Raw genomic sequence first — 57,255 nt, forward strand, 5'->3', positions numbered from 1 at the left:
AGGTGTACTACCTCGCCCCCCGGGTCGCCCCGGGGGTGTATTGCGCCCCCCCCGCGGGGGGGGGGTGTTATCCCTCGGGTTAACCCCCGGGCCGCTTCGGTTTTCGGGTCCATCCTGCGGGGTCCCGGGAATGTCGGTGGGTGGCGGTAGGGTCGGCCGCGAACGCCGTCGACGAGGGGAGACACCGTGCCGGAGGAGATCGAGTTCGAACGCGCGGCGCCGGTGATCCCGGTCCTGGATCTCGACGCCGCCCTGGACCGCTACCGCCGTCTCGGCTTCACCGCCTACGCCTACGAGGGTCAGGCCCGCTACGGGTTCGCTGATCGCGGCGGGGTTGCCCTGCATCTGACCGAATGGCCCGAGCACGATCCGAAACGCACCGCGTCGGCCGTCTACCTCTATGTCTCCGACGCCGACGCGCTCTACGCCGAATGGCTGGCCGAGGCCCTGCCCGGTCGGCTCGTCCCGCCGATCGACACCGAGTACGGGCTACGCGAATTCGCCTACGTCGACCCCGACGGCACGCTGCACCGCGTCGGCTCGTCGCTGCCGCTCTGAACCCGCCGACCGCCCGCGCGCGGCGGTGGGATACGTTGGAGGGATGACGGCACCCCACTTCGCTTCGACGGTGGGTTGACGGACGGCAAAACTGCCGTTGTTCCGGTCGCTTTCGCGCGATCGATCCTCAGAATCACAGCCCGTTGTGTTCGTCGGTGCCTGTTCCGGTGATATCCGCGTGAATCGAAGCAGCCGGTCGGCAATTCGTACGTGTGCGGGCTGGTCATGGAACGGACCGTCATGCTCGAACATCTTTCGGCGCAACGGTGCTCGCGCACCATCGCCGCCACCGTCACCCCCTCCGTCGACGCCGCCGACGCTGCCGACACCGCCATCTCTGCCGCCACCGTGTGCTGGGTCGAAGACGATGAACGTTGGAGTGCGTTGTGGCGCTCCGCGAATGGGACTCCCCCACCGGCCGACATTATCGCCGTGGACGATCGGCTCACCGCTGACGTGGCGCTGCGCATGGCGATCGCCGGGACCGCCATGTTGTGGCGCGGTGATTTTCACGGCGCGAATCAACTGCTGAAGGCGCTCGACCGACGCCTCACCCGGGAGCATTCCCGCAGACCGGTCACGGACTTCCACGCCCTGCGTCAGCGGCAGGCACGCCGAGCGCGGATTCTCGGCATGGTGCTGGTGCCCTTGGATCCCGGGCATGTGGTCCCGCTGCGTCGCGCACCCGATGTGCGGCAGGCGTGTCTGCACGCCTACGGCGAAGCGGCCGAGCCCGCCCTGGTGTCGTTGCGCGAATTGCACGGTGTGACAAGCGCATACGAATGGCGGCGCAAGGGTGTGGCGGTGCGGGCGCTCGGGGCTCGCATCCACCCCCATTACGGAGTGTTCGCGCCCGCACGCGACGAGTATGTCGATTTGGTCGCCGCCGCGCCCCTGCCCTCGACGCGGCTGGCCTTCGACATCGGAACCGGATCCGGGGTGCTGACGGCGGTGCTGGCTCAGCGCGGGGTGCAGTCGATCGTCGCGACCGATGTCGATCCGCGCGCCCTCGCGTGTGCCCGCGAGAATCTGGACCGCCTCGGCTACGGCGACCGGGTCGAGTTGCTGCGCACCGATCTCTACCCGCCGGGCCGCGCGCCCCTGGTCGTCTGCAATCCGCCGTGGCTGCCCGCAAAGCCACGCTCCCCACTCGACCATGCCGTGTACGACCCGGGCGGCCGCGTCCTGCGCGCGGTCCTGGACCGCATGACCAAGCACCTCACCGCGGACGGCGAAGGCTGGCTGATCATCTCCGACCTCGCCGAACGCCTCTCCTTGCGCGCACCCGGCGAGATGCGAGCGACCTTCGACGCGGCGGGACTGCGAGTGCTCGACCGACTCGATACCCGCCCCCGCCATCCCCGCGCAGACGACCGCAATGACCCACTCCACACCGCACGCGCCGGTGAAATCACCTCGCTGTGGCGGCTTTCCCCGCACTGAGCAACGAATTTCGTTCAGGCCGAACCCGGATCGGTGTGGTCGGCCCCGGACCTGAAGCAGGCCCCGGAATCCCGGGGCCTGCTGTTCGGTCGTGCTACTTGCCGAAGCCCGCGCGACGCAGGGCGTCGGCCATGCTGCCACTGGGAGCGGACTGGTTGCGGCGGTCGTTGCCACCGCGGTTGCCACCGCCCTGGCCGCCCTGTCCGCCCTGTCCGCCCTGACGGTTCCCGCCGGACTGGGCCGCGCCACCCTGACGGTTGCCACCGCTCTGGGCTGCGCCACCCTGGCGGTTGTCGCGGCCGCCGCCGCGCTGGCCGCCGCCCTGGTTGGTGCGGGGGCCGCGGTCGCCCCGGTCCTGCTTGGGCTTGCCGGGCTCGTCGTCGAGGCGCAGGGACAGGCCGATGCGCTGGCGCTGGACGTCGACCTCGAGGACCTTGACCTTGACCACGTCGCCGGACTTCACGACCTCGCGCGGGTCCTTGACGAAGTTGTGGGACAGGGCGGAGACGTGGACCAGGCCGTCCTGGTGGACGCCGATGTCGACGAACGCGCCGAAGGCGGCCACGTTGGTGACGACGCCTTCGAGGACCATGCCGGGCTGCAGGTCGGCGACCTTCTCGATGCCCGCGGCGAATTCGGCGGTCTTGAATTCGGGGCGCGGGTCGCGGCCGGGCTTCTCGAGCTCGGCGATGATGTCGGTGACGGTGGGGACACCGAACTGCTCATCGGTGTAGTCGGCGGGGCGCAGGGCGCGCAGGGCCGAGCTGTTGCCGATGATCTCCTTGATGCCCTTGCCGCTGGCGTCGAGGATGCGCCGGACCACCGGGTACGCCTCGGGGTGCACGCCGGAGGTGTCCAGCGGGTCGTCGCCCTCGCGGATGCGCAGGAAGCCCGCGCACTGCTCGAAGGCCTTGGGGCCCAGGCGCGGCACGTCCTTGAGCCCGGCGCGGCTGCGGAACGGTCCGTTGGCGTCGCGGTGGGCCACAATGCTTTCCGCGATCGAGTTGGAGATGCCGGAGACCCGCGACAGCAGCGGGACCGACGCGATATTGACGTCCACGCCGACGGCGTTCACCGCGTCCTCGACGACCGCGCCGAGAGAGCGGGCCAGCAGGGTTTCGGAGATGTCGTGCTGGTACTGGCCGACACCGATGGACTTCGGGTCGATCTTCACCAGTTCGGCGAGGGGGTCCTGCAGGCGGCGGGCGATGGAGACCGCGCCACGCAGCGACACGTCCATGTCGGGCAGTTCCGCCGAGGCGTAGGCCGAGGCCGAGTACACAGATGCGCCCGCCTCGGAGACCACGATCTTGGTGGGCTTGTTCTCCGGAATGCGCGAGATCAGTTCGGCGGCAAGGGCGTCGGTTTCGCGGGAGGCGGTGCCGTTGCCGATGGCGATGAGCTCCACATTGAAGCGGGCGACCAGTGCGCCCAGTACCGCGAGCGACTTCTCGGTCTGGCCCTGCGGCTTGTGCGGGTAGATGACCTCGGTGGCGACGACCTTGCCGGTGGCGTCCACGACCGCGACCTTCACGCCGGTGCGGTAGCCCGGGTCCAGGCCCATGGTGGAGCGGGTACCGGCCGGCGCGGCCAGCAGCAGGTCGCGCAGGTTGGCCGCGAACACGTCGACGGCATCGCGTTCGGCGGACTGCCGCAACCGCATTCGGGTGTCGATGCCCATGCTGACCTGCAGCTTGGTGCGCCAGGCCCAGCGCACGGTGTCGAGCAGCCAGGTGTCGGCGGCGCGGCCCTGCGCGGCGATGCCGAACTTCAGCGCGATGCGGCCCTCGTAGATGGAGCGCTCGCCGTCCGCGAGTTCCTCGGTGTCGGATTCGAGGTGCAGGTTGAGCACCTCTTCCTTCTCACCGCGCAGTAGCGCCAGGATGCGGTGCGAGGGCAGCTTGCTGAACGGCTCGGAGAATTCGAAGTAGTCGGAGAACTTCGCGCCCGCCTCTTCCTTGCCCGGCCGCACCGTCGAGCTGACCTGGCCGCGCTCCCACATCAGTTCACGCAGTTCACCGACCAGGTCGGCGTCCTCGGCGAAGCGCTCCACCAGGATGGAACGCGCACCGTCGAGCTGTTCGGCGTTGTACTGGGCGGGATCGGTGGTCGGGTCGCCGATCAGCGCGTCGGCCACCGGCTCGTGCCCGGCCTCACGCGCGATCTGCGCCTTGGTGCGCCGCTTGGGCTTGTAGGGCAGGTAGATGTCCTCGAGGCGAGCCTTGGTGTCGGCGAGCATCAGCTGCGCGTGCAGCGCCTCATCCAATTTGCCCTGGCCACGGATGGATTCGATGATCGAGCCCCGGCGTTCGTCGAGTTCGCGCAGGTAGTGCAGGCGCTCGTCGAGGGTGCGTAGCTGTGCGTCGTCGAGGCCGCCGGTCACCTCCTTGCGGTAGCGGGCGATGAACGGCACGGTCGACCCGCCGTCGATCAGCTCGACTGCGGAGCGCACCTGTTCCTCGCGCACCCCCAGCTCGTCGGCGATACGCCGCCCGACACTGGCAATGCGAATGGTGCTCTCGGCACCGGTGGATGCTGCGCTGACGGTTTCGGAGGCTGTCGTCACGCCCGCAGACACTACCGGCGTCGGACGACAGCCGTTGCAAGGGCCACGAACGAATCGGTCAAGGTTCCCGGCGCGGCGCGCCTCGGGGATCACGGACCGATACCGATGGCAGGATCGGCTGGTGCCGATCCCGACTCTGCGCCAACGCCTTCCGCGACGCGCGCTGACAACTATCGCCAGTGCCGTTTGCGCGACGACCGTACTGGTGGGATGCGGTTCCCACGATTCGGCCTCGAACGCGGACCGCCCGAGTGTGCCGAATCTGAAACTGGACGGGGTGCAGGCGCTGAACCTCGACGCGAACGAATCGTTCGGTGTCATGGCCAATGGGGTTTACACGGTGACTGGGCACGAGGTCACCGGAGTCGATATCCATACCGGACAGAAGCTCTGGCAGATCTCGTCCCCCACGGCGCTCGACAAGGACAAGACCCAGGTTCTGGACGCGGGTCATGTGCTGATGGTCGGCGGGAAGGACCAGCCGGGGCTCACTGCCTACGACACGGCCACCGGCCAGGTGTTGTGGAGCACCCCCGCCGAGCAGTGGTTCGAGGCGGACGAATCGACCGGGCAGTTCGTGCACAACGATTCTCGTACCGGCACGCAGCGGTGGAGTGTGGATCCCGGCACGCTGGGTTGCGCGACGCCGCTGTCGAAAGACCTTCCGGCACTGTTCGATTTGGGTGTCCCCAGCCTGGTCGAGAGTCCTAGCGTGGATGTGTTCCGGTGCGCCTCACCCAATGGAAGGTTCGTCGTCGGTGGACTGGATCGCGCCACCGGCGCGACGGTCTGGCATCGCGAGGTCGCAAACAAGGGCAGTTTCCTGCGTGGGCCGGGCCGGATCGGTACCGTCCGAACCGGGGACACGCTCGAGACCGTCGACATGGCGACCGGGAAATCACTGGGCAGCCGAAAGCCTGTCTCGGACAACGAGCTTCATATCTTCCTCGGTGACGGATCGGCATTGACGCTCGACAGCGACGTCATCGCTGAGGACAAGGACATGCGGCTGCAGGAACCCGACGGAAAGATCCGCTGGACCGTTCCGCTCGATCCGAAAGAGGAGAGTCAGCCGCTCATGGCCAACAGCGGCAACGCGGTCTTCACTCTGGTTCGACAACGCGCGGATTCGAGCTACAAGGCTTGGCTGATCGCCTATGACGCGAAGGACGGCAAACGCACCGTCGTGGCAGGCCCCGGCCCGACGGCGACAGGCGAAAAGCCCACCCTCACCATGAATTTGGGCGCGGTCGACACGGGGCTCGACTCGGGACCGTGGGGTCTGCTCGTGGCGGGACCGGACAACGGCTACGCCACGATTCCGGTGGCCTAGTTCTCCGGCAGCAGATCCGGGCGGCGTTCGGCGGTGCGTTGCAGCGACTGTTCGTGTCGCCACTGGTCGATCTTGGCGTGGTTGCCGGAGAGCAGGATTTCCGGGACGTCGAGGCCGCGCCAGGACACCGGGCGGGTGTAGGAGGGTCCTTCGAGCAGGCCGTCGGAGAACGAATCCTGTTCGTGGGACTGCTGATTGCCGAGCACGCCGGGGATCAGGCGGACGAAGGCCTCGGTCATGACGAGCACGGCGGCCTCGCCACCGATGAGGACGTAGTCGCCGATGCTGACCTCTTCGACGCGTACCCGCCGGGACGCGTCGTCGAAGACGCGCTGGTCGATGCCTTCGTAGCGGCCGCAGGCGAAGACGATGTGCTTTTCGGCAGACCATCTTTCGGCGGTCGCCTGGGTGAACGGCACGCCCGCCGGGGTCGGGACCACCAGCAGGGCGTCGTCCGGGCACACCGCGTCCAGCGCGTCGCCCCACACGGTCGGTTTCATGACCATGCCGGGCCCGCCACCGTACGGGGTGTCGTCCACGGACTTGTGCACGTCGTGCGTCCACTGCCGCAGGTCGTGCACGTCGACCTCGAGCAGGCCCTTGTCGATGGCCTTGCCCAGCAAGGCCGCTCGCATCGGCTCGAGGTATTCGGGGAAGATCGTCACTACGTCGATACGCATGGCGGCTACTCCGGGTCCAGCAGGCCCTCGGGCGGGTCGATGACGATCAGCTTGTCCGCGACCGACACGGTCGGGACCATGGCCAGCACGAACGGCACCAGGATTTCGCGCCCCGCGGGCGGGTACGCCTCCCCGGCCTTGATCGAAAGCAGTTCTCCCGCAGCGGAATGCAGTACTTCGTTGACGGTGCCGACGAGGGTGCCGTCACCGAGCTCGACACGCAGCCCTTCGAGCTCGTGGTCGTAGTACTCGTCCGGATCCTCCGACGGCGGCAGGTTCGCGGTGTCGACCACGAACAGCATGCCCCGCAACGCATCCGCGGCCGTGCGATCGGCGATGCCGTTGAGACGCAAGAGAAGCCGGCCCGAGTGCTCCCGGGCCGACTCCACTTCGAATTCCTGCGTCTGCTTGGCGCGCGGCAGCTTCCCCGTGAGGATGCTGCCGGGCGCGAAGCGCAGTTCCGGCTCGTCGGTGCGAACATCTACGACGAGTTCGCCACGCACACCGTGCGATTTGGCGACTCGTCCGACGACGAGTTCCACTATTGATCCGTGTCGACCACGTCGACGCGAATGCCCTTACCGCCGATCCCGGCGACCAGGGTGCGCAGGGCGGTCGCGGTACGACCGCCGCGCCCGATCACCTTGCCCAGATCATCCGGGTGCACGTGCACCTCGACGGTCCGGCCACGTCGGCTGGTGATCAGCTCGACGTGGACGTCGTCGGGATTGGCGACGATGCCGCGCACCAGGTGCTCGACGGCATCGGCGACCATGGCGGTCATTACTCGGCAGCTTCGGTGGTGGCCTCGGCCTCGGCGGCCTCGTCCTTCTTGGCGGCCTTCTTCTTCGGGGTGACGGCCTCGGCGACCGGCTCGTTGTCGGCGGACGCCAGGGCCGCGTTGAACAGGTCGAGCTTGGACGGCTTCGGGGCCTTGACCTTCAGGGTGCCCTCGGCGCCCGGCAGGCCCTTGAACTTCTGCCAGTCGCCGGTGATCTCCAGCAGACGCTGCACGGCCTCGGTCGGCTGCGCGCCGACGCCCAGCCAGTACTGCGCGCGCTCGGAATCGATCTGGATGAGCGAGGGCTCTTCCTTGGGCTGGTAGACGCCGATGGACTCGATGGCGCGGCCGTCGCGGCGGGTACGGGCGTCGGCGATGACGACGCGGTACTGCGCGTTGCGGATCTTGCCCAAACGGGTCAGCTTGATACGAACAGCCATGAGCTGATGCCTTTCAAATGGTTGGTCACGTCGCAATTCAGCAATCCACGCGGGGTGGATCCGGTTTTGCGTTGAGTGCTGTGACCGCCGCGCGGTACGTAACCGGAGACGGGCTGACACTGTCCTCAGATGAGAACGGTGGTTCATTCTGCCAGACCCCCGGTCCGGCGAAGAAATCGCCCCGAAACAACGGCACAGCCCACCGGGTGTGACCCCGATGGGCTGTGTCTCACGAAGAGCCTCGCGGCTGCGTCTCGTGCAGAGGCTACTGCGGCGCGGGCTGAGAGCTCCCGGACGTCAGTCCCTTCACGATCAAACCGGCCAGCACGCTGATGGCCAGCGCTTCGACAGACCCCACGGTCATCTCCTCATCAGGTTGAAATAACAAACGTGTGAAGCATGACCGATTCACTTACCCTGCGTGGCGAAATTCACCGACTTCCACCAACCGCTCATCGACGGCGTGTAGCTCAGTGCCGGCGCATGCAGACGGTGAGTCCGTTCGTGGTGCCGGGCGCGTAGGTGAGGCTGACGACGGTGCCGGAGGGGCAGACATTGTCATTGGATTCGTGGACGTCGGTCACCTGGTAGGCGGCCTTCGGATCGGAACAGTCGATGCGGCCGGTATCGGCAGCCGTGGAGGGATGGGCCGTGCGGTCGAGAATGCAGTCACCGACCGCCGCATAGCGGGAATCGCTCTGATCCGCCGGGCCCAGGCAGACCACCACGACCAGATCCGTCTTCTGATTGCTGCGCACCAGGACTCCGTTCGAGCCCTGATCGCCCGCACATTCGGGACGGGCCGGCTTCTGGTAGACGACGCGCACGGACCGCACCATGTCGACGGCGCTCGGATCGGTGCAGGCAACCTTGTTGGCCGAGGGGGCGCGATCGGTGCAGTCGCCGACCCGGGCGGTACTCACCGACTTCGGATCGGTGTCGACCGCACAGACCACGACCGCGCGGTTCAGCGCGGTCTGCGCGTACGCGACGCGGGCCTCCGGATGGTCCTTGCACGCCTGGTCGGTGACGGGCATCGCCGAATGGAACTCGACGGCAATCACTTTGGCGGGCGCGGGGGTCAACGCGCAGTCGACGCGAGTGATGGTCTCGCCCGCGTTCTTCACATCGACGCAATCGTCGGCCCGCAGCGCCCCCGGGTCCGTGGTGTTGAAGCGGGTGGGAGCCAGGCACAGCACGGTGGTCGGCGTCTTGCCCGAACCGGCCGGTTGGGCAACGAGATTGGTGGCGTCGGGATACTGCACGCACGCCGAGACCACGGGCGTGGTCCAGGCCCGTTTCGCCACGATCTTGTAGGTCGACGCGCTGTCGGCACAGCCGTTGACCATCGGGCCGGAGGCATCGTTGAACGAGACACACGCACCGACCGGGAACGCCTCGGGAGCCGGGCGCGTCACCACCCACCCGGTCACCGCGGCGGCCACACCGACGATCACCACCGCGACCACCGCCGCCCACACCCACAGCCGGCGCTTGCGCGGCAGCGGCTCGGTCGGCGGAACACCCATGGGAACATAGGGCGGGAGCGGAGCATTCGCCTCGGGATCCGGCTGCGCGCCCGGCCGGGGGTCGAGTTCGGATGGCTGGTCGAGCATGGTTTTCTCCCACGGATCTGGTCGCGGCGATCTCGGCGACCGTGCAGGGGGTGATCGTAAGATCCGGCAGCTCAGCCATCGATATGACGGATTCGGTTACCGATTCACACCAATCCAGCTGGTGGACAACGCCATCGCGCCCCACCCCGCAACATTCACACGTGCCGCAAGCAGATCGTGGCCCCCGCGGTGACACCCGGGCCGAACCGCAGCCGCACGGCCGTGTTCGGCGGGCAGGCGTTGTCATCGGATTCGTGGCGTTCGACGACCTGCAATGTGGCGGTCGGATCGCCGCAACTGACCCGGCGGAGATCGGCGACCGAGTCGGTGCCCTTGTCGGACACGCAGTCGAAGAGCTGAGCGTACGCGGCATCCTGCCGGTCGACTGGACCCACACAAACCACGGCGGTCAGATCGGTCTTCTCATTGCTTCGGGTGACAGCCGTCTCGGCACCGATCTGGTTCAGGCAAGCGGGCTCGCCGGGTTTCAGATAGGCGCTCCGCGCCACGAGCGCGCGACCGCCCAAGACGCCTGCGCGAAGGCCAGGCGGACCTGCGGAAACCGCTTGCACGCCTGGTTGATTTACCGCAGCCGGGCGGTCGGGACCTCCACCCGGACCGGAGCGGGCGGGTACACCGTCTCCCCGGCCGACACACAGACTTCCTGACGGTAGGAGGACTCGACCAGCCGATAGCCGAAGAACCTGGCGGGCTTGCCCTTGGGAAGCTCGACAATCCACAGGTACGGAACTCCGGCTACCGCGTAACCGGCCATCTTCGTCTCGCGTTCCGCACGCTTGTTTCCCGGCGACCAGACCTCGACCGCCAACTGCAGCTCGGCGGGTTCGATACTCGTCCGGCCTTCGATCGCAGCGGCCACCACCGCGACATCCGGGATCACCCCGGTACGGATGGCGGTGCTGAGCTTGACCGCAACCGCGGGGAGAACGTGCAGATCCTCACGCCCCGCAGCCGTGATCGCCTGATCCAACATAGTCGCGAGACGGAAGGCAGCATGTTGGTGTGGCAACGTCGGCGCGGGCGACATGCAGAGGTACCCCAGAATCAGCTCGAGACGAGATCCATCGGAAGGCGGCTCTTCGGCTAGCCAGCCTTCCACGGTCGTCGGACCCAGGGTGTGAATTATCGAAACCTCCGCGGCCATGGCCATTTTCCGTCCGATCCGTCCGCTTCGAACACAGTCGGTGCCTATGTCAGTCCCGCTGGACTGTCCGGGTACAGCAGATTCGATCCGATTGACATTGTTCCATGAACAGGACGCACTCCCATACGTGGAACGCGACATCAGGTGCGAATACCGTCGAACTCAGCGCGCCGCGGTGACCGGGGAGCGGCGGGTGTAGACGCGGCCGCGCAGGACCACCCAGGCCGGAGTCGCCAAGGCTGCGAGGTTTGCGCGCGGGTCCTCTTCGTAGACAACGAAGTCGGCGGGGGCGCCGGGTTCTGTGCCGGGGTGGCCGAGCCAGGCTCGGGCATTCCAGGCGGACGCGCCGAGTGCGTCGTGGGGGGTGAAGCCGGCTTCGGTGAGGGCGATGATTTCGTCGGCGATGCGGCCGTGGCGGATGGAGCCGCCTGCGTCGGTACCGGTGTAGATGGGGACGCCGGCCTCGTGGGCGCGGGCGACAGTGTCGCGGGAGCGGCGGTGGAGGTCGCGCATGTGGGCGGCGTAGATCGGGAATTTGGTTGCGCCGTCGGCTATTCCGGGGAAGGTGTCGATATTGATGAGGGTGGGGACGAGGGCGGTACCGTGGGCGGCCATCAGGGCGATGGTGTCGTCGGTGAGGCCGGTGCCGTGTTCGAGGCAGTCGATGCCCGCGCCGAGCAAGCCGGGCAGGGCGTCCTCGCCGAAGACGTGCGCGGTGACGCGGGCGCCCTCGCGGTGGGCGGCGTCGATGGCGGCCTTCAGGATGGTGTCGGACCACAGCGGGGCCAGATCGCCGGTGGCGCGGTCGATCCAGTCGCCGACGATCTTCACCCAGCCGTCGCCGCGGCGGGCCTGCTCGGCCACGATCTCCGGCAGGTCGCGTTCGTCCTCGACATCGATGCCGAGTTCGCGAATGTAGCGCTTGGGGCGGGCGATGTGGCGGCCCGCGCGGATGATGCGCGGCAGATCGTCGCGTTCGTCGATGAATCGGGTGTCGATGGGTGAGCCCGCATCGCGCAGCAGTAGCGCGCCCGCATCGCGCTCCACCTCGGCCTGGGCCACCGCACCGGCCCGATCCTCGTGTCCCCCACCGTGTTTGATGCCGACATGACAGTGGGCGTCGACCAGTCCGGGCACGATCCAGCCGGACGCGCACACGGTGTCGGCGTCGCGGATCGGCTCGTCGGAGAGGATGCCGTCCCGCACCCAGAGATCGCGGACTTCCCCGTCGGGCAGCACCACGCCGCGGACATGTAGCCGCATGTCGGCCTCCTCGTCTGGACGGTTTGTCTCGACACGAACCCGGATCCACTATCGCATCAGTCGTCCAGCACGGTGATGTCGGTGCGTTCGCGGCATACCGCGCGGACGGCGGCCAGCCCGGCCGCGATGACCGGATGCTCGGCGCTGCCCCGGCGCACCGCGGACAGGTGCCTGCGTACCGGGGCCGGATCATCGTGCAGCGCAACGCGTGTCACCGGTAGTTCGGGCGGCAGGTAGGCGAGGCGCGGCACCAGGCTCACCCCGAATCCGTGTGCCACCATGGCCGCCACCCCCGGGAAATCGACTGCCTGCCCGGCGATTCGGGGCGAGAACCCCGCGGCGGCGCAGGCCGCCGAGACCACCAGATGATGAGTGATGCGCGCGCGGCCGGTGATCCACGGCTCGGCCGCCGCCTCGACCAGCGCGACACTTTCTCGCGCGGCAAACGAATGCCCCCTGGGCACAAGCAGATCCAGTGGCTCGGTGAGGAGCGGTCGCTGCTCGAAACGCGGATCGTCGAGCGCGGGACTACCGGGTGCGGGGAGCACGATCCCGATATCGCTGTCGCCGACGAGCAGGGTTTCGAAACAGTGCGCGCTCTCATCCTCGATCAGTTCCACCGTCAGCCCCGGATTCGCGTCCCGCAGCCGGGCGGCGGCCGGCGCCACCAGTGCCGCGAGGGCGGTCGGCATCGCGCTGATCCGCAGCACCCCGGCGATGCCCGCCCGGTGCGCCGCCAACTCCGCCCGCGCCCGCTCCGCCTGCTCCGCCAGCAGATCCGCATGTCGTAGCAGGGCGTGGCCGACCGCGGTCAACTGCACTCTGCGGCCGACCTGTTCGAGCAGTTCGACATCCAGTTCCCGGGCCAGGCCACGCAACTGCTGCGACACCGTGGACGGCGTCAGATGCAGCGCGGCCGCGGCCGCGGTGACCGTGCCGTGGTCACGCAGGACCCGCAGCGCCTGCAAGCGAGGGTCGATCATGTGGCAATTCTGCACGATCCGCTACGGAAACTTTCGATGGACCGACAGCGTCACTGCTTCGAAAATTATGTCCATGACCGAGGAAGACCGACACTGCAGCCATTGCGGCTGGCCGACAGCCCAACCGTTCCAAGTACTTTCGCGCCATCGCACGTCCGAGGGAGTCGTCGTCTACACCCGTTGCGTCTGTGGCGTGGTGCGCATGCAGCTGTCCTCGGCGGCATTCACGATTTGAAGTATTTCATTTTCAGTCTCCGTCTAGGATCGGGTCGCACATCACCCCATCGGAGGCCCACCCATGTCATCGTCGTTCGCCCGCAATCGAATTCGCCTGACCGTCGCCACGCTGGCGATCGGCGCGACCGTCACCGCCTTCGGGGCCACCGCGCAGGCAGCACCGCTGCCCCTGGAGCAGCCGTCCCCGGCTGCTCCCGTGGCAACGACCACCGGATCCAGCGCGTTCGGCGTCAACTGGGACACCGGCATGATCACCGCGTCGGCCGTGGCACCCGCGGCGATCGTGGCGGTCATCCTCTGCTCGATCGGGCTGAGCACCGGCAGCGTCAAGGAAACCCCCGGCAACGACAACCCCTGCCTGCCGATCTGATCGCGGCGGCGATCAGCTGCCGAATTCGCCGAGCCGATCCGACAGGTCCCGACGGATCGGCTGCCCGTGCCCGGGGACGAGAATCTCCGCACCCAGGGTGCCGAGCCCGCGCGCACTGGCGAGCGTTCCAGCCTCGTCGTGATTGAAAAACCCCGGCAGCAACTGCAATCCGGTCTCCCGCAGCAGCGGATGCCCGGTCACCAGCGCATCCCCGGAGAACAGCACCCCCTCCGACGGCATGAGATACGCGGTGTGGCCATTGGTATGCCCCGGCGTCGGCACCTCGACCAACCCGCCGGGGAGCGCGGCCAGTGTGTCCGCATCGAGCGGCGCGGCCGAAGGCACGCTCATCCCGATGTGCCCGGCACAGGCCCGCAACGTCTGCCCCACCCACACGATCCCGCGCCGCGTCCCCAACCGCTGCACCATCTGCACCGGCGTAATCTGTTGCAGATACTCGCGTTTGGCGTGGCGGACCTCCTCCGCGCCGGTATAGACCGGGACGCGCAGCTGCTCGACCAGGGCGGGAATCGCGCCGATGTGGTCGAGGTGGGCGTGCGTCACCACCACCGCCGCGACATCCGCGAGATCGCGGCCGATCTCGGTCACCGATTTCAGGACCGACGGGGTATCGGCGGGATAGCCGGCATCGACCACGGTCACCCCGCGCTCGTCGCTGACCAGCGCCCAGTTGACGTTCGTGCCCGCCACCACGTAGACGGACTCCGACACCTGCTCGATCTTCACTTGTCCTCCCTCACTTGCCGATTCGATGTTCGATGACGCCGATGCCGTCGATCTCCAGGCGCAGGTCGTCGCCGGGGGCCAACCAGCGGCCAAGCTCCATGCCGCTGCCACCGGGCAGGGTGCCGGTGGCGACCAGCTCGCCCGGGTACAGCTGCTCGGAGCGTGAGGCGTGCACGATCGCCTCGGCCACCGAGAAGCGCATGCCCGAAGTGCCGGTGCGCGACAGGGTTTCGCCGTTGATCGATACCGAGGCGGTGAGCCGGTCGAGCCGATCGGCCACCGCGGATCCGGCGACAGCGGTCGCCGACATCGAACCGGCGAAGTGCTTCGACTTCTGCGGGCCGAAACCCGAACGCATCTCCGGCAATTGGACGTCGCGGGCGGAGAAGTCGTTGATCACCACGACCGCCGCGATCGCGGCCAGCGCATCGGCCTCGGTCGCGTCCCGCAGCGGGGCGCCCAGCACCACACCGAGTTCCAGTTCGAAATCCAGGGCGTTGCTGTAGGCGGGCGGGGTGATCTCGACGCCCGACGGCACCAGGGTCAGCGGGTTGGACAGGTAGTAGATCGGCTGGGCGTACCAGAGCCGGTGCGGGCGATACGGCGGGAAGGTCCGGCGGGTGATCGCCTCGAAGGCCCGCCCGATCCGGTAACCGGCGGGCAGGAACCGCCGGGCCATGCCGCGCGCCGCGTCGACGGCGTGCTGCTCGAAGAGCATGTACTCGCGGAATGCGATCGGGCTGACCGGCAGCACCGTCGCGCCGTCGGGCAGGCCCAGACGCTCCCAGCGGGCCAGCTCGAATTCGTCGGTGAACGCGGAGGGCACGAAATCGGCTGTGCCGCTCTCGGATTCGGTGACGGCCTGCCAGCCGTCGCCGGTGTCGAGGTGGCGGACGATGCGGCGCGCACCGAGGTCGAGGGTGCGGCGCAGGCGCGGCAGCGGGGTCGCGTCGCTCATCGGGTCAGCGGCTCCGGTGTGCCGGCGGGAAGCAGATGCTCACGCAGGAACCGTACCGACAATTCCGACCATTGCACGGCGTGACCCATGGCGCAGTGATCGTCGTCGGCGTACAGGACCAGTTGCGCGTCGGGGGCTCCGACGGCGATATCGATGGAATCCTGAGTGCTGATCAGGGTGTCGTTCGCGCCGTTGATCACGAGTATCGGAATCTCGATGCGGCGGTAATGGTCGCGCAGCGACATACCGCGCAGCCGCCGCATCAGGTCGGTGGTGCCGGTCGCGCCGGTGGCGTGTCGCAGGGTGGACACGATCACCTCCGGGACGCCCAGTGAGCCGCCCGGACCGAAGGAGCGGTGCGCCGGAGCGCCATTGGCGACCGCCACCCGCAACCGCTTCTCGACCGCGGCCATGCGGGTGGTCCAGTACGCGCCGAAACTGAAGCCCAGCATGCCGATTCGGTCGGCGTCCACCCGCGGATCGGCGGACAGGACGTCGAGCACCGTCGAATAGACCCGCTCGGCCGCCGGGGACAACGGTTCCCGGTAGGAGTACGTGCCGGGCATCTCCATGACGAAAAGCCCCAGGCCCGCATGACGATGCGCCAGCAGCGGCAAGGTCGCCTCCGCCAGTGAGCCCTCCAGGCCATTGGTGACGAGCACGAGCGGTACAGTCTCGACTCCCTGCGGAAGAATGAGGAACCCGCGCACCGCGTCCCCGTCCCCGAACGGGATCCGCATCGATTCGACAGTCACCTCCATCGCGGAAGCCAGTGCAGTGAGCAGGATTTCGGTCAGCCGATGCGACCGCTCGTAGGCTTCCAGCCGCCGCGGACTCCACCCCGGCCAGGCGGCCACGAACTCGTACACCAGCACCTTGATCAGACCGTCCAGCGCGTTCGCGGCGTCGGCGGCATCCGGATGCTCGGCGCAGAACCGCTGCACCGCATCGGGATTCGCGACCGGCCCACGATCGGCCAGGATCGTCACCGCCGGAGCCAGCAGCTTGCCGAGCCCCTCGACGTCGACCGCACCGGCCGGATCGAGCAACTCCCCCGTCGACGGCCCGCCCAGTCGCGCCAAGGCGGCATCGGCGCGTTCGCGATGCGGCAGCGCGAAATCCCGCCAATACCCGGCCCATCGCTCGTCCTCGAAGGACCGGCATCCCGCCAGCTGCGCCCGGAACTCCGCCTCCGGCATCCCGCCCAGATGCGTGAACCGATCGGCGAACAGCGCGGGCAGGAACGCGGCGGTCCCGAGCACCCGGGCCGCCCGCTCGGTGGTGTGGGTGAGCGCGCAAGCGCTGACCAGGATCCGCTTGGCGAGCATCGGCAGCGACGTCATCAGAGTGCCTTCCATCCAGCTACGTCGATATCGCAGAAACATCTGCATTAACAAGGTAGGGACAGCGCGGCACCAAAAGCAAGGAGTTCTGCTTTAAGATTTCGGAATGACCGCGCAAGACCCAGCGACCGCACCGGCCGATGGCCCGCAGCGCCGACCGGGCGGGCGCTCGACCCGCGTCCGCGAGACCGTCCATGCGGCCGTCCTCGACGCGATCGCCGAACACGGCGTCGACCACGTCGGCATCCCCGACATCAGCCGCCGCGCCGGAGTCCGCGACAGCTCCATCTACCGCCGCTGGGGCACCCGCGAAAACCTCGTCCTGGACGCATTACTCGCCTACAGCGAGCGCCTGCTACCCACCCCCGACACCGGCACCCTACACGGCGACTTCACCGCTCTCGCTACGGAACTCGCCGCCTACCTGGCCACCCCCCTCGGCCAGGGCCTGGCCCGCGCGCTCGCCTACAACACCGACACCGACGCCAGCGGTGCGGCGCGAAACGCCTTCTGGTCCACCCGTTTCCGCGCCACCGCCCCGATCCTCACCCGAGCCGCCACCCGCGGCGAGCTCGCCCCCGACGCGGACGCCCGCCTGGCCCTGGAACTGCTCATCGCCCCAATCCACTTCCGCGCCATGCTGACCCGTGAACCCGCCGACGCCGAATTCATCGACCGCCTGGCCACCTCCGTCTGCCGAGCCCTATCCTTCGGCTCATGACCTGGTCGAGACCACCGGTCACCAATGGCGATGCGCGGCAACTGCTCGAGGCGCTAGGTGATTCGGGGGATGGCGCCGGCGGGGAAGACGACGTTCTGGGTTGAGGTGTATTCGGCCTGGACCTTGTAATAGCGGTCGTCGGGGCCGTAGGCGGTGTAGAACGTGAAGCCGCGGGGCCCGCTGCCCGCATAGGGGGCGCCGGAGACGAAGCGGTCGAGGACAGGATCGACGTGTTTGGGGAAGGTCGTGGCCTGGTGGCGGACCGGGAAGCAGATGCGCTGCATGTGCGGTGACGTCCAGGAGAACGTGCGGTACACGTTGAATGTGTTGCCCAGCAACGCCAACTCGCCGTCGGTGGCCGCGACGAAGTCGAGTTCGGCCAGGATCGTGGTGATATCGGCGGCGGTGATCAGGCCGGGGGCGAAGACCCGGGAGTAGAGGTTCATGGTGCGACTCGCGAAATCCAGTGCCATGATCGCGATGTCGCTGCCGTAGCGGTTCAGGTGCGCGGCATGCGCGCGGGCGGATTCCGGGATCCCGGTGAATCCGAGAACGCGATCCACAGCGATCATTCCGGGAAACATCATCCAGATTTTCTCGACGCCGTGCGCGACCCCCACATCGACACCGAAGAGGACGGGCACGGCGGCGGGGATGCCGGTGAGCAGCTGTTCCATCGGATGGCCGATGAACTCGAGCAACCCGGCCTCGCGCAACATGGTGACCGGGTCGACGCCGACACCGGAGTTCATCAACCGCACGTTCACCCGTCGCTGCGGCACCGGATGAGTGGTGGTGCGCACCCCCAGGACGGATGTGGTCCACAGCTCCGTCAACGCCTCGAGCGCCGGATCCACCGCCGCCGGATCGTAGGGGGCCTCGGCGAGACGAGCGAATTCCCGCAGATCCCGTCGGATCCGGTCCAGCGTCAGCACAGCGGATGCATCCATAATCACTCCGAATCCCCGTCGATCCTCGACGAGCCGGAACGCCCGCCGACGCCTGCAATGCCCGGCACAGGATAGCCGGATCCGTCTGACCAAGAAGACAGTTCGAGCCGCCACCCACACAGCGGTCGGCGACTGATCCAGCGACCCATACCGCCCGCCGATTCCCTGCCTAGCCTGGGTTGATCGTCTTCTCTGACGATTTCGACAGCACGGAAAGGACAGGACAATGGGCAGCTCGATCGGTTTTCCCTTCGATTTCGTTCGAATTCGCGAGATGTTCAGGCCCTTCTGGCCGGGTTTCTTCCCGCCACTGTTCTGACGACACACTTCGGCCCCACCACGAATGTGATGGGGCCGAAATGGTCGGCGAGGGCTGTCGTTAGCATCGGCCGGTGAGAGTCGATGAGGAGTTCCCGGCCGAATGGGGACGCACGTTGGTGGGTGAGGTGTCGCAGGACCCGGAGGACGGGGAATGGCTTTTCGACGGCTGGCGGCGGATCACCTTTCCCAGTGCGGAGGACGGCCGTCACGGCCATCACACCAGGGGATACGAGGCTCCGGATACCGTGGCTATCGCATACGGCGGAGAAATCGTCGCGCTGGGTGAGACGGGCGGGATGAGTCCGATCAATCTCTATGTGTGGGACAACGAGTACTACCAGTTCCTGCGGTTGCGGGAAGTGCTCGCCCCGGAGGTCTGGGCATTGCTGCCGTGGGCACCGTTCCGGAACGGCCAATTGCTGTATGCCTGGGACAAATTCCACCATTGGAACTACTTTCGGCATCCCGGTAAGCCGCCCGTGCGCGAAGGCGACGAGGATCAGAGCTGGCCGGACTTTCCGGCCGTCCTCAGCTACGGCGGCGATTGGTACGACTTCGCCCAGCAGGTCGAGCACGAATATCCGCTCGGCTTCCGGGCCGAACCCGTCGCCTCCTCCGAGGCATGCCTGATCCGGGCCGCGCAGGAGGGCGATCTCGCCGCGGTGCTCGAACAGCTCGCGCTCGGAACGAATCCCGATATCGGGTCGGAACCGCCCGGGGTGCACACCGCCCATTGCTCGGAGCGCGATGCCACACCGGTGGCGAACGCGCTCACCGGGCGCGTACCCGAGATCGCGGAGGCTCTGATCGCTGCCGGTGCCCGGGTCCCCGCCCACCTGGCGAGCCGGATTCCGCCCGCCCCGGCCCCGCCGCAACCCACGGGGAAGGGCAATCGGGGCTGGTGGCAGCGGATGACCGGGCGCTGAACCCGAAAACGTCGGAGGCGGACGCGAGTTCGCGTCCGCCTCCGACGAATTCAGCTCAGTTCTTCGGGAAGTTCAGCTTGCTGAGGTCGAAACCTTCCAGGCCCGGCGGGAGTTCGTTGAGGCCGGCGGGGAGGTTGGAGATGTCGGGCATGCCGGCGGGGAGGCCGCCGGGGAAGCCGGGCATGCCCGGGAAGCCGCCGCGTGCGGCCTTCGGCGGGGTGGGGCCGCGGCCGCCCTTCTTGCCCTTCTTGCCTTTGCCCTTGCCCTTGTTGGCGCGGGCGCCGGGGAGGCCGAACTGGCGGGACATGGCGCCCATCATCTTCTTGGCTTCGAAGAAGCGGTCGACGAGCTGGTTGACGTCGGAGACCTGGACGCCGGAGCCGGCGGCGATGCGCAGGCGGCGAGAAGCGTTGATGATCTTCGGGTTCGCGCGCTCGGCGGGGGTCATGCCGCGGATGATGGCCTGCACCCGGTCGAGCTGCTTGTCGTCGACCTGGGCGAGGACGTCCTTCATCTGGCCCGCGCCGGGCAGCATGCCGAGCAGGTTGCCGATGGGACCCATCTTGCGGATGGCCAGCATCTGCTCGAGGAAGTCCTCGAGGGTCAGCTCGCCGGAGCCGATCTTGCGGGCGGCCTCTTCGGCCTGCTGTGCGTCGTAGACCTGTTCGGCCTGCTCGATCAGGGTGAGCAGGTCGCCCATGCCGAGGATGCGCGAGGCCATGCGGTCGGGGTGGAAGACGTCGAAGTCTTCGAGCTTCTCACCGGTGGAGGCGAAAAGGATGGGCTGGCCGGTGATTTCACGCACCGACAGGGCGGCACCACCGCGGGCGTCGCCGTCGAGCTTGGTGAGCACGACGCCGGTGAAGCCGACGCCGTCGCGGAAGGCCTGCGCGGTGGAGACCGCGTCCTGGCCGATCATGGCGTCGAGGACGAACAGGGTCTCGTCGGGGTTGACGGCGTCGCGGATGCCCGCGGCCTGCCGCATGAGTTCCTCGTCGATGCCGAGGCGGCCGGCGGTGTCGACGATGACCACGTCGTACTGCTTGGTCTTGGCCTCTTCGATACCGTTGCGCGCCACGTCGATCGGATCGGACGCGGACACGCCGAGCGGGTTGTCACCGCCGCCGATGGAGGTGCCCGGGTGCGGTGCGTAGACCGGCACTCCGGCCCGCTCACCGACGACCTGCAGCTGGGTGACCGCGCCGGGGCGCTGGAGGTCACAGGCGACCAGCAGCGGCGTATGCCCCTGGCCCTTCAGGTATTTGGCGAGCTTGCCCGCGAGGGTGGTCTTACCGGCACCCTGCAGACCGGCCAGCATGATGACGGTCGGCGGGTTCTTGGCCAGCCGCAGCCGCCGGGTCTCGCCGCCGAGGATATTGATGAGTTCCTCGTTGACGATCTTCACGACCTGCTGGGCCGGGTTCAGCGCCGCGGAAACCTCAGCGCCCTTGGCGCGTTCCTTGATCTTGGCGATGAAGGTGCGCACGACGGGCAGCGCCACGTCGGCCTCGAGCAGGGCCAGGCGGATCTCGCGCGCGGTCGCGTCGATGTCGGCCGGCGACAGACGTCCCTTGCCACGCAGATCCTTGAGGGCACCGGCCAACCGGTCGGAAAGGGATTCGAACACCGATGCTCCTACATCTCGAGGGACTGTCACTCGAGATACCAGCGTAGTGGGCTATTCGAGCGAGCGTGGCCGTGGCCCCGGACGCCGCAGGTCGTGCTTCTCGGTGGCGACCATGCCGACGGCTTCCCGGGCGGTGAGGCCCAGTTCGAGGGCGAGCCCGTCGAGCATCGCCCATTCGGCGTCGGTGGGGGTGTGCTCGGTGACGGTGGCGGCGATGGTCATGGCGGTCACCGCCTGCTGACCGGTGAGGGTGCGGCCCGGGAGCCAGGAGACCACCCAGCGGTCGCCGCCGACGCAGCGCGCGATGTGGGAGGTCAGATCACTCGTCATCATCGAGGCGGAAACGACTTCGATTGCCACCGACCTGCTCCCCTCGCTCGCGACAGCTCGACACCTGCACGCGAATACTAGGGTGTGACTCCGGTCACCTGATCGGTATTACAGCAAATTGCCTGCAACATTCTGATTAACTGGCAAACGCGCGGTTTGCCAGCTAATCCAGTCCCCTGGCGACCGATCAGAAAATGGCTGGAAGAACCGATTCAGCTGTCCGATTCGAGAGGTTTCTTCGGTTGTTGCGGCGGCACCACCGCCAGCAGCGCCGCCTCGATCTCCGCCCGCCGCTCCGGCGTGTCGCTGGCCCCGAGATCCAGGAAGAACGAGTCGATGACCGCCGAACCCATGGTCACCACCTTCGCCCAGCTCACATTCACCCCCGATTCGGCCAGCGCCGCCGCCAAGCGGCTCAGCAGACCAATCCGGTCCTCGGCACGCAGTTCCAGCAGCACCCGGCCCGGCTCGGCGGTCTCGTGCCAGAACACCCGCGGCTGCGCCTGCGCGAACGGACTCGGCTGGGTACCCCCCGCGTCACGCTCCTTGCGGGCCAGCACCGAACCCAGATCCAGATCCCCGTTGATGGCCCGGATCAGCTCCTGACGCAGCAGACCCGGATCCGGCGGATCACCGAAACGCGGTGCCACGACGAAGGTGTCGATGGCCGCGGCGCCGACACTGGCCAGCTCGGCCGACAGCACGCGCAGCGAATGCACCGCCAGTACGCCCGCCGCATCCGAGAGCAGTCCCGGATTGTCGGGTGCGACCACGGTGACGATGTGGTGGTAGCGGCCCTCCCCCGGCTTCAGATCCACGTGCACGCCACCGGCTTCCGCCCGCGCGCGTAACTCGTCCGGGATCGGCACCGGCTCGGGCAGTTCCTCGCCCGCCATGGCGCGACGGCAGTTGCGCACCAGTTCGCCGATGAGCGAGGCCTTCCAGTCGTTCCAGACGCCAGGCCCGGTGGCCAGGGCGTCGGCTTCGGACAGTGCGGCCAGCAGATCGAGCAGGTTGGGGTCGCCGTCGAGGGCGTCGATCACCATCTTCACGGTGTCGGAGTCGGTGATGTCGCGCCGGGTGGCGGTGTCGGGTAGCAGCAGGTGCCACCGCACCATGGCCGCGAGCGTCGCGACGTCGGAAGGCCAGAGCCCCAATCGTTTTCCGATGGAGGCGGCCAGTTCCGCGCCCACCACGCTGTGATCCTCGGTGCGGCCCTTGCCGATATCGTGCAGCAGCGCACCCAGCAGCAGCAGGTCCGGGCGGGCGACGCGGGTGGACAGCGCCCCGGCCTGGGCGACCGCCTCCATCAGGTGACGGTCGACGGTCCAGGTGTGCATGGCGTCGCGCGGCGGCAGGTCGCGCACGACTCCCCATTCCGGAAACAGCCTGCCCCACAGGCCGGTCCGGTCCAATGCCTCGATGGCGTCCACTGTGCCGCGGCCCGCACCCAACAACACCAGCAGGTCGTTGAGCGCCTCCTTGGGCCACGGCTCGCGTAGCTCGGGCGCGTCCTCACCGAGCCGGTTGAGCGTGGTGGCCGACATCGGCAGCCCGGTCAGCGCCGATGCCGAGGCCACCCGCAACACCAGCCCGGGATCGCGCTGCGGACGCGCGTCCCGTGCCAGCACCACCTCGCCGGAATGCTCGACCACCCCCTCATCGAGTGGTCGACGCACCGGGACCCGGCGCAGTCGCGCCAGGCCGCGCCGCGGCAGCGCGTTCCCGGCGGTGCGCAGTCCGACGTCGGTGGAATAGCTGACGGTGCGGGCCGCGTCGCTGAGCGTGCGGGCCAGATCGAAGCGGTCCCCGATGCGCAGGGCGGCCCCGATCTCGTCCGCGTCCTGCGCCCGCAACTGGTCGCGGGCCCGGCCCGCCACCCGATGCAGTTCGGTGCGCACATCCAGCAGGCGGCGATGCGCCTGTTTCAGCCCGCCGCCGGGCACTTCCGGACCGAGCCCCGGCATGGCGTCGGTCAGTTGTGCGATGGCGAGGGCGTCCAGCAACTGGATGTCACGCAGTCCGCCGCGGCCGTTCTTGAGGTCGGGTTCGGCGCGGTGGGCGACGTCTCCGCTTCGGCGCCAGCGGGTTTGGGCCTGCTCGAGCAGGGCGTCGAAACGGGACCGGACGCCGGCACGCCAGTCCCGTCGGACGCCGGTGATGAGCAGGCTGCTGAGCCCTTCGTCGCCGACGATGTGCCGGGCCTCGAGCATGCCGAGGGCCGCGGTCAGATCGTCGGAGGCGACGCGCAACGCCTGCGGGACGGTGCGCACACTGTGATCGAGCTTGATGTGGGCGTCCCACAGCGGATACCAGAGCTGATCGGCGACCTCGGCGACCCGCTTGGGGTCGATGTCGTCGTAGAGCAGCACCAGATCCAGGTCGGAGTAGGGCAGCATCTCCCGGCGGCCCAGTCCGCCCACCGCGACGATGGCGAGCCCGCTGTCGGCGGTGATACCGACCTCGTGCCCCTTGGTGGTCAACCACAGATCGAACAGGTCAACCAAGGCCTCCCGCAAAGCTTCTGCGTCCAGCCGCGTGGCGCGGCCGTTGGCGTTGTGCTCGGCGAGCAATTGGTCGCGGGCTCTCACCAGATCCGAAGCGCCGTTGGAAGCCTTGTCGGCCCCGGCCTTCTCGTCGCGTGCTTGTTGAAAACCCACGTCCCACCACCCATCTCGATTCAGTTCGTCGCCCCACATGGGGGCGGCCCCGCCTCCGCCGGTCGTTGGACACCGACGGAGGCCGGGGCCGCCTCTGGATCTGCCTGTGATTACAGAGCGTCGGCTCCGCGCTCACCGGTGCGCACCCGGATGATCGCGTCGACCGGGGTCACCCAGACCTTGCCGTCACCGATCTTGCCGGTGCGGGCGGCTTCCACGATGACCTCGACGACCTTGTCGACGGAGGCGTCGTCCACGACCACCTCGACCCGAACCTTCGGGACGAAGTCGACCGAGTACTCGGCACCGCGGTAAACCTCGGTGTGGCCCTTCTGGCGGCCGTAGCCCTGCACTTCGCTGACGGTCATGCCCAGCACGCCCGCCTGCTCCAGGCCGGTCTTCACGTCCTCCAGGGTGAACGGCTTAACGATCGCAGTGATCAGTTTCATTTTCGTCATGCCTCCTTGACGGCGGCGGTGCGCGCCGCACCACCCACAGCAGCGAAATCGTATGCCGTCTCGGCATGATCAGACTCGTCCATGCCCACGAACTCCTCTTCCTCCGTAGCGCGGAGGCCGATCGTGAACTTGATGGCGAAGGCGAGAATCAGCGTGACGGTGAACGAGAACGCAAGAACCACACCGGCACCGACGGCCTGACGCCACAGCTGGTCGAAGCCACCGCCGTAGAAGAGACCCTTGACCGCGGCCGGGGCCTCGGGGGCGGCGACCAGGCCGACCATCAGGGTGCCGATGATGCCGCCGACGAGGTGGACGCCGACGACGTCGAGCGAGTCGTCGAAGCCGAACTTGAACTTCAGGCCCACCGCGAGGGCGCAGGCCACACCGGCGACCAGGCCGATGGCCAGCGCGCCGAGCACGTTCACCGAGGAACAGGACGGGGTGATGGCGACCAGGCCGGCCACGATGCCCGAGGCGGCACCCAGCGAGGTGGCGTGGCCGTCACGGATCTTCTCGACGAGCAGCCAGCCGAGCATGGCGGTGCAGGTGGCGAAGGTGGTGGTCAGGAAGGTGGAACCCGCGGTGCCGTTGGAGGACAGCGCCGAACCGGCGTTGAAGCCGAACCAGCCGAACCACAGCAGACCGGCGCCGAGCATGACGAAGGGCAGGTTGTGCGGACGCATGGGGGTCTTGGGCCAGCCCTTGCGCTTGCCGAGGACGAGGCAGAGCGCCAGACCGGCAGCACCGGCGTTGATGTGGACGGCGGTACCACCCGCGAAGTCGATCACCTTGAGCTTGTTGGCGATCCAGCCACCCGCGTGGATGATGTTGCCGTTCGAGTCGGTGGCGTTGAAGTCGAAGACCCAGTGCGCGACCGGGAAGTAGACGACGGTGGCCCAGATCGCGGCGAACAGCGCCCAGGCGCCGAACTTCAGACGATCGGCGACCGCGCCCGAGATCAGGGCGACGGTGATGATCGCGAACATCAGCTGGAAGGCGACGAACACGGTCATCGGGATGCCGGTGTTACCCGCCAGCGGGATGCCTTGCGCTGCCGCGGTGGAGGTCGCCGCCTTGGCGTCCGCTCCGATCAGGCCCTTGAGCCCGAAGAACTGGGTCGGATTGCCGATCAGTCCGAACTTGTCATTGCCGAACGCCGTCGAGAATCCGAAGATCGCCCATAGGACGCCGACGATGCCCATCGCACTGATGGACATCATGATCATGTTCAGCACGTTCTTGCCACGGACCATGCCGCCGTAGAAGAACGCGAGCCCAGGGGTCATCAACAGCACCAATGCCGAGCTCGCGAGCATCCATGCCGTGTCGCCGGTGTTCGGCACATCAACGAGTGGGTACGCCACCTTTTTGTCCTCCTCATCATCAGCCCCGCAGCAACCTGCGAATAAGCCTGCAATGAGATTCGTCAGTCGGTGTTTCAGCCGTGATCCTGCGGCGTTTCGCGTAGGTGAACGGATGAGATTGCAGTGTTGCGGTCACGTTTCCGAAACCGCGCCACTGTTACGACGACATTGTGAGGTTGATGTTGATTTCGGTATCGATGCAGTTCAGGTGGTGTTATCCGAGTAGTGCGTCGACGAAGGCACCGGGTTCGAAGGGGGCAAGATCATCCGCACCCTCACCCAAACCGACCAGTTTGACTGGTACGCCGAGCTCGTGCTGGACCTGAAACACGATGCCGCCCTTGGCAGTTCCGTCCAGCTTGGTCAGCGCGACACCCGTGATATCCACGACATCCGCGAACACCCGGGCCTGCATCAGACCGTTCTGGCCGACCGTCGAGTCCAGCACCAAGATGACCTCGTCCACCGCCGCCTTCTTCTCGACGACGCGCTTCACCTTGCCCAGCTCGTCCATCAGGCCGGTCTTGGTGTGCAGGCGGCCGGCGGTGTCGATGAGCACGACATCCACGCCCCGGTCGATACCGGCGGCCACCGCGTCGAAGGCGACGGCCGCGGGATCCGCGCCCTCCTTGCCGCGCACGGTCTCCGCGCCGACCCGCTCACCCCAGGTCTGCAGCTGATCGGCGGCGGCGGCACGGAAGGTGTCGGCCGCGCCCAGCAGTACCCGGCGGCCGTCGGCGACCAGCACCCGCGCCAATTTGCCGGTGGTGGTGGTCTTTCCGGTGCCGTTCACGCCCACGACCAGCAGGATCGAGGGGTGATCGGCGTGCGGCAGGGCGCGGATCGAGCGATCCAGTTCCGGCCGCAGCGCCTCGATGAGGACATCGCGCAGCACCGCGCGCGCCTCGGCGGCGGTGCGCACGGTGCGGGTGGCCATTTCCTCGCGTAGCCGCTCCACGATGACCGCGGTGCTGGCGGTGCCGAGGTCGGCCATGACGAGGGTGTCCTCGATCTCCTCCCAGGAATCCTCGTCCAGGTCGCCGCCGCCCAGCAGGCCGAGCAGCGACTTGCCGACGGCGGTCTGCGAGCGGGACAGGCGACCGCGCAGGCGGGTCAGGCGGCCCGCGGTGGGCTCGATATCGGCGAGGTCGGGAGCGGAAGCCGCGGCGGGCGCGGCGGTTTCGCCAGCTGCGGCGGGCGCACCGGCACGAGCGGTAACCGCGGCCTCGGCAGCGGCCGCGACCTCCGCGGCGGCGACAGCGGCTTCGGCGGCCTCCTCCGCGGCGGCCTCCTCCGAGACTGGCTGCTCGGCAACCTCTCCCGCGCCCTGACCGGCGGCGGCCTCACCGGCCTCACCGGCGGCCTCGACCGCTTCGGCCCGCGCCTGCGCATCGGCATCGTCGGCAGTCGGAGCGGCAGAGCCGGTTTCGTCGGCAGCCTGCTCGGCGGCCTGAGCAGCGGTCGCCGATTCGGGCGCGTCGGATGCTTCGGCAGGTGTGACGGACTCGGCGGTCTCGGTGTCCGGGGCCAACTCGGGGCCCTGGACCGGGTCGGGCAGGCGGACATTGGTGATGGTGCGCTTGGGCGCGTCGCGCGGGACGGCGGCGTCGTCGCCGATGTGCGGCTGCCCTTCGTCGTCGGTGCGCTCGGGCAGCTTCGGCGTGGCCGGAACCTTTTCCTTCTCCGCCGCGCTGCCCTGGCTGAAGCTGAATCCGCTCGAGGCCTGATATCCGCCCGACCGGTCGGTGACCTCCTTGGTTTCGGTGGTCTCCGGGGTCAGCGAGATCCGGCGGCGCTTGTTGAGGCCGTATCCGGCCACCAGCGCCACGAGCAGCACCGCGGCGATCGCCGCGATGAGAATCCAAACTTCTGCAGTCGTCACGGCCCCATCCTTTCAGAGGCACCTGTATTGCCGGTTTCACACACCTACCGACGCGTTGAGGGGCAGTGTCGTCTATCACACAGCTATGCCGTGCAAGCGTCGACACGCCGGGGTGGGGCTTGGAGATCCCAACAACTACCGACTGGTCTGCTCGACTACGTGCCACAGTGCGGAAGGAGCGGCGAATGCGACACCGAGACAATAGGATCGGCCCTGTGACCGATCGAAATGTGCTTGGGGGACCGCTGGAGGAGTGTGGCACCGATCCTCTCACCGGCTTCTACCGGGACGGATGCTGCAGCACCGGTCCCGAAGACTTGGGTAGCCACACCGTCTGCACGGTGGTGACCGCGGAGTTTCTGGAGCACCAGAAGTCGATCGGCAACGACCTCGTCACCCCACGGCCGGAGAACAACTTCCCCGGCCTGCAACCGGGTGACAGATGGTGCGTGGTGGCCGTGCGCTGGCTGCATGCCCATGAAGACGGGGTGGCCGCACCGGTGATCTTGGCCGCGACCCACGAGAACGCGCTGGAAGTCGTCCCGATGGACACCCTGCGCAAATACGCCGTCGACGTCCCCGACGATGTGAGCGACCTGCTCTAGGCCGCCCACCGGCCGACTACCGCCCGCCGCCCTGGCGCAGCTACTCCCCGCCTTTACGCAGCAGGGCCCCGCCCTTGCGCAGCAGAGCCTCGGTCGCGCTGCGCATTTCGACCCGGGCGGCGAACAGGTGCGGGTCCGACGCGAAGGCCAGCCGGTCCGCGCCGGCCTGCAGCGGAGAGTTGAGCACCTGCAGCGTGATGGCGGCGGCGATGGCGCCGAACAACAACGACACCAGGGCGGGGCGCTCCCCCGCCAGGGCGAGCGCCAGCGCGGCCTGCCCGCCGAACACGGCGGCGGTGGCGGCCGAGATCACCAGCGAGTGGATCATGCCCGCGCGCAGGGCTTCCCCCTCGTCGTAGGCGTCGACCACCGCGATGCCCAGGCCCAGCACCACCAGGTCAGCGGCCAGCACCGAGAGCATGGCGGTGCGCGGAAGCACATTGAGGCCCAACAGGATCAGGGCCGCGCTCAGCCCGAGCAGCAGCGCGCCGACGGTGAGCAGTCCGGCCGCCGAGCGACGCGAATCCTCCGACCATTCGGCATGCTGGCCGAGCATGCCCAGCATGGTGCCCAGCAGCGCGAGCAGGGTGAGCGCGCCCAGCAGATACCCGGCGGGCAGGAAGCCGCCCGCCGCGGGCATGGCCAGCAGCGCGCACAGTGGTATCAGTCCGACCCGCCACACCCGGTCCACGCGTTCGACCGCGCGGGCGGGCAACAGCCGCACGAAAACTCCGCTGAAGGCCAGCACCGGGGCGCACACCAGCACGATCCGCACCCCGTCGAACCAGGGACTGCTCCCGGCCAGCCGATCGATCACCACCGCGGCCGCATAGACCAGCAATCCGACGGCCGCCCTGCGTAACAACGGCTTTCGCGGATCCCGCGCCAGCAGATACAAACCGAGCCACCATGCGACACCGAACGCCGCGGCCGACACCCAAACCACGCAGGGAGCGTACTTCCCCACTGCCGGTTTGCGGGTGGTAACAAAGACACCGTATATGGGCCTCTACCAGCGTTTTTCGCCTTCCCGGCCGTCTCGTCACACCTTCGCACCGTTTCGGACACACCCAGGTCACGAAGCGCCCCAACGGGTTTCACTCCCGGCCGGATCTCACCCCTTGGTGACGGCGGCGGTGAGCCTTCTGACGGCAGGCGGGCGAGCAGTAGCGGGCTGGGCGGCCGGTGCCGGTGGCGTGAATCGGGGCGGTGCAGATGGGGCAGAGTGGTATCAGGGTTTCGTTACGCGCCGAGGTTTCGTCACGGCGGGCGGATGGGTTTCGGCGTTTCGTTACGGGGGTCGCCGCGGGGCGGGCGCGCATCGAATCCAGCACCAGCGCGGCCGGGCGCGACAGTTCCTGACCGGGGCTGAGGCGTTGGATGGCAACGCATCCGGTGAACAGGGCCAGCACGTCGGACAGCAGCAGATCGGAACGGATCGCACCCTGACGCTGTGCCGCGGTGAGCAGGTCGTCGAGGGCGGCATGGAAGCGTGCGCCCGCGTCCCGCACCAGTTCGCGGGGCCAGCCGTCACCGCTGACCATGTCGCACATGGCCTGGTTGCGGTGGCTGGAGACGATCACCTCGGTGCAGAAGGAGAAGAACGCGGCACCCGCGTCGGGAGCATCCCGCAGTCGGTGCGCCAGACCGGTGAGCCGATCGATGCGCTGCTGCATAACCGCTTCCAGCAGCGCGGTTTTCGTCGGGAAATGCCGATATACGGTGCCCGCGCCGACACCCGCGCGCCGCGCCACCTCGGCGAGCGACACCGCGACCCCGCCCTCGGCGAGCGCGCGCTGCGCGGCCGCGAGCACCAGCGCACGATTGCGGCGCGCGTCGGCCCGGCTGTTCGCGGCGGCACGGTCATCCGGAACAGGTGCGGTGCGAGAAAGAGTGGGCGCGGACATTTCGTTACGCGGATCCTTTCCGGTGGTGGCCAACGGAAACGGGCGCTTCTAGCGTTCGTATTCGGGTCGACCGACCCGAATACTACCGAACGAACGGGCGACAATGTCTTCTCGCGATGAGTCTTCTCGTGATGATCTGATCCTGGTTACCGGCGCGACCGGCAAGCAGGGTGGTGCGACCGCGCGTCGGCTGCTGACCGTCGGCAGACGGGTGCGCGCGCTGGTGCGCGATCCACAATCGCCTGCCGCACAGGAGCTCGCGGCGGCGGGCGCGGAATTGGCCGTCGGCGATTTCGATGATGCCGATAGTGTCGCCGCGGCGCTGGCGGGTGCGGGCTCGGCCTTCCTGGTGCCGCCCGCGACCTTCGGCCCCAACGGCTGGGATGTCGACCTCGAGGTCGAGCGCGGCGTCCGGTTCATCGACGCGGCACGCGCGGCCGGGGTCGAGTTCATCGTGTTCGCGAGCGTCGCGTCCTTCACCGCGGACGGGCAGTGGGGTGCGCAGGGCAAGCGGCGGGTGGAGGCGGCACTGCGCGAGAGTGGCCTGCACTGGACCATTCTGCGGCCGGTCCGGTTCATGGAGAACTACCTCATGCGAGGGTTCCCGATCGACGGCATCTCCGATGGCGTGCACCGGCAGTTGTTCCCGGCCGACCGGCCGATCCAGTCCATCGCCGTCGACGATATCGGTGTCTTCGCGCAGCTGGCGTTCGACGATCCGGCGCGGTTCCACGGGGAGATCTTGGAATTGGCCGGTGACGCTCGGACCATGCCCGAGGCCGCGGCGGTGGTCGGCGGCGCTATCGGTCAGCCGGTGCGCTACGTGGAGGCCCTGGAATCGGAGGCCGAGGCCATGGGGCCGGAGGTGGTGGCGGCCTGGCGGCTGGGGCGGCAGGGGCAGGGCTGGCATGCCGACATTCCCGCGCTCCGCGAAATCCACCCCGGACTGCGGACTTTGGAGGATTGGCTGGCGGAATCCGGTGCGGCGCGGCTGAAAGCGCTGTCGGCCCAGGAGTGACGGGGACCGTGCGGAGACCCGTTGAGCCTCCGCACGTCACGCCCGATCAGGGCAGTGCGCCGTTGTAGTCCGGCAGTTTGAAGGTCTGTTCGGCGTGGCCGCCGGACAGGTCGGAGGCACTGTTGCCGATATTGGCGACGATGGTGTAGCCCTGGCCCTCGATGGTGGCGCGGGTGGCGGTCTTGTAGTCGGCGAGGGCGGCCGCGCCGCCGGAGCCGGTGGTGAGGCCGCCGCCGTAGAGCCCGTCGACGGTGTAACCGACGGAGCTGAGGTTGATCTGGGTGTAGAAGCCGAGCAGCGCGGGCCGCCCGGTCACGAAGATGAGGGACGCGCCTTGGCTTTTCGCCCACTGGGCCAGTTTCAGCATGGGCGGGATGGCCGGGGTGATCGGTCCCGGATGGTAGGTCGTCTCCAGCACCGTGTTGTCGACGTCGAACACGATGGCGGGCTTGGTGGCACCGGGCAGCGCGGTGGTCAGGTAGGTCTGGGCGGCATTGGCCACCGTGGTGACGTCGCTGATCCACTGGCTGTAGGGCGGCAGGTTGGCATTGCTGCCGCCGGATCCGGACAGGGATCCGGTGCCCGAGGCCGATCCCGATGATCCGGAATCGGCCAGGGCGAGCGGCAGGGGTGCGGCGAGTCCGACGGCGATACCGGCGGCCAGTAAAGCGATGGAGCGTCTCATGGGGCGGGACGCTAGCGCCTACCCCATACGACCCGCAGGCGTTTCACATTGGCGTGCACCAGAATTCCCGCTCACCGGGACCGGCCGTGGCCAGTCGTTCAGGGTGTCGCCCCGACCAGGTTCTCGCCGCGCAATCGCTGCGAGATCACCTGGGTGATGCCGTCGCCGCGCATGCTGACGCCGTAGAGCGCGTCGGCGACCTCCATGGTCGGCTTCTGGTGGGTGATGACGATCAGCTGGCTCTTCTCCCGCAGCTGCTCGAACAGGCCGATGAGCCGGCGCAGGTTGGTGTCGTCCAGCGCGGCCTCGACCTCGTCCATGACATAGAACGGGGACGGCCGGGCCCGGAAGATCGACACCAGGAAAGCGACTGCGGCCAGGGACTTCTCGCCACCGGAGAGCAGCGACAGGCGCTTGACCTTCTTGCCCGGCGGGCGGGCCTCGACCTCGACGCCGGTGGTGAGCATATTGGCGGGATCGGTGAGCAGCAGTCGCCCCTCGCCGCCGGGGAACAGTCGCGAGAACACGCCCTCGAATTCGCGTTCCACGTCTTCGTAGGCTTCGGTGAAGACCTGCAGGATGCGCTCGTCCACCTCCGCGACCACGTCCATCAGGTCCTGGCGGGCCTTCTTGACGTCCTCGAGCTGGGTGTTGAGGAAGGTGTAGCGCTCCTCGAGCGCCGCGAACTCCTCGAGCGCAAGGGGATTCACCTTGCCGAGGGTGACGAGGTCCTTCTCGGCGCGCTTGGCGCGGCGCTCCTGGGTGGGGCGGTCGTACGGCATGGGCTGGGGTTCGCTGACGGATTCACCGCGGTCGCGGGCCGCCTCGTACTCCATCATCTCCAGCGCGGTGGGCGGCATCGGGTTGTCCGGGCCGTATTCGGCGATGAGGTCGTCGAGGCTGAGGCCGAACTGTTCGGAGATGGTCGTCTCGACCTGTTCGATGCGCAGCGCGGCCTGCGCGCGGGCCACCTCGTCGCGGTGCACGGCGTCGGTGAGCTGGGTCAGCTGGGTGTTGAGGGCGCGGGCGCGTTCCTTGGTCTGTTCCACCTGTGCCGCGAATTCGCTACGGCGGCGCACCAATTCGTCCCGGCGGGCGGAGGCTTGCGCGACCACCTTCTCCAGTTCGCCCGCCACCTTCTCGGCGGATTCGGCGACAACGGCGGCCACGGCGGCGGCCTGACGGCGCGCGGCGTGCGCGCGTTCGGCGCGGGCACGGTTGTCGCGTTCGGCGCGGGCGGCGCGACGCAGCGAATCCGCTTTGCCGCGAACAGATTCCGCGCGTTCCTCGGCGGTACGGACGGCCAGGCGGGCCTCGACCTCCATGGAGCGCGATTCGGCCAGGGCAGCGGCAGCCTCCTCGCGGGCGTATCCGGCGGTCTCGGTACCCGCGGCCTCCGGATCCATGCCGTCCTGCTCGTTTTCGGCATTGCGCAGCCGATCTTCGAGTTCGGCGAGCTTGGAAAGCGTGTCCTCGCGGCCGGTTTCGGTGTCGGCGCGTTGGGCGAGCAGGCGGTCGCATTCGCGTTGCGCGGTGCGGGCGGAGTGGCCCAGGCGGCCCAGGCGGTCGTAGATGGCGACCAGGGCCTGATCGGATTCGTGCAGGGCGAGCAGGGCGTGGTCGACGGCGTCTTTACGGTCGGTCTGCTCGGCGAGCGCACCGGACAGGGCGGCCTCGAGTTCCTCGGCCTGCCGCTGCCAGGACACCAATTCGTCCTTGGCGGAATCGATGTCGGCCTGCACCTCGAGCTGGCTGGGGGCGCGGTCGGAGCCGCCGAGCACCCAGCCGCTGCCGGTGAGATCGCCCTCGCGGGTGACCACGCGCAGTTCGGGACGTTCGGCGATGACGCGGGCGGCGGTGGCGAGATCGTCCGCGACGGCGACACCGGCGGTGAGCGCGGCAATCGCGGCCCGCAAGTTCGCCGGGCATTCGACGACTTCGGCCAGCCAGCGGGCACTACCCGGTAGTCGCGAATCTGCTTGTTCCGCAGCAGGTTTCACACCGGCTCCGGAACCGGCTATGTCGGAGACCAGTTCACCCGCGCCGAGGGCCTCGGGCCCACTGCCGAAGGCTCCTCGCGTGCCACCGAAAGCTCCCAGTGCATTGCCGGTGGCTCCGGGTGCATCACCGGAGGTTCCGAATGCATTGCCAGAGCCTGCGGGTGCACCAGTAGAGGTGCCAGCGGCGCTACCCCACGTGCCGGAGGCGTTGCCCGAAGGCGCGTCGGCGAAGACGAGTGCCGCGCGGCCGCCGTCGGCTTCCTTCAGCGCGCGGACCGCGGCGTGGGCCGAGGGGCCGGTGTCGGCGGCGACCGCGTCGGCGAGCGGGCCGAGGGCGGCGGCGACGGCGGCCTCGAATCCGCCTTGCACGCGGATCAATCCGGACAGCGGGCCGAGCAGGCCGTCGGTGCGGTGTTCGAGCAGCCAGGCCGCGCCGTCCTTGCGGCGCAGGCCCATGGTGAGGGCTTCGATGCGGGCGGTGAGGGAGGCGACGCGTTTGCCTGCCTCGCGGTCCTTGTCGCGCAGTTCGGTGACGCGCTGGTCGGCCAGGGCCAGGGCCTGGGCGGCGTGCTCGTAGGAGTGGTCGAGGCCTTCCTCGCCCGCGTCGAGTTCGTCGAGTTCGCTCTGCACGGCCTCGAATTCGGCGTTGGCTTCCTCACCGCGGCGGCGGGCCTCGACGATGCCGGCGGACATGCGCGCGATCTCGCCGTCCACGGATTGGGCGCGGCTGCGCAGGGTGTCGACCTGGCCGGAGAGCCGGGCCAGGCCCTCGCGGCGGTCGGCGATGGCGCGCACGGCGGCGAGGTGGGCCTGTTCGGCGGCCTTGGCGGCCTGTTCGCGTTCGTAGAGTTGTTCGCGCGCGGCTTCCAAGGTCTCGGTGGCCATTTCGACCGCTTCGCGCAGTTCGGCTTCTTCGCCCTCGACCCGGTCCGCTTCGCGTTCCAGCTGGTCGGGGTCGCGGCCCTCGCCGGTGGGCTGCTCGATGGTGAGATTTCGGGCGCGGTCGCGGGCGATGCGGATGGTGGCGTTGACGCGTTCGGTGAGTGCGGAGAGCTGGAACCAGGTCTGGGCGGCGGCCTCGGCGCTGGGCGTCAGCTTGGAGAGCTCGAATTCCTGCTGCGCGAGTGCGGCATTCGCGGCATCCATCTCGGTCTGCACGGTGACGTGCTGCTCGCGCGCGTACGCCTCTTTGGACTGCTGGCTCTCGAGTTCGCGGCGGCGCGACACCAGATCGTCGGCGGCCAGGCGCAATCGGGAATCCCGCAGTTCGGACTGGACGGTCGCGGCGCGACGGGCGACCTCGGCCTGCCGCCCCAACGGCTTCAACTGCCTGCGCAATTCGGTGGTGAGGTCGGTGAGCCGCGCCATATTCGACTGCATGGCGTCGAGCTTGCGGACCGCCTTCTCCTTGCGGCGGCGATGCTTGAGCACGCCGGCGGCCTCTTCGATGAAGGCCCGCCGATCCTCCGGCCGAGATTCCAGAATCGCCGAGAGCCGCCCCTGCCCGACGATGACGTGCATCTCGCGCCCGATACCGGAGTCGCTGAGCAATTCCTGCACATCCATCAATCGGCAGGCGTTTCCATTGATCTCGTATTCGCCCGCGCCGTCGCGGAACATCCGTCGCGTGATCGACACTTCCGAGTATTCGATGGGCAGCACGCCATCCGAGTTGTCAATGGTCAGGGTGACCTCGGCACGACCGAGCGGCGCGCGGCCCGTGGTCCCGGCGAAGATGACATCTTCCATCTTCCCGCCCCGCAGCGCCTTCGCGCCCTGCTCACCCATCACCCAGGTGAGCGCGTCGACGACATTCGACTTCCCCGACCCGTTGGGCCCCACCACACAGGTGATCCCCGGTTCGAATCGCAACGTCGTCGCGGACGCGAAGGACTTGAACCCCTTCAGCGTCAGACTCTTCAGATGCACAGCGGCCCACCCTACCCGCTCCCCCGCGATTGCCCCGAGTATGCCGGAACACCGAGTCCCAGATCAGGACACGCAAGCGACCTATGGTGAAGAAGTGACCGCGTCAGGAGTAGGTGCACGACTCTTACAGACCCGCTGGTTCGTCCGAGCTCCGATCGGATTGTTCCGAGCCCGCCTCGGCTTCCTCTTCGGCCGCCGCATGCTCATGCTCGAACATCGGGGCCGAAAATCCGGCGAGCCCCGCTACGTGGTCCTGGAAACCGTGGCCCGGCCGGACGCCCACACGGTCATCATCGCCTCCGGCTTCGGCACCCGATCCCAGTGGTATCGCAACCTGCTCGCCTCTCCGGCCTGCCGCATCACCATCGGCTTGCACTACCGAGCCCCCGCCACCGCCCGCACTCTCACCCCCGACGAGGCGAAACCGGTACTGGCCGAATACAAGCGAGCCCATCCCGCCGCCTACCGCCAACTGAGCGGCGTCATCGAGGCCGCCATCGGCACCTCCATAGAAGCGGTGCCCCTCGTTCAGCTGGCGTTTCAACCCGGGGCTTGAGTCTCCCCCAAGGGGAAGCTGCAAGGTAGAGCCATGGACGACGACACGCTCCTCACCATCGGGGCCCTGGCTCACCGAACCGGACTGACGGTCAAGACGATTCGGTTCTATGACGACAAGGGGATCGTTCCGGCGACCATGCACAGTGCCGCCGGCTATCGGCTCTACGACGTCGAAGCCGTGGCGCGGCTCGAACTGGTCCGCACCCTGCGCGACCTGGGCGTGGACCTGGCGACCGTGCGCCGCGTCCTGGCCCGCGAGACCTCCCTGACCGAGGTCGCGACCGCCCACGCCGAGGCGATGGACATCCAGATCCGGGTCCTGCGCCTGCGCCGAGCGGTCTTGCGAGCGGTAGCCAAACGGGAATCAGACGAAAAGGAGATGGGATTCATGAACAAACTGGTGCAGCTGACCGAAACCGAGCGCGACCGCATCATTCACGACTTCGTCGACAATACTTTCGGCGCCTTCGACGGCAACCCCGCCGTCGTCGAACTGCTCCGCTCGAGCATGCCGGAACTCCCCGACGACCCCACCCCCGACCAGGTCACCGCCTGGATGGACCTGGTGGAACTGGTGCAGGACACCGACTTCCGCACCGCCGTCCGCCACATGGCCGAATACCAGGAAAAAGAAAAAGCCGCAGGCGACGACACCGGCCTCCACCACGACCTCACCGAAGCAGTAGCCGAGGCAGTCGCCCGCGCCCTCTCCGAAGGCATCGCCCCCGACAGCCCCGCCGCCACCCCCATCATCGACACCCTCACCGCCCGCTACTCCGAAACCTTCACCAAACCGAACGACCGCCCCCTCCGCGAATGGATCCTCACCCGCCTAACCATCGCCAACGACCCACGCGTAACCCGCTATTGGCACCTGGTTACAACCATCAACGCCTGGCCCGCCCTCCCCGACCTATCCCCCACCTTCGACTGGTTCGCCGCCGCCCTCCGCGCCGACCTCACCCAGCGGTAGCGGGGACCGGGGCGGGCAGGTTACGTCGCCAGAGTTCCAGGAGAGGGAGCGCTACCAGAGTCGGGCCGAGCCAGGCGATGAGTTCGGAAGGGCCGTAGAGGGGGCCGTGGAGGGCGAAGGCGACGACGAGAGTCGCTGTCCAGAGGGCGATATAGGAGCCGCCGAGGCCGTGGACGTAGGCGTGGGTCCAGGTGTTGGGGCGGGATCTGGCTCGGCGGCCGAGGTCGGCGAGGGCGTAGGTGAGGGCTGAGAGGGGGATGAGCCACCAGAGGTCGGGGCGGTGCCAGAGGACCATGATGGTGGCGGTGAGGCCGACGGCGGCAAGGGTTCTCAGGTACCAGCGCCATAGGTTGGTGGGGTGGGAGGGGGCGGGGGTGCGCCGGGTTTTGGTGTCGGACAGGGCGACTGCGGGGCCTAGGAGTAGGCCGAGGGTGCCGACGATGATGTGCAGGGTCAGTAGGGCTGGGTATGTGGGCATGGCCCACCTCCAGGGGGTGTGAGCGGGCGGCCGGGTAGGGCCGCCGGGCTCAGTGGGTTCGGGAGTGGTTCCAGGCCGCGGATTCCCAGCCCATGACGACTCGGAAGACGAGGACTGCACCCCAGGGGGCGATGACCCAGATGGGCCAGGGGTAGGTGAATTCGCCTGCGGTGAGCGAGATTGCGGCCCAGATGAAGAGGCAGAGGAGGCTGGTGCCGAGCCAGGCTGAGCCCTCGATCTGCTGCCAGATGGGGAAGCGGGTGCGGGAAACGGGCTGGGCGGCAGCGGTTTTGGCGAGTTTGGGGAGGTCGGCGAGGACCAGGGGGAGGTCTTCGCGGGTGGTGGTGGCGTAGACCTGGGCCAGGCGGTCGTTGTATTCGGCGAGGTCGAGGCGGCCGTCGGTGAGGTGGCGGCCGAGCTGGTCGGCGATGGTCGCGCGTTCGGCGTCGGAGGCGCGGGTGCCGGTGGTGATGTCCATGTCGATGCCTAACGAGACGTCGTGGTCGGATATTCCATTGTGGAACGTACTACTCAGGTTAAACCTCCATTGTGGAATGTCAAGAGATCGAAGTGAAGGCGGGTGCCAGCACATTTGCCAGCAGGGGTGATGCGGTGAGATCGTTAGTCACAGTTCTCGGACAAGGAGTCATCGTGGACCTCGACTGGTCGCCTGCCGATCTGGCATTTCGTGATGAAGTGCGCGGCTTCCTCGACGAAAAGTTAACCGACGATCTTCGTCGCGCCGGGCGCTTGTCGACCAGCGTGTACCCGGATCACGAGGCCAGCATGCACTGGCAGGCCATCCTGCACGAGCGCGGCTGGGCAGCCCCGGCGTGGCCGGTGAAGTACGGCGGCTGCGATTGGAGCCTGACCCAGCACTACATCTTCAGCCGCGAATGCACCCTCGCGGGCGCTCCGAACCTGTCCCCCATGGGGATTCGCATGGTCTCGCACGCCATCATGGCGTTCGGCAGCGCGGAGCAGAAGGACTACTTCCTGCCCCGCATCCTCACCGGCGAAGTCTTCTTCTGCCAGGGTTATTCGGAGCCGGAGGCCGGTTCAGACCTGGCGTCGCTGTCGATGGCCGCGGTCGCGGACGGCGAGGACTTCCTGGTCACGGGCTCCAAGATCTGGACCACTCACGCCGGCGAGGCCAACTGGATCTTCGCGCTGGTCCGCACCTCCAAGGAGGGCAAGAAGCAGCAGGGCATCACCTTCCTGCTCATGGACATGCGCACCCCGGGCATCGAAATCCGGCCGCTGGTCATGACTTCCGGTGAGCAGATCCAGAATCAGGTCTTCTTCGACCAGGTTCGCGTCCCGCAGGCCAATGTGCTCGGCCGCGTCGACGACGGCTGGACCGTCGCCAAATTCCTGCTCAACTTCGAGCGTGGTGGCGGCGCGGCCTCCCCCATGCTGCAGGTGATGGCGGAGGAGCTGGCGCAGGCGGCGCAGGATCAGGTCGGCCCGAACGGTGGTGCGCTCATCGACGATCCGGCTTTCGCCGCCAAGCTGGCCGATGCCCGGCTGCGCGCGGATGTGCTGGAGATCCTCGAATACCGCACGCTCGCACTGGTTTCCAGCGGCAAGGATCCGGGTCCGGCCGCATCGACCATCAAGATCCTGGGCACCGAGCTGAGCCAGGTGCTCACCGAGCTCGCCCTGGAGGCCGCCGGCCCGCGTGGCCGCGCCTACCAGCCGCACGCCACCATGCCGGGCGGCCCGATCGCCGACTTCACCCCGCCCGCAGACGGTTTCGTGACCGGCGCGGACTGGCAGGCGGTCGCCTCGCTGCGGTACTTCAACGACCGCGCCGGTTCGATCTACGCCGGTAGCAACGAGATTCAGCGCAATATCATCGCCAAAGCCACCCTGGGACTGTGACATGGACTTCTCTTTCACCGCCGAGCAGGACCTGCTCCGCGACACCGTCACCGAATTCCTTTCGGCGCGTTACCCGTTGGAGGCCAGCCGAGCTGCGGCCCGCACCGGGGCGGGCTGGCAGCCGGAGATCTGGCGCGGATTGGCCGAAGAGGTTGGGATTCTCGGGGCCAGCCTGCCGGAGTCGGTGGGCGGCATCGGGGGCGGACCGGTCGAGACGATGATCATCGCCGAGGCGCTGGGTGCGGCGCTGGTGCTGGAACCGTATGTGGACACCGTGGTGGTGGGCGGGGGCCTGCTGCGGCGCGCTTCCGGCAAGCGCGCGGAGGATCTGCTGTCGGGTATCGCCGCCGGTGAGGTGATCACCGGATTCGCCGCCCTGGAACCGCAATCCGGCTACGACTACACCAACGTCGCCACCACCGCGGTCCGTGACGGCGACGACTGGCTGCTGACCGGCGAGAAGACCGTGGTCACCGCCGCCCCGCTGGCCACCCACCTGCTGGTGACCGCGGCCGTGGACGGCGAGATCGCCTTGTTCGTGGTCGATTTCGACGCCGCCAACCCGCCCGCCGGGCTGACCGCGCGCCCGTACCGCACCATCGACGAGCGCCAGGCCGCCGACCTGAGCTTCGCGGACCTGCGGGTCCCCGCCGACGCGCTACTGCTGGCGCAGTCGGGCGCGGCCATCGCCGCGACGCTCGACGAGGCCATCGCGGCGGTCTGCGCCGAATCGGTCGGGGCGATGCGCAAGGTGGTCGCCGACACCGTCGCCTACACCAAGCAGCGCCAGCAGTTCGGTGTCCCGATCGCCAGCTTCCAGGCGCTGCAGCACCGCATGGTCGACATGCTGCTGGAACTCGAACAGGCCGTGGCCGCAACCTATCTGGTGACCCTCAAACTGGACGCTCCCGCCCCGGAGCGAGCCCGCGCGGCCTCCGCCGCCAAGGCCACCATCGGCCGCGCCGCCCGGCGCATCGGCCAGGAGTCGGTGCAGTTGCACGGCGCAATGGGAATGACCGAAGAACTGGCCATCGGCCACTTCTTCAAGCGCCTCACCGCAGTCCAGTACGAGTTCGGCACCACCGACCAACACATTGCCCGCTACGCCGCGCTGACCCGCCCCTAGCGGACAGCCGACGGAGCGATCCCGTGCGCGCCGGCTCAGGGGTGACCTGCGCGCACGGGTATCCGTCGAGCATCGTCGATTCGCGGCTGTCGCGCGGCGATGGCGGCTCGGGCCGAACTACGCACGGCGAGCACGATTACCAGCGCCAATGCGGGTCCGGTGACGAAGAACAACACAGCCAGCGCGATGACTAGAACAGTTCCCACGTGCGGATTATTGTCCCCCGTGCCACATTTCGCACAATTACGGCAAACACCTTACTTTCGGGCGTAAGAATCCGGCCGGTCGGACTTGAGTCGCTGCTGTGACGCATCACAGCGCCCCCGGCACGCCGGTGTGACCGGCCTCATAGCCGTGCGCCCGTCACGTTCGGCAAGGCTGTCTCGTCCAGGGGATGCATTCGAACCGGACGAAAGGACGACATCGTGTCGCGAATGAACCTGAGCGAAGTAGCCCCCGAGGTCTACAAGGGGTGGGTCGCCGCGGAGGTCGCCATCGTGCGCGGCCCGCTCGACGCCACTGTGCGGGAACTGGTGAAGATCCGCGTCTCGCAGATCAACGGTTGCCTGTTCTGCATCGATATGCACGCCACCGAGGCCCGCAAGGAGGGCGAGACCGAACGCCGCGTCTGGCACCTCAGCGCCTGGCGGGAGTCGGCGCTGTTCACCGAGGCCGAGCGGGCCGCGCTGGAATATGCCGAGGCCGCAACCGAACTCGGCCCGCACGGGGTGAGCGATGAGATCTGGGCGGCGGTAGAGAAGCACTTCGACGAGGGCGAGCGCGCTGGTCTGGTCGCGGTGACCGCCCAGATCAACATGTGGAACCGCCTCGGCGTTCCCCTGCGCATGGAGCCGCTCGAGCCCTAGGCGCAAACGGGCCGCCGACCGGGAATGCCGTTGACACGCCGCCTGGTCTGTGGCTGATTGACGGTATGGGCAGCGCGGTCGAGGCCGGAACCGGACGAGTGCGGATCGCCGCGGTAGGCGATCTGCACATGCGGGAGAGCATGCGCGGGCGCTTCCGCCCCGCGCTGCTCGACCTCGGCGCGCACGCCGACGTGCTGCTGCTGGCAGGCGATCTCACCAATGGCGGCACCCTGCGCGAGACCGACGCGCTGTGCGCCGAGATCGCGGACCTCCCCGTTCCGGTGATCGCCGTGCTCGGCAATCACGACCACGATCGACGGCTCGGTTACCGAATTACGGTCCAGCTCAGTGAGATCGGCGTGCACATGCTCGAGGGCACCGCGACCATCCTGCCCGTCAACGGTATTCGGCTCGGTATCGCCGGGGTGATGGGCGGCAGTGGCGGATTCCCCGGCCACCGGGCCAATCCCGACGAGGGCAGCGTGGAACACCGACGCCGCTTCCGCCGCGGCCCCGCCGACGCGGTCCGTCTGCGCGCCGCCCTCGAATCCCTCGACTGCGACCTCCGCATCGCCCTCATGCACTTCTCCCCCACCCTCGACACCCTCGTGGGCGAACCGCCCAAGATCTACCCCGGCCTGGGTTGCCAGGACCTCGCCGACGCGGTCGACTCCGGTGGCGCGGTCCTCGCCATCCACGGACACGCCCACGGCGGCACCGAATTCGGCCGCACCCCCGGCGGCACCGAAGTCCGCAACGTCTCCTACCCGGTGATCCGCAGCGCGTACCGGGTGTACGACGTGACACACCCGGGCGACACGTAAACCGCTTCTCGGTACGCTTTTACGGAATCTGTACCGCTGGCGCGCCGGGAAGTCTGGTCGGCCGGTCCGAGTTCCTCGGGCTGTACGGTCCGACCTGGGAGTTTCGATGCGAGGCCAGTATTCGATCTTGACGTATTCTCCTGGCGTGGACGCTCGGGTATCCGTCGTATCCTGCACATATGCATGCCGCTCAGATGGCCGAGGAATATCCGGTGATCGATTTGGACTCCGACGCGATCGACGCGGCGAAGTTGCTCGCGGAACATCGCCTGCCGGGGATTCTGGTGATCGACGCGAACGGGAAGCCGCATTCGGTGCTGCCCGCCTCCCAGGTGGTGTTGTTCATCGTGCCCAAATACGTGCAGGACGATCCGTCGCTGGCCGGGGTGCTCAACGATTCCATGTGCATGCAGGTGGTGAAGCGGTTGCGCGGCAAGAAGGTTCGCGACGTTATCCCCGAGCGGCTCACCAAGATCCCGGCGGCCAAGCACGACGACAATATCGTCGAGGTGGCGGCGCTGATGTCGAAGTACAAGTCCCCGCTGGTGGCGGTGCAGGACGGCGACCGGCTGATCGGCGTGATCACATCGTCGCGGCTGCTGGAAGTGGCGCTCGCGAACTGAGCCCGCCGGGGTGGCGACTATGACCGTCGCCATCTCCATCGCGGTCTTCACGATCGCCTATATCCTCATCGCCTCGGAGCGCGTGCACAAAACCATTGCCGCGCTGGCCGGTGCGGGCGCGGTGATCGCGGTCGGCATCATGAACTCCGACGATGTCTTCTACTCGCACGAGACCGGCATCGACTGGAATGTCATCTACCTGCTGCTCGGGATGATGATCATCGTCGGCGTGCTGCGCCAGACCGGCGTCTTCGAGTACGTCGCCATCTGGGCGGCCAAGCGCGCCAAGGGTTCCGCGCTGCGGGTGATGATCCTGCTGGTGCTCATCACCGCGACCGCCTCGGGTTTCCTCGACAATGTCACCACGGTGCTGCTCATCGCCCCGGTGACCATGCTGGTGTGCGAGCGCCTCGAGGTGTCGCCGATACCGTTCCTGATCGCGGAGGTGCTGGCCTCCAATATCGGCGGCGCGGCCACCCTGATCGGCGACCCGCCCAACATCATCATCGGCAGCAAGGGGGGCCTGTCGTTCAACGACTTCTTCCTGAACCTGACCCCGATCGTGCTGATCGAACTGGCGGTGTTCACGCTGCTGCTGCCGCGCCTGTTCAAGGGTTCCTTCGACGTCGATCCCGAGCGCGCCGCCGACATCATGCAGCTGAACGAGCGTGAGGCGATTCGCGATCCGCGCCTGCTGATCAAGTGCGGAATTGTGCTGGCGGGAGTTTTCGCGGGATTCTTCGGCCACCCCCTCTTCCATCTCGAACCGTCATTGGTGGCGTTGCTCGGTGCCGGCGTGCTGGTGTTGATTTCCGGTCTGCCGCAACGCGATTACCTGTCGGCGGTGGAATGGGAGACGCTGCTGTTCTTCGCCGGTCTGTTCGTGATGATCGGGGCGCTGGTGAAAACCGGTGTGATCGCCCGATTGGCGAAATCCGCGACCGAACTCACCGGCGGAAACGCCTTGCTGGCAACCATGCTGATACTCGTGGTGTCGGCGGTCCTCTCGGGTGTCATCGACAACATCCCGTACGTGGCGACCATGAGCCCACTGGTGGCCCAGCTGGTGGAGCACGTCGACCATCCGGCACAGGCGGACGCCCTGTGGTGGGCGCTGGCATTGGGCGCGGATTTCGGTGGCAATCTCACAGCAGTCGGGGCCAGCGCGAACGTGGTGATGCTCGGGATCGCGAAACGTTCGGATCATCCGATCTCGTTCTGGGAATTCACCCGCAAGGGCGTAGTGGTGACCGCGGTCACGATTGTGGTGGCTGCACCCTACCTGTGGCTGCGCTATTTCGTATTCGCCTGACCAGCAACAAAAGCCTCATTACGGACAACTTCTGTGTGGCGATTGTGATTTTCCAGCAACCCTGACCGACAATGGCAGCCGCCATGTCCATATCCAGCACCGATCATCCGACAGCGCCGGACAGCGACCGCCAGGACGCCCCGGCCACCCCCGCCGCTCCCGGTTCCTACCGGCTGGATCTGGACGGATTGCGCGGCGTAGCTATCGCGCTGGTGGTCGCCTTCCACATCTGGGCCGGACGGGTCTCCGGCGGCGTGGACGTCTTCCTGGTGCTGTCCGGATTCTTCTTCACCGGCATGCTCATCCGTCGCGCGGACGGCGGCTCGGTGGGCGTGCTGACCACCTTGCGGCGCACGCTACGGCGGCTGCTGCCCGCCATGGTCGTGGTGCTGGGCGCGGTGGTGGGCGCCACGGTCACCCTGCTGCCGCACACCCGATGGTCGGATATCGCGGGTCAGACGGTGGCTTCGCTGTTCTACTACCAGAACTGGTACCTGGCGACGTCCTGGTCGGACTATCTGGCCGCCGACCCGTCGGTGAGCCCGCTGCAGCACCTGTGGTCGATGTCGGTGCAGGGGCAGATGTATCTGGTCATGCTGGTCGCGGTCGCACTGGTGGCGTGGGTGCTGCGCCGGGCGGTGGCCGCGGGAGCATGGAAAACGGCTGTGCGACACCCGTTGCTACGCCGCGCCGGACAGGGCGGCGTGCTGCGGATGGCGCTGGCCGCGATCTTCGCCGTCGCCGCGATCGTCTCGTTCTGCTATGCCACCGAAGGCGTTTCGACCCAGCAGGGCTGGAACTACTACGACACCTTCGCCCGCGCCTGGGAGCCGCTGACCGGTGCGCTGCTGGCCATCGCGGCACCGCTGATCCGGCTGCCCCGGCCGACGCGAGAGGTGTTCGCGTGGGCGGGAATCGCGGCCATCGCGTGCTGCGGGTGGATGGTCAACGGCGTGCTGGTCTTCCCCGGCCCGGCCGCGCTGATCCCCGTACTCGCCACCGTCGCATTGATTCTCGCGGGCGCGGGTCGTGACACCGCCGATCAGCCGCTGGTCAATCGCGCGCTGGCCACCGGCCCGATCGTGCAGCTGGGCGGCTTCGCCTACGCGCTGTACCTGTGGCACTGGCCGATTCTCATCTTCTACCTGGGGCAACGGCACCAGCGCGGCGCGGGCCCGTTCGACGGGCTGCTCATCATCCTGGTCTCGCTGCTGCTCGCCTACCTGACCCATCACCTGGTGGAAGAGCCACTGCGCCTGCGCTCCAAGCCTTCCGCCACGCCGGCGCGGGGGCGGCTGCTCGCGGGTGTGGCGGTGTCCACGGTGGGGGTCCTGCTACTCGCCTCGACGCTGACCTGGCAGTGGAGCATGGGCGCGAAGGCGCATGCGGTCGGTGAGCTGGATCCGGCCAAATACCCTGGCGCGGCGGCGCTCACCGATCACGCGCTGGTGCCGCGCGCACCGATGCGGCCCACCACCGAGGAAGCCCCCGCGGATATCGCCTACCCGACCCGCGACGGCTGCATCTCCGACTTCGACACCCGCTCGGTCACCACCTGCACCTACGGTGACCGCGACGCGCATCGCACCATCGCCGTGGTCGGCAATTCCCATGCCGAGCACTGGATTCCGGCGCTGCAGATCCTAGGCGAGCAGTACCGCTTCCGGGTCGTCGTGTATCTCAAGATGGGCTGCCCGCTCACCGTCGCCGAGGATCCGGTGTACAAGGGCCAGCAGAATCCGGACTGCCGCGACTGGTCGACGGAGGTGATCGACCGGCTCGGCGTGGAACGTCCCGACTTCGTGTTCACCACCGTCACCCGCCCCAGCGACAACGGCGGCGACGAGACCCCGCAGGACTATGTGGATGTCTGGTCGGCGCTGCACGATCGCGGCCTGCAGGTCATCGGCATTCGCGACACTCCGTGGCTGCGCCGCAACGGGATTCGCTACCGCGCCATCGACTGTCTGGCCGGCGGCGGGAACCGGTTGAGCTGCGGTCTGCCGCGCGCGGAGGCGTTGTCCCCGGTGAATCCGGCGATCGAGCCCGCGGCCGCCTTCCCGAACATGCACCTGATCGACCCCAACAACGCGGTGTGCGAGCCCACCGTGTGCGCGGTCGTGGAGGGCAATATTCTCATCTACCACGACGAACACCATTTGACCGCAAGCTATTCGAGGTCACTTGCCCCCGAGCTCGACCGCGAGTTGCAGCCGATCCTGGGCTGGTGGTGACGCCGGGCGTTCAGCGGTCGCGGACCGAGTCCGGCTGTTCGTAGAGGGCTTCCCAGACCGCGAAGCTGGCCAGCAGTTCGACCGTGCGCCAACCGCGTTCGGTCAATCGCACGCGGCTCGCGCCGTCGTGGCGGTCGTCCCAGGAGCCCGGCTCGTCGCTGCTCACCAGCCCGTACGCCGCGATCACGCGCAGCACCCGGGAGACACCCGGCCGCCGCAGCCCGAGCGCGGCCCGCAGCTCCCGCATCGACCGTGGCCCCGAGGCCAGCAGGTCCAGCAGTTCCACCACGCCCCGGTGATTCACCAGTACACGCAATGCGGACAGTTCATCCGCAGGGTCGTCCATGGTTTCGACGCTAGGAGCGCCGCCTGCCCTACCGGCGGGTCTTGACGGCACCCATTCGCCACGCCCCGGCTTCTCTACGGATTCCTTACGGCCTTACTCTCGACCGTTACCGCGGTAGGACAACAGAATTCGGGGTTTCTGTGAACGGCTTTCCCTTGGACATCGTGCTGGCCCTGATCGGCATCGCGGTGCCGATCCTGGCGTTCATCTGGGAATTCGTCTTGGTGGGGCGCAAGCGGCTGGGGTACCGGGTGCAGATGGACACGCCGGTCACCGGGGAGATCGAGTCGGTGTTCCCGGGGGTGCTGCCGCAGTTGCGGCCGGCGGGCGGCGGGAGCGCGCCGGATCTGCAGGACCTGTCGCTGGTGCTGGTGCGGATCGAGAACAACGGCATCACCGATGTGGACAGCACCGATTACGCCGCGCCGGACAACGACCCGGTCGGGCTGCACATCCGCTTCCCGCACCGCCGGGTGATCGGGATGGCGGTGACGGAACTGTCCGACGACGCCCTGGGCGACAGTCTGAAGCCGGGCACCGGCATCGGCACTCGCGAGGACGCGCTCAATCGCAGCGGGATCATCGATCTGCCGAAGGTGCCGATGGATCGCGGTGACCACTACAAGATCCTCGCGATCCTGCAGCGCACCGCCGGGGCGGGGGCCTATCCGGATCCGGTGGTGCGCGCCAAGCTCAAGGGCGGGCGGGTCTCGGAGACTCGCAGCCGGGTCGGCGTCTCACCGAAACTGCTGGCGCTCATGGGTTTTCTGGTGGCGGTCATCGCGGTGCAGTTCGCATTCAATCTGAACGACGGTTCGGGGTCGTCGACTTCGGCGGACTGCGCGACGGGCAAGCTCACGCTGGTCGGATCCACCGCGTTCGAGCCCGCCGTCCGGGATGCGGCCGGGGCGTATGCGAAGCAGTGTTCCGGTGCGCAGTTCGCGTTCGAATTCGACAGCAGTGACCGGGGTTTGAGCCGCGTCGACGAGGAGGGCAAGAATAATCCGGGCCTGCTGGCCATCACCGACGGGCCCAAGGGCGTCGGCTATCCGGCCCTGCTCCCCCGCACCCTGACCCTGTCGCTGTACACGATGATCGTCAATCCCGGTGTGGGCGTGCACGATCTGACCGCGCAACAGATCCACGACCTCTACGCCGGTCGCGTCGCCAACTGGCAGCAGCTCGGCGGGCCGGATCTGCCGGTGCGCGTGGTGAATCGAGCCTTGGGCTCCGGCACCCGGGAGGCGTTCCGCGCGCGGGTCCTCGGCGACGGTCAGCCCCCTGCGCCGACCGCCACCAGTTGCCGCACCCTCGCGGCCACGAACCCGCCCGGCGCGTCCTTCTGTGAGGCCCCGGTCACCAACGACATGCTGAAAACCGTTGCGGAACTGCCCGGTTCGATCGGCTACAGCGAATACTCCGATGCCACCCAGACTCCCGGCGTCAAGACGGTGACCATCGACGGCCACCCGGCCGGACGCGACCAGATCCTCGACCACACCTATCCGTTCTGGAGCGTCGAATACGCCTACAGCAACGGTGAACTGCCCGCCGACTCCCTGGCGGCGGGCTTCCTGCGATTCGTCACCACCGGTATCGGAAAGGACGTATTGCGGTCACACGGCAACACCCCCTGCGGCGAGCTGCCGAACCCTACGACGTGCACGCCCTGAACCGGGTCAGTCCGATTCCCAATCCCCGAAGACCGGCGACGCGGAACGCTCGTGAAAGGTGTCGTCCCAGGTGTCGTGGTGGCCGTGCCTCGGCAGCGCTCGAGCGGGCGCATCACCGATCTGCTCGACGATGGTCGTGATGCGCGGGTCGGCCTGGATCTCGTTCACCAGGGCCTCGAGCTGGGCCTGGGCCTGACCCCGCGCCTCGTTGATGAGGGATGCGATCATCGCGCCGAGATACCGGCCATCGGGAACCCGGTGCTCGTCGAGCGTCAACGCGATGACGTCACCGTTGGCGCGGACATCGACGTGTATCCCGTCGGCGCTGAGCGAAACATGGCCGTCGGTCACCGCTTCGGCGAGGCGGTCCAGTCGCGTGGACAGTGATTCGCCGTATCCGTCGGACATCAGGCGAGGCCGCCTTCCAGGTCGCAGAAGTCCTGCGCGCCAACGGCATCCACGACTTCGTAGCTCGCGGCACCCTGGGCGGAATGCTCGCCCAGCTCGCCCAGATGCGTCGACAGGATCCGCAGCGCCAACGCGCCCATACCGGCCCCGAAGTGGCAGGCGCCGGGGACGGAGGTGCCGTGCAAACCGGCCGCGACGGCGGGCAGCGCGGTGTGGGTGGTGATCGCGCCCAGGCCGGCACCGGCGTCGGCGAAGCTGCCGCCCAGATCGCGGACGGATGCGGGCACTACGTTGAGGGACTGTTCGCCCATGTCATCTCCCCAGCACGATCTTCGCAACTGTCAGAACAACGATCAGCAGGCCCGCCAGGATCAGCGCGATGCCGCCCGGCCAGGTGGGAAACCCTTTGCTCGAGGGTGAGTGTTCGCGCCCGTAGGCGACCACCCGGGTGGCCAGGTCGCGATGGTTCGTCACCAACATGAGCCCGAGAATCGCTGTGCCCGAGCCGATCAGGATCAGGACGGTATAGCCGACGTACTTCATCTCACCAGATCCTGAACATGTAGCTGCCGGTCAGCGCGGCACCCGGGGTGCCGAATCCGCCGCCGACCTCGGTCGAATAGTCGTTCAGGTGGCCGAAATCCGGTATCCCGCCCCAGGTTTCGCCCACCGAGCCGACGACGCCGGGACCGGCTTGACCGGAGGCGGTGACGCCCCAGCCGTGGATGTATCCGTCGAGCTGGTCCGCGCTCGGGGTGTCGCCCTGATTGATCCAGCCGCCGCGCACCACCGGAAGCTCGATGTCACCGGGCGTTCCGATGCCGATCTGGGGGCCGACGTAGACATGCCCGTTGCGGGTGATGGTGACCACGCCGCCACCACCGATCAGCCACGGCGAGAAGGCACCGAAGTCGATCGAGTAGTAATCGGGCGAGCGCAGACCGCCGCCGGAGCCCTGGGAATCGGGACTCGCGATACCGGTCAGTGCGGCCAGGCCCTGGAACGCGCCGGTGATGCTGCCGGTCGCGTGGTCGAGGCTGTCGCCCAGAAACCCCAGCGCGGACTGGATCACGCCACTGTGCCGCGAGGCGTTGCGCTGCATCGCGCCCATGGTCAGCATGCCGCCGATCGGCCCCAGGGCCGCCGCCAGCAGCCGCTGGGTGGTGGACAGATGTACCGAACCATCCTCTGCCACTTGGTATCCGGCGCGCTCGGCATCGTCGATCTTGCCCAGCGCCCGCTGGTGATCGGCGGTGATCGCGGCATGTCCGTCGCGGGCCGCGGTATCCCCCGCGACCAGCGCGTTGATCGTGTGCGTCAGAAAATCGTCGGCCTTACCGTGCCGCTCCCGCATGGTGTCGCCACCCGTGCCCTGCCAAAACTCCGGCGACAGAGCAACATCCGCCGCAACGGTGGCCTGATGCCCGCCCGCATCCTGATGCCCCTGCCGCCACTCGTCAGCGAGCGTGAGCAACGGACTCACATCGAGCGACCTGACCTGACTGACCGTCGGTGTACCCACAACCCTCCGAACATGAACAAGCTCGTAAGAGTCAGAACGTACTTGCGGACAGCGCGACGGCGCTACGGTCCTAGCGGGTTCCTTACGCCCTGTATGCCTGCCGGACAGTCGATTTCAGTTCGCCCGTGGTCATGAAGATCGTCCGGCGGCCGACCTCCACGGCATGGTCGGCGAAGCGCTCGTAGTAGCGGGCCGACAGTGCGAGATCGACTGCGGCGATAACACCTCCGTCGAAGTCGGGCGCCAGCACGGCATCGAGAACGGACCCGTAGAGCTGGTCCATCGCGTCGTCCTGGTTGTCGAGTTGCGCGGCATCGTACGGATCGCACGAATTCAACACCGCGGCAGCGCTTTCGGCGACCGCGGCGGCGACCGCACCCATGCGGGCGATCACCGGCTCCACCGCTTCGGGTACCGCGCGGCCGGGATGCCGGCGGCGGGCGATCAGTGCGATGTGATTGGCCAGTGATCCCATGCGGGTCAGGTCGCCGACGAGCTGGATGGCCGTCACCACCCGCCGCAGTTCACTCGCGACCGGTGCCTGCAACGCGAGCAGCGTCATCGCGGCATGCTCGCTGGCTTCACGCATCCCGGCGACTCTGACACACAGGTTGATCGCCTGCTCGGCTCGATCGAGGTCCGCCGTCAACAGCGCGCCGGTGGCGTGCTCGATCGCACGATGATCGAGCTCACAGGTCGTCCGCAGCCGCTCCGTGAGCTGGTCGAGGTTGTGATGGAACCGAGTACGCATGGGCCCCATCCTCTTCGAGATTCGGTCCGGTGTCCGTCAATAAAGCGCGAAGAACAGGCCGTATTCCGAATTGTTCATTTACGGTCACCGACGTTTGGATTCCGAAAAGATTGCAGGCCAGAGCGCTACGGGCCGGTGAACCGACTTACTGTGGCGTCGATGTCAACTGTTCGATTCGGGGCGATGATGATGAAACCTCCGGTCCGGGGGCGGCTACGGATCTATCTCGGGGCCGCTCCCGGTGTCGGCAAGACGTACCGGGCACTGGATGAGGCGCGGCGCCGCGCGAGCCGGGGCACCGATGTGGTGCTCGCGCTGGTGGAGACGCACGGTCGTAGGCACACCGCCGCGCTGCTCGACGGATTGGAGCTGATTCCACGGAAGACCGTGTACTACAAGGGCTCCGAGTTCACGGAGATGGACCTCGATGCGATCCTCGCGCGCAAGCCCGCGGTGGTCGTGGTCGACGAACTCGCGCACACCAATGTTCCCGGTTCCCGTAACCGCAAGCGCTGGCAGGACATCGACGAACTGCTCGATGCCGGGATCACGGTGTTGTCGACGCTCAACATCCAGCATCTGGAGTCGTTGAACGACGTCATCACCGGTATCACCGGTGTCGTACAGCGCGAGACCGTCCCGGATGCGGTGGTGCGCGCGGCCGAGCAGGTCGAGCTGGTGGACATGACGGCCGAAGCGCTACGGCGGCGGCTGGAACACGGCAACGTGTACCAGCCCAACAAGATCGACGCCTCGCTGCACAACTACTTCCGCACCGGAAACCTCACCGCGCTGCGGGAATTGGCCCTGCTGTGGGTCGCCGACAAGGTCGACGACCAGCTCGAGGATTATCGATCCGAACACAACATCACCCGGATCTGGGAAACGCGCGAGCGTGTCGTGGTCGCGCTCACCGGCGGCCCAGAGGGTGACACCATCATCCGGCGCGCCGCCCGTGTCGCGGGCCGCACCACCGGCGCGGACCTGCTCGCGGTGCACGTGACGCGCAGCGACGGGCTCGTCGATACCGGACCCGATCATCTGGCCCGGCAGCGGCGACTGGTCGAAGACCTCGGCGGCAGCTACCACCAGGTGCTCGGAAACGACATCCCCACGGCCATCCTGGATTTCGCGCGGGGCGTGAACGCCACCCAGCTGGTGCTCGGCGCGAGCCGACGCGGGCCGCTGGCCGCACGGCTGTCGGCCGGAGTGGGCGCGACCATCAGTGTCCGCTCGGATGCGATCGATGTGCACCTGGTGCCGCACGAGGCCACCCGTACCTCCCGTCGCAGCCGGCACACGCCACCCGCACTGAGCATGCGGCGCAGGCTGATCGGACTCGCGACGGCGCTGATCGGCCTGCCCGGCGTGCTCGCCGCCGCGCTCGCGGTCGGGCTGCCGTTGGCGGCCACCATCGTGTTGCTGTTCGGAGCCGTCGTCACGGTGGCATTGATCGGCGGCCTCTATCCGGCCGCGCTCGCCGCCGTCGGCGGATTCGCACTGCTCGACTACTTCCTGATTCCACCCAAACACAGTCTGGCCGTGGGTGATCGCGGGAACCTGCTGGCGCTGGTGATCTTCCTGGTGGTCGCGGTCGCGGTCAGCGCCACGGTCGAATTGGCGGCCCGGCGCACGGCCGAGGCGGCACGGGCGCATGCCGAATCCGACACCCTGTCCACCCTCGCAGGCAATGTGCTGCGCGGCGACTCCGCCCTGCCCGCACTGCTGGAACGGGTCCGCGAGAGCTTCGGCATGGATGCGGTCACACTGCTGGAACGGGTCGAGAACAGCGTGGACGATCCGGATCTACGACACGATCCGGATCAGTGGCGGATCGTGGCGACCACCGGCGGCGAACCCTGCACGGCACCCGGCTGCGGCGACGTGGAAGTGCCCGCCGACGACCGACTCACCCTGGCCCTGCGTGGTCGCCGTCTGGAGGCAGCCGACCAGCGCGTCGCCGCGGCCTTCGCGGTGCAGGCGGCCGTCGCCCTGAAGCAGCAGCGGCTCGCCGAACAGGCCGCCGCCGTCGCACCGCTCACCGAAACCGACCGGATGCGCACCGCGCTGCTGGCCGCCGTCGGCCACGACCTGCGCACCCCGCTGGCCGGCGCCATGGCGGCGGTCACCAGCCTGCAGGACACCAGCGTCGAATTCTCCGCCGAGGATCAAGCCCAGCTGCTGGACGCGGCCGAGGAATCCCTCACGCGCCTGAACCGTCTGGTTACCAACCTGCTCGATATGAGCCGGTTGCAGGCAGGTGTCATCGGCGTCCATTTCGAGGACGTCGCGCTGGAGGAGGTCCTGCCCCGCGCGCTGCACGACCTCGACGCCACCGGTTTGGTGGGGGCCACCGTCGACCCCCTGCTCCCGCTGATTCGAGCGGATTCCGTACTGCTGGAACGGGTCCTGGTGAACCTCGTCGCCAACGCGCTGCGCTACAGCCCCGACGGCCGGCCACCGACCGTGGCAGCCACCGACACCGGGAACGGGGCCGTCCGGATCCAGATCATCGACCACGGACCCGGTATCGACCCCGTCGACCACGAGCGGGTGTTCCTCCCGTTCCAGCGCCTCGGTGACCGCCACAACGGCAATGGCATCGGGCTCGGCCTGGCGCTGGCGCGCGGTCTGGCGGAAGCCATGGGCGCCAGCATCGTTCCCGAAGGCACCCCGGGCGGGGGCCTGACCATGACGGTCACCCTCGAGCGGGCGATCTAGGCGCTACACCTCGACCTGCGAGCCCATGATGACCGTGCGCTCGCGGGGCAGGCCGAAATACTCTGCGGCGTCGGCCGTGATGTGGCTGGTGGCGATGAACAGCCGTTTGCGCCAGCGGGCCATGGTCGGGGCGGTTCCGGGGAGCAGTTCGATAGTGGACAGGAAGTAGGAGGCGTGGTCGAGGTCCAGGGGCCCTTCGGTTTCGGCCGGGTCGAGCAGGGCCAGGGCGGCGGGGACGTCAGGGGTTTCCGCGTAGCCGTAGCGGGCGGTGACGTGGATGATGCCGTCGTCACGGAAGTCCAGGTGGTCGATGGCGATGCGCTGGTCGGCCGGAATACGCGGCACCAGTTCGGTTTTGATCGACAGGAACACGACCTGCTGATGCCGCACGTGATTGTGCTGGACATTGGCGCGCATGGCCAGCGGGGCGGTTTCCTTGCCGCGGTTGAGGAATACCGCGGTGCCGGGGACGGTGACGATCGAGGGCTCGTCCTGCAGGTGATCGATGAACACGCGCAGCGATCCCTCACGTTCTTCCCGTTCGGCCGTCACGATTTGGCGGCCACGCTGCCACGTCGTCATGATCGTGAACGCGGTCAGGCCGATCAACAGCGGCAGCCAGGCGCCGTGCACGAACTTGGTCAGGTTCGCCGCGAAGAACAGCAGATCGACCGCCAGCAGCGGGATCGCGCCGAGCCCGATCAGCCACAGCGGCGTCCGCCAGCGCGCCCGCGCCACATAGAAGAACAACAGGGTCGAGATGGTGATGGTGCCCGTCACGGCCATGCCGAAGGCGAAAGCCAGTGCCGCCGAACTGCGGAACGCGAACACCAGGGTCAAGACCGAGACCATCAGCAGCCAGTTGATCCACGGCACATAGATTTGACCGATGGTCGATTCGGAGGTGTGCGCAATCCGCAGTCGGGGCAGGTAACCGAGCTGGGCGGCTTGTGCGGCAACCGAATACGCGCCGGTGATCACCGCCTGCGAGGCGATGACGGTGGCCGCGGTCGCCAGGATGACCATCGGCAGTCGCCCCCAACCGGGGACGAGCAGGAAGAACGGGGCGCTGATATTGCTCGAATCGTCGAGGATCAACGCACCCTGACCCAGATAGCTCAGCGCACACGCCGGGAAGACGAGGAACAGCCAGCCGCGGGTGATGGCGCGGCGGCCGAAATGCCCCATATCCGCGTAGAGCGCCTCCGCGCCCGTGACAGCCAGCACGATCGCGGCGAGGGCGAAGAACGCGATTCCGAAGTGGCCGAACAGGAATCCCAGCGCGTAACTCGGCCACAGCGCCTTCAGGATCTCCGGATGCTTGGCGATGCCGGTGACGCCCAGCAGGCCGATCGTCGCGAACCACACGATCATCACCGGCCCGAACATCCGCCCCACCGCCGCGGTGCCACGCCGCTGCACCAGGAACAGCCCGACGATGATCACCACGGTGATCGGCACGACCAGATCACCGAGCGAGGGCTGCACCACTTTCAAGCCTTCGACCGCCGACAGCACCGAGATCGCCGGCGTGATCATGCTGTCGCCGAAGAACAGTGAGGCGCCGAAGATCCCGAGTGCCGACAGCACCATGGCCGTGCGCCGCCCGCCCGGCGCGACCCACCGGCGCAGCAAGGTGATGAGCGCCATGATGCCGCCCTCGCCGTCATTGTCGGCACGCATGGCCAGCAGCACATAGGTAACCGTCACGATGATCATGACCGACCAGAACACCAGCGACACCACCCCGAACAGATTGTCCCGGCTGACCGGAACCGGATGCGGGTCATTGGGATCGAACACCGTCTGCAGGGTGTAGATCGGGCTGGTACCGATATCGCCGAACACCACGCCGAGCGCCCCGACCACGACCGCCAGCCGCGCCGTGTCGTGTGCGACCGATGCGCCCGGCGTCGGCGGGGTCGGGGGTGCATCACCTTTTGTCTCGCTGGGTCGTTGCTCGGTCACGGTGCTTCCTCCTCCGTGCGGGCAGTTCCGCGCGTCGAGCCGGACGATACCGGCTGCGGCGCCACAACTCCCGGCACGCCACCGTGCCCGAACCCACCGACCGGCACAACGGGTGGGTTTCTACGACGAAGCCGCCGCGGATACCTGTGGGTTCCGCGGCGGCTCCTATCCTCGGCCCACCGTGACATGCCGGTGCTGGGAGGGCCGCAGGCTTGGTCAGCGCTGGTTGGGTCGGTGGCCGTACTCAGGCCGTGCGCGCGAGTCGATTGCTCCACGCGGCCAGTCGGGTGCGGGCGCGCGAACTGCGCACGAGCGCTGCGGCGTTGGCCTGGTCGCGGCCCTCGTAGTAGCCACCGTTCACGACCGGAGTGCCTGGTGCGCTGAGCGCGACCAGCACCTCGGCGGCGGAGTCGAGCGGCGCGGTGCGGTGGTTGCGGAAACGCGGTACGTCGATCTCGAAGTCGGCGGGGTACACACTGACCGAGGTCAGCCCCGCCGGGCCGGTCTCGGCCAGCGAGCGGCTGAACATGGTCAGCGCCAGCTTGGACTGTGCGTAGATCGAGGTCTGCGTGTAGATACCGCGGTTGCGGTCCAGATCGGAATAGTCGATATTGCCGCCCAGGTGCAGCCGTGAGGTCACCGTGACCACGCGTCCGTTCACCGCCGCCAGCGCGGGCACGAGAGCCATGGTGAGTCGCTGCGGCGCAAGATAATTCACCTGGAAGGTGAGCTCGTGCCCGTCCTCCGTGTGAGTCTTCGCCTGCGGCGCGGCCATGGACGCGGTATTGATCAGCGCGTCCAGACCGGAAAGCTCCGCCGCCAGCACTCGGCCGAGCTCATCGACCTCGGTCAGCCGCGCGAAGTCGGCCTGCACCATGCGCACCTGCCCCGGCCGTGCGGCCGCCTGCAGCAGCCGCAGCGTCTCGTCGGCGCGACTCTTGTCCAGAATGTGCGCGATGACAGTGTCGCCATCGGCGATCACCCTTTCCGCGGTAGCGAAACCGAGGCGACTTTCGGCCCCGGTGACGAGGACGGTGCGGGTGCTGGACGAGCTTGCGGACATAGTTCTCCCATCAGAATGTTTGGAATGTCGCATACACGGCGACGACAGCGCTCGGC

Annotated in this window: 54 protein-coding genes; 19 read left to right on the forward strand and 35 right to left on the reverse strand. The window is 67.9% G+C overall.

Features of this window, described 5'->3' with window-relative positions:
* The first annotated feature begins 186 nt into the window (after nt 1-186).
* Both ACFXHA_RS36435 and ACFXHA_RS36440 read left to right on the forward strand, forming a co-directional pair.
* Nucleotides 187-558 carry a bleomycin resistance protein gene (locus tag ACFXHA_RS36435; RefSeq protein WP_379364398.1) on the forward strand — a complete coding sequence of 124 codons (372 nt, stop codon included), beginning with the start codon at nt 187-189 and terminating at the stop codon, nt 556-558.
* A 333-nt stretch (nt 559-891) separates the two neighbouring features.
* The gene (locus ACFXHA_RS36440; protein ID WP_379364821.1) at nt 892-2,001 is read left to right on the forward strand and encodes a methyltransferase; all 1,110 of its coding nucleotides are present in this window, start codon (nt 892-894) and stop codon (nt 1,999-2,001) included.
* A gap of 94 nt (nt 2,002-2,095) precedes the next feature.
* Here the strand turns inward: ACFXHA_RS36440 and ACFXHA_RS36445 are convergent, their stop codons facing one another.
* The gene (locus ACFXHA_RS36445) at nt 2,096-4,567 is read right to left on the reverse strand and encodes a Tex family protein (RefSeq protein WP_379364400.1); all 2,472 of its coding nucleotides are present in this window, start codon (nt 4,565-4,567) and stop codon (nt 2,096-2,098) included.
* Between the two features lie 121 nt (nt 4,568-4,688).
* On the opposite strand from ACFXHA_RS36445, the gene ACFXHA_RS36450 reads away from it, so the two are divergent.
* Nucleotides 4,689-5,900, forward strand: a complete 1,212-nt coding sequence (locus tag ACFXHA_RS36450; protein WP_379364402.1) for a PQQ-binding-like beta-propeller repeat protein — start codon at nt 4,689-4,691, stop codon at nt 5,898-5,900.
* Here the strand turns inward: ACFXHA_RS36450 and trmD are convergent.
* From trmD to ACFXHA_RS36495, 9 genes are all read right to left on the reverse strand, one after another.
* Nucleotides 5,897-6,580, reverse strand: a complete 684-nt coding sequence (gene trmD / locus ACFXHA_RS36455) for a tRNA (guanosine(37)-N1)-methyltransferase TrmD (RefSeq protein ID WP_379364404.1) — start codon at nt 6,578-6,580, stop codon at nt 5,897-5,899. The genes ACFXHA_RS36450 and trmD overlap by 4 nt on opposite strands.
* Before the next feature lie 5 nt (nt 6,581-6,585).
* Nucleotides 6,586-7,122 carry a ribosome maturation factor RimM gene (gene rimM, locus ACFXHA_RS36460; protein WP_379364406.1) on the reverse strand — a complete coding sequence of 179 codons (537 nt, stop codon included), beginning with the start codon at nt 7,120-7,122 and terminating at the stop codon, nt 6,586-6,588.
* On the reverse strand, nt 7,122-7,364 hold the full coding sequence (locus ACFXHA_RS36465) for an RNA-binding protein (RefSeq protein WP_379364408.1): 243 nt from the start codon (nt 7,362-7,364) through the stop codon (nt 7,122-7,124). The genes rimM and ACFXHA_RS36465 overlap by 1 nt, the downstream gene beginning before the upstream one ends.
* A complete protein-coding gene (gene rpsP / locus ACFXHA_RS36470) occupies nt 7,364-7,801 on the reverse strand; it encodes a 30S ribosomal protein S16 (protein WP_379364410.1) in 438 nt (145 codons plus the stop codon). Before rpsP ends, ACFXHA_RS36465 begins: the two co-directional genes overlap by 1 nt.
* Before the next feature lie 470 nt (nt 7,802-8,271).
* Entirely contained in the window at nt 8,272-9,417 is a 1,146-nt protein-coding gene (locus tag ACFXHA_RS36475; protein WP_379364412.1) for a hypothetical protein, read from the reverse strand.
* Nucleotides 9,418-9,572: 155 nt separating this feature from the next.
* Nucleotides 9,573-9,926 carry a hypothetical protein gene (locus tag ACFXHA_RS36480; RefSeq protein WP_379364414.1) on the reverse strand — a complete coding sequence of 118 codons (354 nt, stop codon included), beginning with the start codon at nt 9,924-9,926 and terminating at the stop codon, nt 9,573-9,575.
* A 74-nt stretch (nt 9,927-10,000) separates the two neighbouring features.
* Nucleotides 10,001-10,723: a Uma2 family endonuclease gene (locus ACFXHA_RS36485; RefSeq protein ID WP_379364415.1), complete on the reverse strand. Its 723-nt coding sequence runs from the start codon at nt 10,721-10,723 to the stop codon at nt 10,001-10,003.
* Nucleotides 10,724-10,744: 21 nt separating this feature from the next.
* Complete coding sequence (locus tag ACFXHA_RS36490; protein ID WP_379364417.1) at nt 10,745-11,845, reverse strand: amidohydrolase family protein; 1,101 nt, start codon at nt 11,843-11,845, stop codon at nt 10,745-10,747.
* A 56-nt stretch (nt 11,846-11,901) separates the two neighbouring features.
* Complete coding sequence (locus tag ACFXHA_RS36495; protein WP_379364419.1) at nt 11,902-12,828, reverse strand: LysR family transcriptional regulator; 927 nt, start codon at nt 12,826-12,828, stop codon at nt 11,902-11,904.
* A 298-nt stretch (nt 12,829-13,126) separates the two neighbouring features.
* Between ACFXHA_RS36495 and ACFXHA_RS36500 the strand changes: the two genes are divergently transcribed.
* Complete coding sequence (locus tag ACFXHA_RS36500) at nt 13,127-13,435, forward strand: hypothetical protein (protein WP_379364421.1); 309 nt, start codon at nt 13,127-13,129, stop codon at nt 13,433-13,435.
* 12 nt (nt 13,436-13,447) lie between these two features.
* Here the strand turns inward: ACFXHA_RS36500 and ACFXHA_RS36505 are convergent, their stop codons facing one another.
* The 3 genes from ACFXHA_RS36505 to ACFXHA_RS36515 are packed head-to-tail and all read right to left on the reverse strand — an operon-like array spanning nt 13,448 to nt 16,483.
* The gene (locus ACFXHA_RS36505; protein ID WP_379364423.1) at nt 13,448-14,182 is read right to left on the reverse strand and encodes an MBL fold metallo-hydrolase; all 735 of its coding nucleotides are present in this window, start codon (nt 14,180-14,182) and stop codon (nt 13,448-13,450) included.
* A 10-nt stretch (nt 14,183-14,192) separates the two neighbouring features.
* Nucleotides 14,193-15,140, reverse strand: a complete 948-nt coding sequence (locus ACFXHA_RS36510) for a fumarylacetoacetate hydrolase family protein (protein ID WP_379364425.1) — start codon at nt 15,138-15,140, stop codon at nt 14,193-14,195.
* Nucleotides 15,137-16,483 carry an alpha/beta hydrolase family protein gene (locus ACFXHA_RS36515; RefSeq protein ID WP_379364427.1) on the reverse strand — a complete coding sequence of 449 codons (1,347 nt, stop codon included), beginning with the start codon at nt 16,481-16,483 and terminating at the stop codon, nt 15,137-15,139. The genes ACFXHA_RS36510 and ACFXHA_RS36515 overlap by 4 nt, the downstream gene beginning before the upstream one ends.
* A 106-nt stretch (nt 16,484-16,589) precedes the next feature.
* Here ACFXHA_RS36515 and ACFXHA_RS36520 point away from each other — a divergent pair, with 106 nt between their 5' ends.
* On the forward strand, nt 16,590-17,204 hold the full coding sequence (locus ACFXHA_RS36520; RefSeq protein ID WP_379364429.1) for a TetR/AcrR family transcriptional regulator: 615 nt from the start codon (nt 16,590-16,592) through the stop codon (nt 17,202-17,204).
* Nucleotides 17,205-17,257: 53 nt separating this feature from the next.
* On the opposite strand, the gene ACFXHA_RS36525 is transcribed toward ACFXHA_RS36520, so the two are convergent.
* Nucleotides 17,258-18,154, reverse strand: a complete 897-nt coding sequence (locus ACFXHA_RS36525; protein ID WP_379364431.1) for an aromatic prenyltransferase — start codon at nt 18,152-18,154, stop codon at nt 17,258-17,260.
* Nucleotides 18,155-18,546: 392 nt separating this feature from the next.
* Between ACFXHA_RS36525 and ACFXHA_RS36530 the strand changes: the two genes are divergently transcribed.
* Complete coding sequence (locus ACFXHA_RS36530) at nt 18,547-19,401, forward strand: hypothetical protein (protein WP_379364433.1); 855 nt, start codon at nt 18,547-18,549, stop codon at nt 19,399-19,401.
* 55 nt (nt 19,402-19,456) lie between these two features.
* Here the strand turns inward: ACFXHA_RS36530 and ffh are convergent, their stop codons facing one another.
* From ffh to ftsY, 6 genes are all read right to left on the reverse strand, one after another.
* Nucleotides 19,457-21,028: a signal recognition particle protein gene (ffh, locus tag ACFXHA_RS36535; RefSeq protein WP_379364435.1), complete on the reverse strand. Its 1,572-nt coding sequence runs from the start codon at nt 21,026-21,028 to the stop codon at nt 19,457-19,459.
* Nucleotides 21,029-21,079: 51 nt separating this feature from the next.
* Nucleotides 21,080-21,388 carry a hypothetical protein gene (locus ACFXHA_RS36540; RefSeq protein ID WP_379364436.1) on the reverse strand — a complete coding sequence of 103 codons (309 nt, stop codon included), beginning with the start codon at nt 21,386-21,388 and terminating at the stop codon, nt 21,080-21,082.
* A 182-nt stretch (nt 21,389-21,570) separates the two neighbouring features.
* Nucleotides 21,571-24,018 (reverse strand): [protein-PII] uridylyltransferase, encoded by a 2,448-nt coding sequence (locus ACFXHA_RS36545; protein ID WP_379364438.1) that lies wholly within the window; start codon nt 24,016-24,018, stop codon nt 21,571-21,573.
* A 110-nt stretch (nt 24,019-24,128) separates the two neighbouring features.
* The gene (locus tag ACFXHA_RS36550) at nt 24,129-24,467 is read right to left on the reverse strand and encodes a P-II family nitrogen regulator (protein ID WP_326309191.1); all 339 of its coding nucleotides are present in this window, start codon (nt 24,465-24,467) and stop codon (nt 24,129-24,131) included.
* Between the two features lie 5 nt (nt 24,468-24,472).
* Nucleotides 24,473-25,795: an ammonium transporter gene (locus ACFXHA_RS36555; RefSeq protein ID WP_379364823.1), complete on the reverse strand. Its 1,323-nt coding sequence runs from the start codon at nt 25,793-25,795 to the stop codon at nt 24,473-24,475.
* A gap of 262 nt (nt 25,796-26,057) precedes the next feature.
* Nucleotides 26,058-27,725: a signal recognition particle-docking protein FtsY gene (ftsY, locus tag ACFXHA_RS36560; RefSeq protein WP_379364440.1), complete on the reverse strand. Its 1,668-nt coding sequence runs from the start codon at nt 27,723-27,725 to the stop codon at nt 26,058-26,060.
* Nucleotides 27,726-27,940: 215 nt separating this feature from the next.
* Here ftsY and ACFXHA_RS36565 point away from each other — a divergent pair, with 215 nt between their 5' ends.
* Complete coding sequence (locus tag ACFXHA_RS36565; protein ID WP_379364442.1) at nt 27,941-28,330, forward strand: DUF2237 family protein; 390 nt, start codon at nt 27,941-27,943, stop codon at nt 28,328-28,330.
* Between the two features lie 40 nt (nt 28,331-28,370).
* Here the strand turns inward: ACFXHA_RS36565 and ACFXHA_RS36570 are convergent, their stop codons facing one another.
* Complete coding sequence (locus ACFXHA_RS36570) at nt 28,371-29,276, reverse strand: hypothetical protein (protein WP_379364444.1); 906 nt, start codon at nt 29,274-29,276, stop codon at nt 28,371-28,373.
* Nucleotides 29,277-29,427: 151 nt separating this feature from the next.
* Entirely contained in the window at nt 29,428-30,237 is an 810-nt protein-coding gene (locus ACFXHA_RS36575; RefSeq protein WP_379364446.1) for a TetR/AcrR family transcriptional regulator, read from the reverse strand.
* 103 nt (nt 30,238-30,340) lie between these two features.
* Between ACFXHA_RS36575 and ACFXHA_RS36580 the strand changes: the two genes are divergently transcribed.
* The gene (locus tag ACFXHA_RS36580) at nt 30,341-31,255 is read left to right on the forward strand and encodes an NmrA family NAD(P)-binding protein (protein WP_379364448.1); all 915 of its coding nucleotides are present in this window, start codon (nt 30,341-30,343) and stop codon (nt 31,253-31,255) included.
* A 46-nt stretch (nt 31,256-31,301) separates the two neighbouring features.
* Here ACFXHA_RS36580 and ACFXHA_RS36585 read toward each other — a convergent pair whose 3' ends face one another.
* Nucleotides 31,302-31,940 (reverse strand): HAD family acid phosphatase, encoded by a 639-nt coding sequence (locus ACFXHA_RS36585; protein ID WP_379364449.1) that lies wholly within the window; start codon nt 31,938-31,940, stop codon nt 31,302-31,304.
* Nucleotides 31,941-32,038: 98 nt separating this feature from the next.
* Nucleotides 32,039-35,869, reverse strand: a complete 3,831-nt coding sequence (locus tag ACFXHA_RS36590) for an AAA family ATPase (RefSeq protein WP_379364451.1) — start codon at nt 35,867-35,869, stop codon at nt 32,039-32,041.
* Nucleotides 35,870-35,963: 94 nt separating this feature from the next.
* Between ACFXHA_RS36590 and ACFXHA_RS36595 the strand changes: the two genes are divergently transcribed.
* Both ACFXHA_RS36595 and ACFXHA_RS36600 read left to right on the forward strand, forming a co-directional pair.
* Nucleotides 35,964-36,425, forward strand: a complete 462-nt coding sequence (locus ACFXHA_RS36595) for a nitroreductase family deazaflavin-dependent oxidoreductase (RefSeq protein ID WP_379364453.1) — start codon at nt 35,964-35,966, stop codon at nt 36,423-36,425.
* Nucleotides 36,426-36,458: 33 nt separating this feature from the next.
* Nucleotides 36,459-37,400: a MerR family transcriptional regulator gene (locus tag ACFXHA_RS36600; protein ID WP_379364455.1), complete on the forward strand. Its 942-nt coding sequence runs from the start codon at nt 36,459-36,461 to the stop codon at nt 37,398-37,400.
* Here ACFXHA_RS36600 and ACFXHA_RS36605 read toward each other — a convergent pair.
* Nucleotides 37,387-37,878, reverse strand: a complete 492-nt coding sequence (locus tag ACFXHA_RS36605) for a hypothetical protein (protein WP_379364456.1) — start codon at nt 37,876-37,878, stop codon at nt 37,387-37,389. The genes ACFXHA_RS36600 and ACFXHA_RS36605 overlap by 14 nt on opposite strands.
* Nucleotides 37,879-37,927: 49 nt before the next feature.
* Nucleotides 37,928-38,356: a DUF1707 domain-containing protein gene (locus ACFXHA_RS36610; protein ID WP_379364458.1), complete on the reverse strand. Its 429-nt coding sequence runs from the start codon at nt 38,354-38,356 to the stop codon at nt 37,928-37,930.
* Between the two features lie 173 nt (nt 38,357-38,529).
* Here ACFXHA_RS36610 and ACFXHA_RS36615 point away from each other — a divergent pair, with 173 nt between their 5' ends.
* Complete coding sequence (locus ACFXHA_RS36615) at nt 38,530-39,762, forward strand: acyl-CoA dehydrogenase family protein (protein WP_379364460.1); 1,233 nt, start codon at nt 38,530-38,532, stop codon at nt 39,760-39,762.
* Nucleotide 39,763: 1 nt separating this feature from the next.
* On the forward strand, nt 39,764-40,888 hold the full coding sequence (locus ACFXHA_RS36620) for an acyl-CoA dehydrogenase family protein (RefSeq protein WP_379364462.1): 1,125 nt from the start codon (nt 39,764-39,766) through the stop codon (nt 40,886-40,888).
* Nucleotides 40,889-40,923: 35 nt separating this feature from the next.
* Here ACFXHA_RS36620 and ACFXHA_RS36625 read toward each other — a convergent pair whose 3' ends face one another.
* The gene (locus ACFXHA_RS36625) at nt 40,924-41,094 is read right to left on the reverse strand and encodes a hypothetical protein (RefSeq protein WP_379364464.1); all 171 of its coding nucleotides are present in this window, start codon (nt 41,092-41,094) and stop codon (nt 40,924-40,926) included.
* A gap of 228 nt (nt 41,095-41,322) precedes the next feature.
* On the opposite strand from ACFXHA_RS36625, the gene ACFXHA_RS36630 reads away from it, so the two are divergent.
* From ACFXHA_RS36630 to ACFXHA_RS36650, 5 genes are all read left to right on the forward strand, one after another.
* Nucleotides 41,323-41,754 (forward strand): carboxymuconolactone decarboxylase family protein, encoded by a 432-nt coding sequence (locus tag ACFXHA_RS36630; RefSeq protein WP_379364825.1) that lies wholly within the window; start codon nt 41,323-41,325, stop codon nt 41,752-41,754.
* A gap of 65 nt (nt 41,755-41,819) precedes the next feature.
* Entirely contained in the window at nt 41,820-42,578 is a 759-nt protein-coding gene (locus ACFXHA_RS36635) for a metallophosphoesterase (protein ID WP_379364466.1), read from the forward strand.
* A 179-nt stretch (nt 42,579-42,757) separates the two neighbouring features.
* Nucleotides 42,758-43,201, forward strand: a complete 444-nt coding sequence (locus ACFXHA_RS36640) for a CBS domain-containing protein (RefSeq protein WP_379364468.1) — start codon at nt 42,758-42,760, stop codon at nt 43,199-43,201.
* A 19-nt stretch (nt 43,202-43,220) separates the two neighbouring features.
* Nucleotides 43,221-44,513 (forward strand): SLC13 family permease, encoded by a 1,293-nt coding sequence (locus ACFXHA_RS36645; protein WP_379364470.1) that lies wholly within the window; start codon nt 43,221-43,223, stop codon nt 44,511-44,513.
* An 83-nt stretch (nt 44,514-44,596) separates the two neighbouring features.
* Nucleotides 44,597-46,747: an acyltransferase family protein gene (locus ACFXHA_RS36650; RefSeq protein WP_379364472.1), complete on the forward strand. Its 2,151-nt coding sequence runs from the start codon at nt 44,597-44,599 to the stop codon at nt 46,745-46,747.
* Between the two features lie 10 nt (nt 46,748-46,757).
* Here the strand turns inward: ACFXHA_RS36650 and ACFXHA_RS36655 are convergent, their stop codons facing one another.
* The gene (locus tag ACFXHA_RS36655; protein ID WP_379364473.1) at nt 46,758-47,093 is read right to left on the reverse strand and encodes an ArsR family transcriptional regulator; all 336 of its coding nucleotides are present in this window, start codon (nt 47,091-47,093) and stop codon (nt 46,758-46,760) included.
* 140 nt (nt 47,094-47,233) lie between these two features.
* Between ACFXHA_RS36655 and ACFXHA_RS36660 the strand changes: the two genes are divergently transcribed.
* On the forward strand, nt 47,234-48,766 hold the full coding sequence (locus ACFXHA_RS36660; RefSeq protein ID WP_379364474.1) for a substrate-binding domain-containing protein: 1,533 nt from the start codon (nt 47,234-47,236) through the stop codon (nt 48,764-48,766).
* A gap of 6 nt (nt 48,767-48,772) precedes the next feature.
* On the opposite strand, the gene ACFXHA_RS36665 is transcribed toward ACFXHA_RS36660, so the two are convergent.
* The 5 genes from ACFXHA_RS36665 to phoU form a co-directional block, all read right to left on the reverse strand.
* Nucleotides 48,773-49,174, reverse strand: a complete 402-nt coding sequence (locus ACFXHA_RS36665) for a hypothetical protein (RefSeq protein ID WP_379364476.1) — start codon at nt 49,172-49,174, stop codon at nt 48,773-48,775.
* Complete coding sequence (locus ACFXHA_RS36670; protein ID WP_379364478.1) at nt 49,174-49,485, reverse strand: hypothetical protein; 312 nt, start codon at nt 49,483-49,485, stop codon at nt 49,174-49,176. The genes ACFXHA_RS36665 and ACFXHA_RS36670 overlap by 1 nt, the downstream gene beginning before the upstream one ends.
* 1 nt (nt 49,486) lies before the next feature.
* Complete coding sequence (locus tag ACFXHA_RS36675; protein WP_379364479.1) at nt 49,487-49,717, reverse strand: hypothetical protein; 231 nt, start codon at nt 49,715-49,717, stop codon at nt 49,487-49,489.
* Nucleotide 49,718: 1 nt separating this feature from the next.
* On the reverse strand, nt 49,719-50,657 hold the full coding sequence (locus ACFXHA_RS36680; RefSeq protein WP_379364481.1) for a hypothetical protein: 939 nt from the start codon (nt 50,655-50,657) through the stop codon (nt 49,719-49,721).
* 121 nt (nt 50,658-50,778) lie between these two features.
* Entirely contained in the window at nt 50,779-51,447 is a 669-nt protein-coding gene (gene phoU, locus ACFXHA_RS36685) for a phosphate signaling complex protein PhoU (RefSeq protein WP_379364483.1), read from the reverse strand.
* Between the two features lie 159 nt (nt 51,448-51,606).
* Between phoU and ACFXHA_RS36690 the strand changes: the two genes are divergently transcribed.
* Complete coding sequence (locus ACFXHA_RS36690) at nt 51,607-54,168, forward strand: ATP-binding protein (protein WP_379364485.1); 2,562 nt, start codon at nt 51,607-51,609, stop codon at nt 54,166-54,168.
* A 3-nt stretch (nt 54,169-54,171) separates the two neighbouring features.
* Here ACFXHA_RS36690 and ACFXHA_RS36695 read toward each other — a convergent pair whose 3' ends face one another.
* Complete coding sequence (locus tag ACFXHA_RS36695) at nt 54,172-56,037, reverse strand: potassium transporter Kup (protein ID WP_379364827.1); 1,866 nt, start codon at nt 56,035-56,037, stop codon at nt 54,172-54,174.
* A 343-nt stretch (nt 56,038-56,380) separates the two neighbouring features.
* Entirely contained in the window at nt 56,381-57,199 is an 819-nt protein-coding gene (locus ACFXHA_RS36700; protein WP_379364487.1) for an SDR family NAD(P)-dependent oxidoreductase, read from the reverse strand.
* Nucleotides 57,200-57,255 lie beyond the last annotated feature (56 nt).

This window comes from Nocardia sp. NPDC059240 (assembly GCF_042753865.1).
Lineage (GTDB): Bacteria > Actinomycetota > Actinomycetes > Mycobacteriales > Mycobacteriaceae > Nocardia.

Bases quoted from the DNA above. Each gene is read 5' to 3' on its own strand.
- trmD (WP_379364404.1), bottom strand. From the start codon at position 6,580: ATGCGTATCGACGTAGTGACGATCTTCCCCGAATACCTCGAGCCGATG.
- ACFXHA_RS36465 (WP_379364408.1), bottom strand. From the start codon at position 7,364: ATGACCGCCATGGTCGCCGATGCCGTCGAGCACCTGGTGCGCGGCATC.
- rpsP (WP_379364410.1), bottom strand. From the start codon at position 7,801: ATGGCTGTTCGTATCAAGCTGACCCGTTTGGGCAAGATCCGCAACGCG.
- ACFXHA_RS36475 (WP_379364412.1), bottom strand. From the start codon at position 9,417: ATGCTCGACCAGCCATCCGAACTCGACCCCCGGCCGGGCGCGCAGCCG.
- ACFXHA_RS36485 (WP_379364415.1), bottom strand. From the start codon at position 10,723: ATGTCGCGTTCCACGTATGGGAGTGCGTCCTGTTCATGGAACAATGTC.
- ACFXHA_RS36490 (WP_379364417.1), bottom strand. From the start codon at position 11,845: ATGCGGCTACATGTCCGCGGCGTGGTGCTGCCCGACGGGGAAGTCCGC.
- ACFXHA_RS36495 (WP_379364419.1), bottom strand. From the start codon at position 12,828: ATGATCGACCCTCGCTTGCAGGCGCTGCGGGTCCTGCGTGACCACGGC.
- ACFXHA_RS36500 (WP_379364421.1), top strand. From the start codon at position 13,127: ATGTCATCGTCGTTCGCCCGCAATCGAATTCGCCTGACCGTCGCCACG.
- ACFXHA_RS36510 (WP_379364425.1), bottom strand. From the start codon at position 15,140: ATGAGCGACGCGACCCCGCTGCCGCGCCTGCGCCGCACCCTCGACCTC.
- ACFXHA_RS36515 (WP_379364427.1), bottom strand. From the start codon at position 16,483: ATGACGTCGCTGCCGATGCTCGCCAAGCGGATCCTGGTCAGCGCTTGC.
- ACFXHA_RS36520 (WP_379364429.1), top strand. From the start codon at position 16,590: ATGACCGCGCAAGACCCAGCGACCGCACCGGCCGATGGCCCGCAGCGC.
- ACFXHA_RS36525 (WP_379364431.1), bottom strand. From the start codon at position 18,154: ATGGATGCATCCGCTGTGCTGACGCTGGACCGGATCCGACGGGATCTG.
- ACFXHA_RS36550 (WP_326309191.1), bottom strand. From the start codon at position 24,467: ATGAAACTGATCACTGCGATCGTTAAGCCGTTCACCCTGGAGGACGTG.
- ACFXHA_RS36555 (WP_379364823.1), bottom strand. From the start codon at position 25,795: ATGCTCGCGAGCTCGGCATTGGTGCTGTTGATGACCCCTGGGCTCGCG.
- ACFXHA_RS36575 (WP_379364446.1), bottom strand. From the start codon at position 30,237: ATGTCCGCGCCCACTCTTTCTCGCACCGCACCTGTTCCGGATGACCGT.
- ACFXHA_RS36580 (WP_379364448.1), top strand. From the start codon at position 30,341: ATGTCTTCTCGCGATGAGTCTTCTCGTGATGATCTGATCCTGGTTACC.
- ACFXHA_RS36585 (WP_379364449.1), bottom strand. From the start codon at position 31,940: ATGAGACGCTCCATCGCTTTACTGGCCGCCGGTATCGCCGTCGGACTC.
- ACFXHA_RS36600 (WP_379364455.1), top strand. From the start codon at position 36,459: ATGGACGACGACACGCTCCTCACCATCGGGGCCCTGGCTCACCGAACC.
- ACFXHA_RS36605 (WP_379364456.1), bottom strand. From the start codon at position 37,878: ATGCCCACATACCCAGCCCTACTGACCCTGCACATCATCGTCGGCACC.
- ACFXHA_RS36610 (WP_379364458.1), bottom strand. From the start codon at position 38,356: ATGGACATCACCACCGGCACCCGCGCCTCCGACGCCGAACGCGCGACC.
- ACFXHA_RS36620 (WP_379364462.1), top strand. From the start codon at position 39,764: ATGGACTTCTCTTTCACCGCCGAGCAGGACCTGCTCCGCGACACCGTC.
- ACFXHA_RS36630 (WP_379364825.1), top strand. From the start codon at position 41,323: ATGAACCTGAGCGAAGTAGCCCCCGAGGTCTACAAGGGGTGGGTCGCC.
- ACFXHA_RS36635 (WP_379364466.1), top strand. From the start codon at position 41,820: ATGGGCAGCGCGGTCGAGGCCGGAACCGGACGAGTGCGGATCGCCGCG.
- ACFXHA_RS36640 (WP_379364468.1), top strand. From the start codon at position 42,758: ATGCATGCCGCTCAGATGGCCGAGGAATATCCGGTGATCGATTTGGAC.
- ACFXHA_RS36645 (WP_379364470.1), top strand. From the start codon at position 43,221: ATGACCGTCGCCATCTCCATCGCGGTCTTCACGATCGCCTATATCCTC.
- ACFXHA_RS36650 (WP_379364472.1), top strand. From the start codon at position 44,597: ATGTCCATATCCAGCACCGATCATCCGACAGCGCCGGACAGCGACCGC.
- ACFXHA_RS36655 (WP_379364473.1), bottom strand. From the start codon at position 47,093: ATGGACGACCCTGCGGATGAACTGTCCGCATTGCGTGTACTGGTGAAT.
- ACFXHA_RS36665 (WP_379364476.1), bottom strand. From the start codon at position 49,174: ATGTCCGACGGATACGGCGAATCACTGTCCACGCGACTGGACCGCCTC.
- ACFXHA_RS36670 (WP_379364478.1), bottom strand. From the start codon at position 49,485: ATGGGCGAACAGTCCCTCAACGTAGTGCCCGCATCCGTCCGCGATCTG.
- ACFXHA_RS36675 (WP_379364479.1), bottom strand. From the start codon at position 49,717: ATGAAGTACGTCGGCTATACCGTCCTGATCCTGATCGGCTCGGGCACA.
- phoU (WP_379364483.1), bottom strand. From the start codon at position 51,447: ATGCGTACTCGGTTCCATCACAACCTCGACCAGCTCACGGAGCGGCTG.
- ACFXHA_RS36690 (WP_379364485.1), top strand. From the start codon at position 51,607: ATGTCAACTGTTCGATTCGGGGCGATGATGATGAAACCTCCGGTCCGG.
- ACFXHA_RS36700 (WP_379364487.1), bottom strand. From the start codon at position 57,199: ATGTCCGCAAGCTCGTCCAGCACCCGCACCGTCCTCGTCACCGGGGCC.